52 protein-coding genes, 1 tRNA gene and 1 other RNA gene (2 of these 54 running past the window's edge) are annotated in these 57,157 nt (G+C 68.4%); 31 read left to right on the top strand and 23 right to left on the bottom strand.

What is annotated here, in order from left to right; all coding sequences use genetic code 11:
- The 5 genes from VMT40_RS15100 to gndA form a co-directional block, all read left to right on the top strand.
- Positions 1–1,035 carry the 3' portion of an MAC/perforin domain-containing protein gene (locus VMT40_RS15100; RefSeq protein ID WP_326358746.1) on the top strand. 570 nt of this gene lie to the left of the window's left edge, so 1,035 of the gene's 1,605 nt are visible here — the last part of the coding sequence; its start codon lies off the left edge, out of view; the stop codon is at positions 1,033–1,035.
- A gap of 345 nt (positions 1,036–1,380) precedes the next feature.
- Positions 1,381–2,727, top strand: coding sequence for an alpha/beta fold hydrolase (locus tag VMT40_RS15095; protein WP_326358744.1), 1,347 nt, complete (start codon positions 1,381–1,383; stop codon positions 2,725–2,727).
- A gap of 46 nt (positions 2,728–2,773) precedes the next feature.
- Positions 2,774–3,454 (top strand): response regulator transcription factor, encoded by a 681-nt coding sequence (locus VMT40_RS15090; protein WP_326358743.1) that lies wholly within the window; start codon positions 2,774–2,776, stop codon positions 3,452–3,454.
- Positions 3,454–4,830 (top strand): HAMP domain-containing sensor histidine kinase, encoded by a 1,377-nt coding sequence (locus VMT40_RS15085; protein ID WP_326358742.1) that lies wholly within the window; start codon positions 3,454–3,456, stop codon positions 4,828–4,830. Before VMT40_RS15090 ends, VMT40_RS15085 begins: the two co-directional genes overlap by 1 nt.
- Positions 4,831–5,086: 256 nt before the next feature.
- Positions 5,087–6,529 carry an NADP-dependent phosphogluconate dehydrogenase gene (gene gndA, locus VMT40_RS15080; protein ID WP_326358741.1) on the top strand — a complete coding sequence of 481 codons (1,443 nt, stop codon included), beginning with the start codon at positions 5,087–5,089 and terminating at the stop codon, positions 6,527–6,529.
- A 318-nt stretch (positions 6,530–6,847) separates the two neighbouring features.
- Here gndA and VMT40_RS15075 read toward each other — a convergent pair.
- The 7 genes from VMT40_RS15075 to VMT40_RS15045 all read right to left on the bottom strand — a co-directional run bounded on the left by VMT40_RS15075 (position 6,848) and on the right by VMT40_RS15045 (position 12,704).
- Positions 6,848–6,978: transfer RNA gene (locus tag VMT40_RS15075), tRNA-OTHER, on the bottom strand.
- A gap of 12 nt (positions 6,979–6,990) precedes the next feature.
- Entirely contained in the window at positions 6,991–7,722 is a 732-nt protein-coding gene (locus VMT40_RS15070) for a DUF7873 family protein (RefSeq protein WP_326358740.1), read from the bottom strand.
- A gap of 43 nt (positions 7,723–7,765) precedes the next feature.
- Positions 7,766–9,415 carry a CocE/NonD family hydrolase gene (locus tag VMT40_RS15065; protein ID WP_326358739.1) on the bottom strand — a complete coding sequence of 550 codons (1,650 nt, stop codon included), beginning with the start codon at positions 9,413–9,415 and terminating at the stop codon, positions 7,766–7,768.
- A 494-nt stretch (positions 9,416–9,909) separates the two neighbouring features.
- Positions 9,910–10,536 carry a TetR/AcrR family transcriptional regulator gene (locus VMT40_RS15060; RefSeq protein WP_326358738.1) on the bottom strand — a complete coding sequence of 209 codons (627 nt, stop codon included), beginning with the start codon at positions 10,534–10,536 and terminating at the stop codon, positions 9,910–9,912.
- Between the two features lie 211 nt (positions 10,537–10,747).
- The gene (locus VMT40_RS15055) at positions 10,748–10,921 is read right to left on the bottom strand and encodes a hypothetical protein (RefSeq protein ID WP_326358737.1); all 174 of its coding nucleotides are present in this window, start codon (positions 10,919–10,921) and stop codon (positions 10,748–10,750) included.
- Between the two features lie 140 nt (positions 10,922–11,061).
- A complete protein-coding gene (locus VMT40_RS15050; RefSeq protein WP_326358736.1) occupies positions 11,062–11,577 on the bottom strand; it encodes a gamma carbonic anhydrase family protein in 516 nt (171 codons plus the stop codon).
- Positions 11,578–11,690: 113 nt separating this feature from the next.
- A complete protein-coding gene (locus VMT40_RS15045) occupies positions 11,691–12,704 on the bottom strand; it encodes a GlxA family transcriptional regulator (RefSeq protein WP_326358734.1) in 1,014 nt (337 codons plus the stop codon).
- A 71-nt stretch (positions 12,705–12,775) separates the two neighbouring features.
- Here VMT40_RS15045 and VMT40_RS15040 point away from each other — a divergent pair, with 71 nt between their 5' ends.
- Together VMT40_RS15040 and ald are read left to right on the top strand one after the other, a co-directional pair.
- The gene (locus tag VMT40_RS15040; protein WP_326358733.1) at positions 12,776–13,564 is read left to right on the top strand and encodes an MBL fold metallo-hydrolase; all 789 of its coding nucleotides are present in this window, start codon (positions 12,776–12,778) and stop codon (positions 13,562–13,564) included.
- 120 nt (positions 13,565–13,684) lie between these two features.
- Positions 13,685–14,794, top strand: coding sequence for an alanine dehydrogenase (ald, locus tag VMT40_RS15035; RefSeq protein ID WP_326358732.1), 1,110 nt, complete (start codon positions 13,685–13,687; stop codon positions 14,792–14,794).
- 63 nt (positions 14,795–14,857) lie between these two features.
- Here ald and sigJ read toward each other — a convergent pair whose 3' ends face one another.
- The 4 genes from sigJ to VMT40_RS15015 all read right to left on the bottom strand — a co-directional run bounded on the left by sigJ (position 14,858) and on the right by VMT40_RS15015 (position 18,655).
- Positions 14,858–15,811 (bottom strand): RNA polymerase sigma factor SigJ, encoded by a 954-nt coding sequence (gene sigJ / locus VMT40_RS15030; RefSeq protein WP_326358730.1) that lies wholly within the window; start codon positions 15,809–15,811, stop codon positions 14,858–14,860.
- Positions 15,812–16,034: 223 nt separating this feature from the next.
- Entirely contained in the window at positions 16,035–17,078 is a 1,044-nt protein-coding gene (locus VMT40_RS15025; protein WP_326358728.1) for a cobalamin biosynthesis protein, read from the bottom strand.
- 111 nt (positions 17,079–17,189) lie between these two features.
- Positions 17,190–18,137, bottom strand: coding sequence for an SURF1 family cytochrome oxidase biogenesis protein (locus VMT40_RS15020; RefSeq protein WP_326360195.1), 948 nt, complete (start codon positions 18,135–18,137; stop codon positions 17,190–17,192).
- Positions 18,138–18,157: 20 nt separating this feature from the next.
- Complete coding sequence (locus tag VMT40_RS15015) at positions 18,158–18,655, bottom strand: low molecular weight protein-tyrosine-phosphatase (protein WP_326358727.1); 498 nt, start codon at positions 18,653–18,655, stop codon at positions 18,158–18,160.
- A gap of 44 nt (positions 18,656–18,699) precedes the next feature.
- Between VMT40_RS15015 and cobC the strand changes: the two genes are divergently transcribed.
- From cobC to VMT40_RS14995, 4 genes are all read left to right on the top strand, one after another.
- Positions 18,700–19,749 (top strand): Rv2231c family pyridoxal phosphate-dependent protein CobC, encoded by a 1,050-nt coding sequence (cobC, locus tag VMT40_RS15010; protein WP_326358725.1) that lies wholly within the window; start codon positions 18,700–18,702, stop codon positions 19,747–19,749.
- A 67-nt stretch (positions 19,750–19,816) separates the two neighbouring features.
- Complete coding sequence (locus VMT40_RS15005; protein WP_326358723.1) at positions 19,817–20,953, top strand: Nif3-like dinuclear metal center hexameric protein; 1,137 nt, start codon at positions 19,817–19,819, stop codon at positions 20,951–20,953.
- A 219-nt stretch (positions 20,954–21,172) separates the two neighbouring features.
- Entirely contained in the window at positions 21,173–21,910 is a 738-nt protein-coding gene (locus VMT40_RS15000; protein ID WP_326358722.1) for a zinc ribbon domain-containing protein, read from the top strand.
- Positions 21,911–22,319: 409 nt separating this feature from the next.
- The gene (locus tag VMT40_RS14995; protein ID WP_326360194.1) at positions 22,320–23,678 is read left to right on the top strand and encodes a bifunctional RNase H/acid phosphatase; all 1,359 of its coding nucleotides are present in this window, start codon (positions 22,320–22,322) and stop codon (positions 23,676–23,678) included.
- Between the two features lie 36 nt (positions 23,679–23,714).
- Here the strand turns inward: VMT40_RS14995 and VMT40_RS14990 are convergent, their stop codons facing one another.
- Positions 23,715–24,602 (bottom strand): alpha/beta hydrolase, encoded by an 888-nt coding sequence (locus tag VMT40_RS14990; RefSeq protein WP_326358721.1) that lies wholly within the window; start codon positions 24,600–24,602, stop codon positions 23,715–23,717.
- A 30-nt stretch (positions 24,603–24,632) separates the two neighbouring features.
- Between VMT40_RS14990 and rnpB the strand changes: the two genes are divergently transcribed.
- The 5 genes from rnpB (at position 24,633) to VMT40_RS14965 (ending at position 29,177) form a co-directional block, all read left to right on the top strand.
- Positions 24,633–25,062, top strand: an RNA gene (gene rnpB, locus VMT40_RS14985) — RNase P RNA component class A.
- A gap of 422 nt (positions 25,063–25,484) precedes the next feature.
- Complete coding sequence (locus VMT40_RS14980) at positions 25,485–26,525, top strand: SPFH domain-containing protein (RefSeq protein WP_442789985.1); 1,041 nt, start codon at positions 25,485–25,487, stop codon at positions 26,523–26,525.
- Positions 26,526–27,022: 497 nt separating this feature from the next.
- Positions 27,023–27,292, top strand: a complete 270-nt coding sequence (locus VMT40_RS14975; RefSeq protein WP_326358720.1) for a hypothetical protein — start codon at positions 27,023–27,025, stop codon at positions 27,290–27,292.
- A 15-nt stretch (positions 27,293–27,307) separates the two neighbouring features.
- Positions 27,308–28,777: an RNB domain-containing ribonuclease gene (locus VMT40_RS14970; protein WP_326358719.1), complete on the top strand. Its 1,470-nt coding sequence runs from the start codon at positions 27,308–27,310 to the stop codon at positions 28,775–28,777.
- Positions 28,778–28,823: 46 nt separating this feature from the next.
- The gene (locus VMT40_RS14965; RefSeq protein ID WP_326358718.1) at positions 28,824–29,177 is read left to right on the top strand and encodes a VOC family protein; all 354 of its coding nucleotides are present in this window, start codon (positions 28,824–28,826) and stop codon (positions 29,175–29,177) included.
- Between the two features lie 13 nt (positions 29,178–29,190).
- Here VMT40_RS14965 and VMT40_RS14960 read toward each other — a convergent pair whose 3' ends face one another.
- On the bottom strand, positions 29,191–29,844 hold the full coding sequence (locus VMT40_RS14960) for a TetR/AcrR family transcriptional regulator (RefSeq protein WP_326358716.1): 654 nt from the start codon (positions 29,842–29,844) through the stop codon (positions 29,191–29,193).
- Between the two features lie 89 nt (positions 29,845–29,933).
- Here VMT40_RS14960 and VMT40_RS14955 point away from each other — a divergent pair, with 89 nt between their 5' ends.
- Positions 29,934–31,436 carry an MFS transporter gene (locus VMT40_RS14955; protein WP_326358714.1) on the top strand — a complete coding sequence of 501 codons (1,503 nt, stop codon included), beginning with the start codon at positions 29,934–29,936 and terminating at the stop codon, positions 31,434–31,436.
- 61 nt (positions 31,437–31,497) lie between these two features.
- On the opposite strand, the gene VMT40_RS14950 is transcribed toward VMT40_RS14955, so the two are convergent.
- Positions 31,498–32,745 carry an ROK family protein gene (locus tag VMT40_RS14950; RefSeq protein WP_326358713.1) on the bottom strand — a complete coding sequence of 416 codons (1,248 nt, stop codon included), beginning with the start codon at positions 32,743–32,745 and terminating at the stop codon, positions 31,498–31,500.
- A gap of 154 nt (positions 32,746–32,899) precedes the next feature.
- Between VMT40_RS14950 and VMT40_RS14945 the strand changes: the two genes are divergently transcribed.
- The 8 genes from VMT40_RS14945 to dgoD are packed head-to-tail and all read left to right on the top strand — an operon-like array spanning position 32,900 to position 41,104.
- Positions 32,900–33,949 carry a substrate-binding domain-containing protein gene (locus VMT40_RS14945; RefSeq protein WP_326358712.1) on the top strand — a complete coding sequence of 350 codons (1,050 nt, stop codon included), beginning with the start codon at positions 32,900–32,902 and terminating at the stop codon, positions 33,947–33,949.
- Complete coding sequence (locus VMT40_RS14940; protein ID WP_326358711.1) at positions 33,940–35,451, top strand: sugar ABC transporter ATP-binding protein; 1,512 nt, start codon at positions 33,940–33,942, stop codon at positions 35,449–35,451. Before VMT40_RS14945 ends, VMT40_RS14940 begins: the two co-directional genes overlap by 10 nt.
- A 36-nt stretch (positions 35,452–35,487) precedes the next feature.
- Positions 35,488–36,555 (top strand): ABC transporter permease, encoded by a 1,068-nt coding sequence (locus tag VMT40_RS14935; protein WP_326358710.1) that lies wholly within the window; start codon positions 35,488–35,490, stop codon positions 36,553–36,555.
- 18 nt (positions 36,556–36,573) lie between these two features.
- Positions 36,574–37,482 carry an SMP-30/gluconolactonase/LRE family protein gene (locus VMT40_RS14930; protein ID WP_326358709.1) on the top strand — a complete coding sequence of 303 codons (909 nt, stop codon included), beginning with the start codon at positions 36,574–36,576 and terminating at the stop codon, positions 37,480–37,482.
- Entirely contained in the window at positions 37,472–38,227 is a 756-nt protein-coding gene (locus VMT40_RS14925; protein ID WP_326358708.1) for a bifunctional 4-hydroxy-2-oxoglutarate aldolase/2-dehydro-3-deoxy-phosphogluconate aldolase, read from the top strand. Before VMT40_RS14930 ends, VMT40_RS14925 begins: the two co-directional genes overlap by 11 nt.
- An 11-nt stretch (positions 38,228–38,238) precedes the next feature.
- On the top strand, positions 38,239–39,189 hold the full coding sequence (locus VMT40_RS14920; protein ID WP_326358707.1) for a sugar kinase: 951 nt from the start codon (positions 38,239–38,241) through the stop codon (positions 39,187–39,189).
- On the top strand, positions 39,186–39,962 hold the full coding sequence (locus VMT40_RS14915) for an SDR family NAD(P)-dependent oxidoreductase (protein WP_326358706.1): 777 nt from the start codon (positions 39,186–39,188) through the stop codon (positions 39,960–39,962). The genes VMT40_RS14920 and VMT40_RS14915 overlap by 4 nt, the downstream gene beginning before the upstream one ends.
- Positions 39,959–41,104 (top strand): galactonate dehydratase, encoded by a 1,146-nt coding sequence (dgoD, locus tag VMT40_RS14910; protein ID WP_326358705.1) that lies wholly within the window; start codon positions 39,959–39,961, stop codon positions 41,102–41,104. Before VMT40_RS14915 ends, dgoD begins: the two co-directional genes overlap by 4 nt.
- A 1-nt stretch (position 41,105) precedes the next feature.
- Here dgoD and VMT40_RS14905 read toward each other — a convergent pair whose 3' ends face one another.
- Positions 41,106–42,023, bottom strand: coding sequence for a DUF4436 family protein (locus VMT40_RS14905; protein WP_326358704.1), 918 nt, complete (start codon positions 42,021–42,023; stop codon positions 41,106–41,108).
- Positions 42,024–42,146: 123 nt separating this feature from the next.
- On the opposite strand from VMT40_RS14905, the gene VMT40_RS14900 reads away from it, so the two are divergent.
- Entirely contained in the window at positions 42,147–42,854 is a 708-nt protein-coding gene (locus VMT40_RS14900; protein WP_326358703.1) for a TIGR00645 family protein, read from the top strand.
- A gap of 6 nt (positions 42,855–42,860) precedes the next feature.
- Here VMT40_RS14900 and VMT40_RS14895 read toward each other — a convergent pair whose 3' ends face one another.
- From VMT40_RS14895 to VMT40_RS14870, 6 genes are all read right to left on the bottom strand, one after another.
- Positions 42,861–43,757: a CHAD domain-containing protein gene (locus VMT40_RS14895; protein ID WP_326358702.1), complete on the bottom strand. Its 897-nt coding sequence runs from the start codon at positions 43,755–43,757 to the stop codon at positions 42,861–42,863.
- The gene (pip, locus tag VMT40_RS14890) at positions 43,758–44,714 is read right to left on the bottom strand and encodes a prolyl aminopeptidase (RefSeq protein ID WP_326358701.1); all 957 of its coding nucleotides are present in this window, start codon (positions 44,712–44,714) and stop codon (positions 43,758–43,760) included.
- A complete protein-coding gene (locus tag VMT40_RS14885; RefSeq protein WP_326358700.1) occupies positions 44,714–45,163 on the bottom strand; it encodes a hypothetical protein in 450 nt (149 codons plus the stop codon). The genes pip and VMT40_RS14885 overlap by 1 nt, the downstream gene beginning before the upstream one ends.
- Positions 45,164–45,520: 357 nt before the next feature.
- Positions 45,521–46,372 (bottom strand): 3-methyl-2-oxobutanoate hydroxymethyltransferase, encoded by an 852-nt coding sequence (panB, locus tag VMT40_RS14880; protein WP_326358699.1) that lies wholly within the window; start codon positions 46,370–46,372, stop codon positions 45,521–45,523.
- Positions 46,373–46,526: 154 nt separating this feature from the next.
- Positions 46,527–47,393, bottom strand: coding sequence for an LLM class flavin-dependent oxidoreductase (locus VMT40_RS14875; protein ID WP_326358698.1), 867 nt, complete (start codon positions 47,391–47,393; stop codon positions 46,527–46,529).
- Between the two features lie 66 nt (positions 47,394–47,459).
- A complete protein-coding gene (locus tag VMT40_RS14870; RefSeq protein WP_326358697.1) occupies positions 47,460–48,584 on the bottom strand; it encodes a S1C family serine protease in 1,125 nt (374 codons plus the stop codon).
- Positions 48,585–48,849: 265 nt separating this feature from the next.
- Between VMT40_RS14870 and VMT40_RS14865 the strand changes: the two genes are divergently transcribed.
- Positions 48,850–50,382, top strand: a complete 1,533-nt coding sequence (locus tag VMT40_RS14865) for an alpha/beta hydrolase (RefSeq protein WP_442789984.1) — start codon at positions 48,850–48,852, stop codon at positions 50,380–50,382.
- A gap of 209 nt (positions 50,383–50,591) precedes the next feature.
- Positions 50,592–51,932: a glutamine synthetase family protein gene (locus VMT40_RS14860; protein ID WP_326307321.1), complete on the top strand. Its 1,341-nt coding sequence runs from the start codon at positions 50,592–50,594 to the stop codon at positions 51,930–51,932.
- A gap of 73 nt (positions 51,933–52,005) precedes the next feature.
- Here the strand turns inward: VMT40_RS14860 and VMT40_RS14855 are convergent, their stop codons facing one another.
- Together VMT40_RS14855 and VMT40_RS14850 are read right to left on the bottom strand one after the other, a co-directional pair.
- A complete protein-coding gene (locus tag VMT40_RS14855; protein ID WP_326358695.1) occupies positions 52,006–53,238 on the bottom strand; it encodes an alpha-hydroxy acid oxidase in 1,233 nt (410 codons plus the stop codon).
- 33 nt (positions 53,239–53,271) lie between these two features.
- On the bottom strand, positions 53,272–54,051 hold the full coding sequence (locus tag VMT40_RS14850) for an SDR family NAD(P)-dependent oxidoreductase (protein ID WP_326358694.1): 780 nt from the start codon (positions 54,049–54,051) through the stop codon (positions 53,272–53,274).
- Positions 54,052–54,224: 173 nt separating this feature from the next.
- On the opposite strand from VMT40_RS14850, the gene VMT40_RS14845 reads away from it, so the two are divergent.
- The 3 genes from VMT40_RS14845 to VMT40_RS14835 form a co-directional block, all read left to right on the top strand.
- Positions 54,225–55,577 (top strand): enolase C-terminal domain-like protein, encoded by a 1,353-nt coding sequence (locus VMT40_RS14845; protein WP_326358693.1) that lies wholly within the window; start codon positions 54,225–54,227, stop codon positions 55,575–55,577.
- Positions 55,574–56,671, top strand: a complete 1,098-nt coding sequence (locus VMT40_RS14840; RefSeq protein ID WP_326358691.1) for a sugar ABC transporter substrate-binding protein — start codon at positions 55,574–55,576, stop codon at positions 56,669–56,671. Before VMT40_RS14845 ends, VMT40_RS14840 begins: the two co-directional genes overlap by 4 nt.
- A 69-nt stretch (positions 56,672–56,740) precedes the next feature.
- A protein-coding gene (locus VMT40_RS14835; protein WP_326358689.1) for a sugar ABC transporter ATP-binding protein crosses the window boundary here: on the top strand, positions 56,741–57,157 show its start. Its footprint extends 1,101 nt past the window's final position; the window shows 417 of its 1,518 coding nt (coding positions 1–417); its start codon is at positions 56,741–56,743; the stop codon falls past the right edge of the window.

Below are 57,157 nucleotides of genomic sequence, written 5' to 3'. Positions count from 1 at the left end.
TCGATGAACCAGTCGCAGATCAGCGCCAATATCGAGCTCGAGTACAAGGCCGTGTTCACCTCGACCAAGGCCGAATCCCACACGCAGTGGGAGACCCTCGGCAAGAACTGGTCCAACAGCCGCGTCGTGCGGGTGGTCACCGCGGGCGGCGATCCGAAATTCGCGATGGATCACCTGAATCCGTCCTACGGCGACAACCACAGCGTGATGTTCAACCAGTGGTGCGATTCGATCATGTCGTACCCAGGTGTCATGCGGTTCATCCTGCGGCCGCTGAGCGTGGTGTTCTCGGGCAACCAGGCCAAGGCGGTGTCGAATGCGCTGGAGGCCTACGTCAATGGCGCGATCCTGGTCATGGCCGACACCGCCTATACGCCCGGCACCGCGCCCGGGCCCGGGAACGTGTCGACCAATTTCGGGATCATCGCTAATGGCAGTGTGGCGATCTCGAATCCGGCCGTGGAACCGCCGCCACCGCACGTGGTCAAGCCGGGAGTTGCCGCGCCGGTGGGCGGATACCAGCTGGCGCTCTACGACTCCGACAGCTACGTGCCGTTCATGGTGCACACGTACTACCAGACCTATGAGGGCAAGACGCTGAAGCCGAATCCCGACATCTACAAGGCCATGATGGCCGATATCGACAAGGTGCAGCAGCGCGGATACATCGCGGCGCTCAGCGGTTTCGCGATCGATCTGCAGAACTATCCGTCACCGGAATTCCAGCGCTGGCTATTGAGCATCGGCGGGAGCATGGAGCAGTGGAAGAAGTTCCGCGGCTATACCCAGCAGGCGGGATCGGCCTGCTACGTGGTCGTCGGAAAGCAGGGCATGGCGCCGGGGCACGCCATCGAAATGCTGCAGGCGGTCTACTCGCCCAGCGACTGGATGCGGGAACCGTATCTGTTCAATATGAACCCCACGGCGCTGGGTCTGACCTACGGTCGCACCGCGCAGAAGCGGGCCGGGACACACGGTTACGGATCGCTGCTGCCGCCGGAAAAGGAGGAGCACGACCCCAAACCGCACCGGTAGCGCTCGGCGTGCGGTAGTTCCAGACGAACGCACCGGTCGCTTTCGCGGCGACCGGTGCTTTCGCATGCCTTTTCGGTATTCGCGGGATTCTTACACGTTTTTGTCATTCGCTTGCCTGCGGTTTGAATTCCGGTGCGCAGGATGCCTGTGAGCCGCTCGGAAGTGCCGGGCGAGTACGGGTGAGGGAGCGGGATGCGCGCCGAAATACGGTCAGGGCTGAGTTTCATTGCGGTGGCGGCCATTACGGCCGGACTTGTCACGGGATGCGATGCGGGAGTGCGGAATTCACCTGCGGCAACCCCGTGGTGTCCGACGGTGGAAGGGCACGCCGTGGAGTGCGGCACCGTGTCGCGACCACTGGTGGACGGGCGGCCCGACCTGGGCGTCGTCGAGGTGGGGTACGCGCGAATCCTGCACTCGGGCGGGCAATCCGCGGCGGGCACGATCGTGCCGAATCCGGGCGGGCCAGGGGTGCCGCTCATCTCGCACGCCGCCGAGGCGGCTCAGGTTACCGCGGGGCTGCTCGACGATCACGACGTGTTGCTCATCGATCCCCGGGGTACGGGTGTGTCGGGCGCGCTGGACTGCGGTGTGGGAGCGGACGAATTCCAAATGGGCACTCGCGAACAGCAGCGTGCGGCCGTCGGCCGGTGCGCGGATCGACTGGGGGATCGGGCGGCCGGATACACCACGGCGGCCACCGCCGACGACTTCGACGCGGTCCGAGCGCAACTCGGCATCGACAAGATCATTCCGTACGGCATCTCCTATGGGACCTATCTGATGCCGGTGTACGCTCAGCGTCACGCCGAGCATGTCGCCGCGATGGTGTTGACGGGTGCGTACTCCCACGACCACGACCCCTTGCAGCGTCCCAATGCGGCGGCGGTATCGCTTGCACTGCAACGGATCTGCGAGCGTAGCGGAGTGTGCGACGGCGCGATGGCCGTCGACGACCTGCGTACGGTCGCGGCTCGGCTGCGGGAGCGGCCGCTGGCGGTACGGGCGAAACAGCCCGTGGCGCTGGACGAGGCGAAGCTGGCGACGCTGGTCTTCGAGGCCGCGACCAGCAATGTCGGGGCCGCCCCACAGACCATGACGCCGCTGGGTATGTTGCCCGCCGCCCTGCACGCGGCCGTGCGCGGCGACGACGCGGGATTGAGCGAATTCGTCCGGCTCACCACCGAGGAACCCGCCTACGAGAACATCGGCATCTATATGACGGTGACCTGCAATGACTATCAGCCGCTGTGGTCGCCGGGGGCCACGCTGGCCGAGCGGGAAGCGCAGTATCGGCAGCGACTGGCCGCGGCCGCGGGCGAGTTCGGGGCGTTCAGCGCCGAGGGTTTCGCGGCGGGTCAGCGCGACGGCGGTGACGTGTGCCTGCGCTGGCCGGGCATCCCGGGCCACCAGCGGCCCGACCAGGTGACCACGCCCATGCCGGATGTCCCGGTCTTGGTGCTCTCGGGCGATCTGGACGCCGTCACCCCCGACGCCAATGGCAAGCAGTTGGCGGCGAAGTTCGCGCACTCGACCTTCCTCTCGGTGCCCAATACCGGGCACGTGCCGGACCTGGAGCCGAGCGGTTGCGTGACCGGCATCGTGGCCCGCTTCGTGCGCACCGGCACCGTGTCGGGTGCGGAGTGTGCGGCGTCCATTCCGCCGATCGTCGTGGCACCGGTCACGAACTGACGGGTGGCCCGCCGTGACCGTGCCCGCCACCGACCAGACTGATTCGGTGACATCAGCGAAAGTGCTCGTGGTCGAGGACGATCCGAATGTGCGCAGCACCCTCGAACAGCTGCTGCGGTTCGAGGGGTACCGGGTGAGTGTGGCCGGGGACGGGCGGGAGGCGCTCGAGCTGCTCGAGACCGACCGTCCGGATCTGGCCGTGGTGGACGTGGTCATGCCGCGCTTGGACGGGCTCTCGCTGTGCCGCACCCTGCGGCGGCGCGGGGACCGGCTGCCGATCCTGGTGCTCACCGCGCGCGGTCAGGTCGGCGACCGCGTGGCCGGATTGGATGCCGGGGCCGATGACTACCTCGCCAAACCCTTCGATACCGAGGAGCTGCTGGCCCGCCTGCGCGCCCTGCTGCGCCGCAGCGCGCCCGACGAGCCGACGGTGCTGACGGTCGCCGACCTGAGCCTGAACCCGGCCACCCGCGAGGTGTGGCGCGGCGAGCGGGCGCTCGAGCTCACCCGCACCGAATTCGACGTGCTCGAACTGCTGCTGCGCAACGCACCCGTGGTGCTCACCAAAAGCCAGATCTACGAACACATCTGGGGCTTCGACTTCGACACCGAATCCCGCTCCCTGGACGTGTACATCGGTTACCTGCGCCGCAAGACCGAGGAGGGCGGTGCGCCCCGCCTCATTCAGACCGTCCGCAATGTCGGCTACACCGTGAAGGCGGTGTGATGCGGACCCGGCTCACGCTGGTGGTGTTCACCGCGACGGTGGTGGCGATCGTGGTCGCGCTGGTGACGGCGTATCGAAGCGTGTCGCCGCTGGTCGCGGACCAGGTCGACCGCAGCCTGACCGATCGGGCGGAGACGGTGGCCGTGATACTCGGGGCCGCTGGAACCGCGCCGGGTGATTCGGCATCGGCGGTGTCGAAGCTACCGGTACGGACGGACATGGTCGAGCAGCTACTGCTCCCGGACGGCACCGTGCTTTCGCTGACGCCCGGGCGAGATCCCTTGCCGGTCAGCGAATCCGACCGCGCCATCGCCCGTGCGGGAACGGGTACCGCCGAAACCGATATCACCGTCGGCGGGGTCTCCTACGGCGTGCTGACCACGGCGCACCCCGGCGGCGGCGCGATCATGGTCGGCCAAAATTATGCCGAGGTCGAGCGCGTCGACCGCGAATTCCTCTGGCGCACAGCCTCGATCACCGCCGTCGCGGTCCTGCTCGTGGCCGTGGTCGGCTGGCTCGCGATCGGCCGCATCCTGCGCCCCATGCGACGCCTCGCCCAGGCGACACAACGGATCACGACCACCCGCGACCTCTCCACGGTCCTCCCCGAGGCGGGCCGCGACGAGGTCGGCGACCTGACCCGCGACTTCAACGCCATGCTCGCGGCGCTGAGATTGTCACGGGCACAACAACATCGCCTCGTCCAGGACGCCGGACACGAGCTGCGCACACCCCTCACCTCGGTGCGCGGCAGCGCCGAACTGCTGCAACGCGCCAAGGGTCGCCTCGACCCCGCCGACGAATCGCAGGTACTCGCGACCCTGGTGCAGGAGGCCAAGGCCCTCGACGCCCTGGTCGGCGAACTCGTGGAACTGGCGACCGACCAGTACACCGACGAGTCGCCCGCGCCGGTGGTCCTGCCCGATCTCGCCGAGGCGTGCGCCCAGCGGGTCCGCCGCCGTACCGGCCGCGTCATCACCCTGCGGGTCGCGGATGCCGGTGCCCGCGAGGGCGATACGACCGCGCCCGCATCGCCCGAGGTCACCGTCACCGCGCGGCCTCGCGCCCTGGCCCGCTGCGTGGACAACCTGCTCGACAATGCCGTCAAGTTCAGTCCGCCCGAAACCGAGATAGAGATCCGCGTGCGCGGCACCGAACTCACGGTCCTCGACCGCGGCCCCGGCATCGACGCGGCCGACCAGCGCGCGGTCTTCGACCGCTTCTACCGCGCCGACCGCACCCGCTCCACCCCCGGCTCCGGCCTCGGCCTGGCCATCGTCCACGACATCATCACCGCCCACGCGGGCACCGTCTTCGCGGCCGCCCGCTCCGGCGGCGGTGCCGAAGTCGGGTTCCGCCTACCCGGCGCACGCTGACCGATCGGCCACCGACCGCCGCCGCGCGCGGCTGTGAGCGGTTGGTGTTCGACGCCGGTTCGGAAGGACGGGCGGCGCGATCGTGCTCGTCACCGGCCTGCGGGCGGGAGGAGTCGGGGCGGGTGTTCGGGGTCCGTGGGCGCGGCGGGGGAGCGACCGGGTAGAAAAGGTATGGCGTCGTGGACGCGTTCCGGGATGCCGCCGCCGAGGAGACTTCGTGCGGTTTCATACCTGTCGAACGGAGAGAGGCTGTTTCATGGCGACCTCGGAAGCGCGCGCCCAGATCGGCGTGACCGGCCTGGCGGTCATGGGTAGCAATATCGCCCGGAATTTCGCACGGCACGGATACACCGTCGCCCTGCACAACCGCAGCATCGGCAAGACCGACGCGCTGCTCGAGGCCCACGGCGACGAGGGCGATTTCGTGCGCACCGAGACCATCGAGGAGTTCGTGGCCGCGCTGGAGAAGCCGCGGCGCGTGCTCATCATGGTCAAGGCCGGTGACGCCACCGACGCCGTGATCGAGGAACTCGCCGACGCCATGGAGCCCGGCGACATCATCATCGACGGCGGCAACGCCCTCTACACCGACACCATTCGCCGCGAGGCCGCCATGGCCGCGCGCGGGCTGAACTTCGTGGGCGCGGGCATCTCCGGTGGCGAGGAGGGTGCTTTGAACGGCCCCGCCATCATGCCGGGCGGCCCGAAGGAGTCCTACGAGTCGCTGGGGCCCATGCTGGAATCCATTGCGGCACAGGTCGATGGCACCCCCTGCTGCACCCACATCGGCCCGGACGGCTCCGGCCACTTCGTCAAGATGGTGCACAACGGCATCGAGTACGCCGACATGCAGCTCATCGGCGAGGCCTACAACCTGTTCCGCGACGCGCTGGGCTTCGACGCCAAGCAGATCGCGGACGTGTTCACCCAGTGGAACTCCGGCGAGCTGGAGAGCTACCTGGTGGAGATCACGGCCGAGGTGCTCAACCAGGTCGACGCCAAGACCGGCAAGCCGCTGGTGGACGTGATCGTGGACGCCGCCGAGCAGAAGGGCACCGGCCGCTGGACGGTCAAGTCCGCGCTGGATCTCGGTATCCCGGTGACCGGTATCGCCGAGGCCGTGTTCGCTCGCGCGCTGTCCGGCTCGCGCACCCAGCGTGCCGCCGCCAAGGGTCTGGCCTCGGGCGTGCTCGGCGAAAAGCCCACGGACGTCGCGGAATTCACCGAGGCCATCCGCCAGGCGCTCTACGCCTCCAAGATCGTCGCCTACGCCCAGGGCTTCGACCAGATCGCCGCCGGTTCCGCCGAATACAACTGGAACCTGCACCCCGGCGACCTGGCCACCATCTGGCGCGGCGGCTGCATCATCCGCGCCCGCTTCCTCAACCGCATCAAGGAAGCCTACGAAGCCGACCCGGCGCTGCCGTCGCTGATCCTGGCCCCCTACTTCCGCGAGGCCATCGAGAAGGCCATCGACAGCTGGCGTCGCGTGGTCGTGGTCGCCACCCAGCTCGGCATCCCCGTCCCCGCCTTCGCCTCCTCGCTGTCCTACTACGACGGCCTGCGCGCCGAGCGCCTCCCGGCCGCCCTCACCCAGGGCCAGCGCGACTTCTTCGGCGCCCACACCTACGAGCGCATCGACGCCGAAGGCAAGTACCACACCCTGTGGAGCGGCGACCGCAGCGAGGTCCCCGCGTAATCCGCAGTAACGCAACGAGTCTCACCGCGTGGGAACGAGGAAGCCCCGGGGCGTAGCCTGCCCCGGGGCCTCGGGGGCCGCCCAATTGCGGCACGCCGACACGTTTAAGAACGGGTTCAAGTTGAAGTTAACGTGGCGCTCTACGTTTGAGCTACGGCCCAATGGGTGGCTGAGCCGGTGGGAGTTGAACCCACAACCTCCACGCTGACAATCCGTTCTCTCGATTCGGCGTTCGGCGGCGAATACTGAAGCTGGAGCGAAAATGTGAGCGTCAGTGGGCCGCGCGGTGCCTCTGCCGTTGGGCTATCCCGCCGCGTGTGGCGGGAGGAGGATTCGAACCTCCACTGGGCCGCTGAGCCCGTCACATTCAGGTTCAGTTTCAGCTTGCGCTCCTGGCGCGCCACCGACAGTAGTCGGAGGTGTGGCCGCCGCCAACCGAATATCCAGCCGTCCGAACATCCTCAGCCGAACAGGTATCCGAAGATCTCCGCGCCCAGCTTGCGCTGGGTGACCTCGGCGTTGTTGGCCTCCTCGCGCGCGAATTTCACGGCCTGCTGCAGCTTTTCGACGCGCTCGGTGAGCTCGTTGACGCGCTTGGCGGGCAGCGCGCCGGAGAATTTGATGGTGCGCCAGTACCCGACCACCACATCCTCGTGATACACCTCGACCTGCGCCGGATGCTTCTCGGTGGCCTCGGCCTTGACGTGGTTGCGGGGAATCTTCTTGGTACGCACCGTTTGCACGGGCTCGGTGGCGTAGCAGTCGGCGGAGGCGTCGTACTCCCACGTCTCCGAGGCGTCCAGCACCGGCAGCTTGCGCACGAAGGTGTGCAGGTCGACGAGCTGCTTCTCGAGGAACAGCAGGTAGGTGACGGGCGCGTCCTTGATCAGGGTGCGCCCGTCGACCACCACGTCGGCCGTGGCCGTGGTGTTGGCCCAATCCTTGGTCGCCACCACATCGAACAGTTTGGTCAGGATGTCCGCCGTGGTCGCGAGCACCTCCTCCGAGCGCACCTGCACCCGCGTGGATTCGGGCGGCAGCTGCTCACCCTCCTCGTCCTTGGGCCGGTAGGTGCGCGAAATACCGCTCAGCAGCGGGTTTTTGGCCAGCTTGTGATGGGCCTCGGTGAGCTCGGAGAAGGTCCGGGACTTGATCCCTTTCTCGACGGCGACAATCTGATTCAAACGTGTCATGGCGGCACTGTAGCGGTGCTCACCACCGGTGTACCAACGGTTTTCAGGGTGCGATGGGCAGATCCAGATAGCCCGAGCCCTTGTCGTTGGACAGGGTGATGACGGTGGCGGAGCGGTCGCTGGCAGCGCCGTAGAGATGGTCGACGGTGCCCATGACCACGACGAGCCGGTGGCCGACCGGAATGTGATAGTCGGTGGCCTGCAGGTCAACCTCCAGCGTCATGGGCGTGCCCGATTCGGCGCTCTCCAACGTGGCCGCGGCGTGGGTGATGATCCGCATGGCGCCGGTGAAGGGGTTGTGGTCGAAGAGATAGGTGATGAGGGTCGCGGTGCGGCTGGAGGAGGTGACGGTCAGCTTCACCTTCGGGATACCGGCGATGTGCTGGGCTTTCAGAAATGCGCGCGGTATGCGCCAGACCGCCGCCCAGGCGCGGTTCACATCCTCGAGGCGCTGGCGGTTGGGCATGAGCAGGCGTTCGAGGATGCCGTCGAAGACGAGCGTGCGTGCGGCCTGCACCTGCCCGGCACCGGCCTGGAAGCTCTGGCTCAGCTGTTCGGGCGGATCCAGGGTCAGCGTGCCGTCCTCGGATCCGGTGGCGGGGGCGCGGAAGTAGTAGCGGCGCATGGGATTCCACCAGGAGCGCAGGTCCGGTGCGGTCGCCGTGGTGAAGGTGTGCATGGATTCTGTGTGGACGACGCCGTCGCGGTCGATGCCATTGTCGACATCGAGCAGGTAGTGGTCGAACCAGTCGTAGGCCGCCTCCGTGGTGCGCGTGTACACCCCCAGCATCAGGCCCGCGACCTCCAACGCGCTATGGTCGCCGACCGCGATGTCCAGGCGTTTCGGGCCGGGGTAGCGGTCGAAGTAATCGAGCAGCTGATTCTGCGGGAAGATGGTCTCGTGCCAGAACGTGGTGAAGAACGTTGGCACCGGCCGCCTTTGCTCGTCGTCGAGTTTGGCGGGGGAGCGCGGGCGCGCGTAGGCGAGCACCACCTCGTCGATATCGGTGTTCGCCCGGAATGATTCGAGTACCTTCGTCAGCTCCGCGCTGGGCCGATCGCTGATCGAGCCCAGGGCCTCCGCGGCCGCGAGGTGCCGGGTCCCGTTGTCGTAGAGGGCCTCGCCCAGGTCGGCCCACGTGCTCAGTGCGACAACGGCTTTGACCGCAGGGTGCTCATTGGCGACCAGCTGGCTGATACCGGAGCCGTAGGAGATGCCCGCCATCCCGACCTTCTCGGGGTCGGCCTTGATGTCGTTGTGCGCCAACGCCCAATCGATCACGGTGCGCCCGTCCGTCACATCCTCGGGACCCGCGACCGTCAGTTCGCCGCCGGATTCGGCCAGTCCGCGCTCGGTGTAGGCGACCACCGCGTATCCGCGCATGAGTAGTCGAATGATCGCGCCGCCGTACATCTTCCAGCCACTCTGATCCAGCCCGGCGGGCATGACGATGAGCGGATGCGGGCCTTCGCCGCGCGGCCAGGCAATGCAGGCGTCGAGCTCGATGCCCGGCTCGACCGGGATTTTCTCGGTGCGAATCCCGCATTGTCCGCGCACCGCTTCGATGTCTTCGGTGAGGTAGTCGGGCACCCCGGCCGCATTGCCGGTGAGCAGGTCGTTCGTGATGGCGAGGACCTGGGCTTCCTGATCCGGAGTCAGGAGGCGCAATTGACTCGAATGAGACTGCGACATGTCAGATTCCCTTCATCGAGTAAAGGGAATTCGCGAATTCACCAGGGGTGGAGAACGTTTGCCGAACCTATTGCGCATTCGATCGTACATCGACCGCGGAGTCGCCGTCATGGAATTCGGAATGCGTGAGTTCCCTTGTCTACCTGCACATTCGGATAACGACTTGTCGGTACTTACCACACGGCCCCCGAATCGGGAACTGGGAGAGTGCTGGGTATCGGCATACAGGTCGCCCAGAGTTCGCTCTCGGGTCTCGCCGCGGCCCGGTGGGCGGCAGTAATTTTCGAGTCGTTCGAAATACACAGTCGGGAAGGTCTGGAAAATGTTGGCTCTGATTCTCGCCGCGGTCGGTCTCATGTCGGGTAGCGCGCTCGCCGCGGGCGGACTCGGGAGCGCGGGCATGGCCGCCGGAAACGTCTAGGTGCCGCAAGCGGGCGGCCGACCGGATACGGCCGCCGGAACCCCCGAGCTCGGGCGGGCACGGGGGTTCGTTCCTATTGGACGCCGATCATCGGGAGGATGGTGCGGCGGGCGAACTCCCGCGCTGCCGCCTCGTCGGTGAGCGGGATCAGGCCCTCCGGGGTGAGGATGAGCGACTGGCCCAGGCGGGCAAGCACTTCCGCCACCAGATCGGCGTCGAAGGCGGGCACGTCGGCCGAGTCCTGGAGGGCGCGCAGCTTTTCGGCCAGATAGGCACGGCCGACCGCGAGCACCGGCCCGGCCTGGGTGGTCAGGCGCGGCAGGATCGTGTCGGGCTCGGTGCGCAACAGTCGTTGCAGCAGTTTGTTGTTGGCCAGCTGGGTGATGAACGCGACGAAGATCTCGACCAGCTGATCATTGACCGCATGGCCATTGCTGGTGGCCTCCTGCACCCGCTTGTCGATCTCGGCGACGAACAGCTGCGCCTCGCGCACGCCCACCGCGGCGACCAGATCGTTCTTGGATTCGAAGCGCCGGTACAGCGTGGCCGGACTGATTCCGGCGCGACGCGCTATCTCCCCCATACTGGTTCGCTTGATCCCGAAGTCGAGGAAGGCCGACAGCGCGCTCTCGAGCAGCTGTTCGCCCTCGGCCCGCGGCTTCTCCAGGATGCGTTGCAGAATGGTGGGTACGGACGGCATCGAGTCTCCAGTCGATCGGGTTGGGGACCGCGACATTGCGGTGAACGGCCGACAGCACGTGAACGGCCCACTGTGCGTCAACGACCAAGGCGCGCGCCACTTGTGGAGGCGCGCACAGGTCGAGCCGCATTATTGCATCGCGCGATGGTGGTGGGTCGCGCCGCATCCGATCAGGGGAATGCGTCGGTGCCGGAATGGATCCCGTGACGGCTCAGCGCAGGTTCAGCGCGGCCATTTCCCATTCGATGGCATTGGCCGCGAAATCCCGGCCATTGGAACGTAATTCGTGGACCCGGCGTTGCAACGCCTCGATCCCCCCGGGCTGTGCCGCGATATCGGCCACGCTGATGCGCTGTCGGTGCAGACTGTCGTGCTCGTACAACACCGTAAAACCTCCTGCTAGCCCCGAGCGCGCACCCGGCAAACGGCGGCAGAGCCCGGGCCGCCGGGAACGCTTCGCACGATGCTAGCAGCGGCCGTTATGGACACTTGTTCAGTGTGGGGCTTATCACAAACCCCCTTCGGTCAAGCCTCTTGACCCTGCCGGTGCAGCGACGTGTTGTGCAGGTACGCAGCGGCATTCAGGCGAATGTGATCACGCTCGGCCTCGCTCAACTCCCGCCGCACCTTGCCCGGCACACCCGCCACCAGCGACCCCGGCGGAATCTGCGCGCCCTCGGGCACCAGCGCATTCGCGGCGATCAAACTCCCCGCGCCGATCACCGCGCCATTGAGCACCGTCGCGCCCATCCCGATCAGCACATCGTCCTCCACGGTGCACCCGTGCAGAATCGCATTGTGTCCCACCGACACTCCCGCGCCCACCGTGCACGGGAAGCCCGGATCGGCGTGCAGCACGCACCCGTCCTGGATATTGCTGCGCGCCCCCACACTGATCTCGTCCATGTCCCCGCGCAGGACCGCCGAATACCAGACGCTCACTTCGGCTTCCAGCCGCACCCGCCCGACCACGGTGGCATTCGGCGCGATCCACGCGCCCTCATCGACCTGCGGCGCATGCTCGCCCAGCTGAATCCTCATACCTCCGAACCTAGCGCGCCCACCCTCGCACGATGCGCGTGGGCACCAAGATCAGGGAGCCCTGGCCGTGGGGATTCGCCCGATTCACCGCGCTGTGCGCTCTCTGATCTTGGTCAGGCGCTGCGGAAGAGGGCGCGGTGGGCGGCGGGGGTGGTGCCGAGGAGGCGGTGGAAGTGGTGGCGGAGGTTGATGGCGGTGCCCAGGCCGGAGTCGGCGGCGATGCGGTCCATGGTGTCGTCGGTGGACTCTAGTAGCAGGCGGGCGTGGTCGACGCGCTGCTGGAGCAGCCACTGCTGGGGGCTGGTGCCGGTGCGGTCACGGAAGCGGCGGGTGAAGGTGCGACGCGACATGAGGGCGGTGCGGGCCCAGCCGTCCAGATCGACCGGTTCGTCGAGATGTGTTCGAGCCCAGACCATGGCGTGCTCGATCGGATCCTGCTCGGCCGATTCGGGGACGGCGACCGGGATGTACTGCGCCTGAGAACCGCTGCGATGCGGGGCCAGCACCAGGCGGCGGGCCAGCTCGGCGGCGATCCGGCTGCCGTGATCGGCGCGCACCAGATGTAGACAGCAGTCGAGGGCGGCGGCGGTACCCGCCGAGGTGATGATGTCGCCGTCGTCGGACCAGAGGCGGTCGGCGCGCACGCGGACGGCCGGATAGGCGCGGGCGATATCGGCCGCGGCCGACCAGTGCGTGGTGATCTCGCGGCCGTCGGCCAGACCGCTGGCGGCCACCGCCCACGCGCCCAGGCACAGGCCGACAATGCGCGCGCCGCGGGCGTGAGCGCGGTGCAGGGCGTCGCGAATGGGTTCGGGCAGTGGGAGATCGCGCTCCCAGCTGGGGATGACGACGGTGTCGGCGGTCTCGGTGGCCTCCAGGCCGTGCGGGACGACCAGGTCGAAACCGGCTGGGGTGGAAATGCTTCCGGGCTGTTCGGCGCAGACGATCACGCGGTAGGGGCTGCCGTCCGGACCGCCCGCGCCGATGCGGCCGAACACCAGGGTCGGGACGGAGAGATGGAACGGGCTGATGCCGTCGTAGGCGAGGACGGCGACGGTGTGTTGGGCATCGGCCGGAGTGGGCGTGGCATCGGGCGCAGGGAGCGTGGCTGCCGCCGGAGTGGGCATGGCCCGATATTATCGGAGAGCGGCCCTCGGGCCACTGTCGAGCCCCGAGCCGGATCACGAAACTCATTGGCATGACGAACACGATCGATACCGCGACGACCACCCTCGAAGTCCTCCACATCGGCGGGCCCACCGTGCGATTCGAGTACGGCGGGCTGAGCTGGCTCACCGATCCCACGTTCGATGAGCCGGGCAATTACCCGGGGCCGGTGACCCTCTACAAGCTCAGCGGTCCCGCGGTGCCGGTCGGGGAGATCGGCGCGATCGATGTCGTGCTGCTCTCGCACGATCAGCACGCGGACAATCTGGATGCGGCCGGGCGGGCGCTCCTGCCGAGCGTCGAGCATGTGCTCTCGACGCCGGATGCCGCCGGACGGCTGGAAGGCGTTCGGGGACTGGCGAACTGGGAGTCGGTGCGGATCGGGGCGGTGACCGTCACCGGTGTGCCCGCGCTGCACGGGCCACAGGGGTGCGAGCCGTTCACCGGTGTGGTGACCGGGTTCGTGTTGCAGGCGGACGGTCTGCCCACGGTCTACGTTTCCGGGGACAACGCCTCGGTCGAATACGTCGAGCGCATCGCGGAGCGGTTCGGGCGCATCGATATCGCGATTCTCAATGTCGGTGCCGCCAATACCGATCGCTTCGGCGACAGCGACCTGACCCTCAACGGCCGCACCGCCGCCAAGGCCTCGGCCGCGCTCGGCGACGCGCTGATCGTTCCCGTGCACGCCGAGGGCTGGGCCCACTTCTCCGAGCACCTCGACTACCTGACCCACCGGTTCACCGTCGCGGGCCGGGATCACCTGTTGCGCATCCCGACCCCCGGCGAGGTGCTCGCGCTCGAAGTCGTGTCGGCCTGACCCCTGTCTTCTCGGTCGCGTCGGAATAGCAGGGCGCAGGTGTTGCTCCGGGGTTGCCCCGCGTGAAATCGGGTCGTGGCGCTCATGGCGGGTCGAGCCGCGCGGGTCCACGATGGCGGTATGAGAATCGGGGTTCCACGGGAGGTCAAGGAGCAGGAGTATCGGGTCGCGCTCACCCCGGCCGGTGCCGGGGAGCTGGTGCGGCACGGACACGAGGTGCTCATCGAGGTCGGCGCGGGGGTCGGGTCCGGATTCGGGGACGCCGACTACATCGCGGCCGGGGCGCGGATCGCGCCGACGCCCGAGGAGGTGTGGGGCGCGGCGGAACTGGTGCTCAAGGTGAAAGAGCCCATTGCCGAGGAGTATTCGCGCATGCGGGACGGGCAGGTGCTGTTCACCTTCCTGCACCTGGCGGCCTCGCGGGAATGCACCGACGCCATTCTGCGGTCCGGGATCACCGCCATCGCCTACGAGACCGTGCGCGCCGCCGACGGGACGCTGCCGCTGCTCGCGCCCATGAGCGAGGTGGCGGGAAAACTCGGGAGTCAGGTGGGTGCGTATCACCTGATGTCGCCGCAGGGTGGTGCGGGAGTGTTGCTCGGCGGGGTGCCCGGGGTGCGGCCCGCGGACGTGGTGGTGCTCGGCGGCGGGGTGGCGGGCAGCAATGCGGCGGCGGTCGCGGTCGGCATGGGGGCGCGAGTCACCGTGCTGGACACCAATATCGCGCGACTGCGCGAACTCGACGGGCGGTTCGGCGGGCGGATCACGACCCTCGGCTCCAATGCGGTCGAGGTCGAAAAGGCGGTGCTGGCAGCGGATCTCGTCATCGGTTCGGTGCTGGTGCCGGGTGCGCGCGCACCGAAGCTGGTGCCCGACAGCCTGGTCGCGCACATGCGGCCCGGCTCGGTGCTGGTCGATATCGCCATCGATCAGGGTGGATGCTTCCAGAGCTCGCATCCCACCACGCATGCCGAACCGACGTTCCGGGTGGCGGATTCGCTGTTCTACTGCGTGGCGAACATGCCGGGTGCGGTGCCGCACACCTCGACGGTGGCGCTCACCAATGTCACGCTGCCCTACGCCCGGGCCATCGCCGATCTCGGTTGGCGGGCCGCGTGTCAGGCCGATCCCGGTCTGGGGCAAGGGCTTACGGCGCATGCCGGGCAGTTGTACTCGCCGGAGGTGGCGGCCGCGCACGGCATGCGGCCGGTGACGTCGGTCGCCTCCTGACATCGAGAGGCGAACGGCCCCTGCCCTTTCGGATGGGCAGGGGCCGTTCGGCAGGCGGGGTGGTTACGCGTTGTCGCCGGAATCGCCCAGCGGCCAGTCGGGTTCGCCGTCGTCGGGCAGGTGGATCTTGTCCGGGTTGCGCACCACGTCGATCTTGGTGATGCGGCCGTCGTCGATGGTGAACGAGAAGACGCCGGTGAACTTGCCGTCGAACACCACCAGGCCCGGCCGACCATTGACCAGCACCGAACGGCCCCACGCGCCACCGACCTTGGTGGAATGCGCCAGGAAGCCGAGCAGGGTCTCGGCCACCGTGGTCGCGCCGTGCAGGGGATGCAGGAAGGCCTGCACCTTGCCGCCGCCGTCGGAAGTGAAGGTGACATTGGAGTCCAGCAGGCCGAGCAGGGCGCTCAGATCCCCGGAACGCCACGCCACGGCGAAGGCGGAGACCACCTTCTCGTGCTCGTCGGGGCTGGCGGGAAAGCGAGGCGTGCCGTTCTCCACGTGTTTGCGGGCGCGCGAGGCCAATTGGCGCACGGCCGCGGGGGTACGGCCCACCACCTCGGCGACCTCGGGGCCGGACATGCCGAACACATCCTGCAGCACGAAGGCGGTGCGCTCGGCGGGAGACAGCGATTCCAGCACCACCAGCAGGGCGGTAGTCACTCGCTCGTCCTGGGAGAGCCGATCGGCCGGATCGTCCCAGGTGGTGATCTCCGGCTCCGGAAGCCATTCCCCCACATACTGTTCGCGGCGGGCGCGGGCAGACCCGAGATAATCCAGGGCCAACCGACCCGTGACCGTGGTCAGCCAGGCGCGCAGATTCTCGATCTCCGCCCCCTCCGGACTGGTCTCGTAGTACCGCACCAGCCGCAGCCAAGCCTCCTGCACCACATCGTCCGCATCGCTGAGACTGCCGAGCGTGCTATAGGCGACCCGCCGCAAATACCCGCGATGCTCCTCGAACTCCCGCGCCAACTCCGCCTGATCCGGCCCGCTCCGCCGCTCGTCACTCATCGCACCCTCACTCGTTCACACTCCCACCCACTCGGGCGGCCTCCACAGACCCGACGAAACAGCTCGGCCAACTGTGACATTCCCCCGAGAATCTAAGCGAAGCCGGACGATGCCCCCGCCACCCCGGCGTGGTTTTGGCCGGGATCTCGAGTGAGATTCCGGCCAGAAGGTCTGTGGCGCGAGGACCCGAGCCGTCGAGCGTGGGCCGTGTCGCCGTGCGAGGTCAGCGCCGTCGCAGATATGCCACGGCCGCGGCTGCGAGTGCTGTGGCGATCTGGACTGCCTCGGAAAGCCGCACCGCGCGGCGCAGGTCGTGCACGCGCGGGGCCGGGCCGTCGCCGAGCGTCGGCCGTAATTCCACGCCGTGTCGGTACTGGGTTTTGCCGCCGAGCCGCACGCCGAGTGCGCCCGCCATCGAGGCTTCGGCCACACCGGCATTGGGGCTCGGGTGCTTGGCCGCGTCGCGGTGCCAGGCTTGCCACGCGTCGGCGGGCCGCCCGCCGACTATCGGGGCCAGGGCCACGGTGATCAGTCCGCTGACCCGGGCGGGGATTAGATTCGCCATGTCGTCGGTTCGTGCAGCTGCCCAGCCGAAGTGGTTGTAGCGCTCGTTCCGATAACCGACCATCGCATCGAGGGTGTTCACGGCCCGATAGGCCAGCAGCCCCGGCACACCGGCCATCGCACCCCAAACCAGCGGGGCGACAGTCGCATCCGAGGTGTTCTCCGCGATCGACTCCAGGGCAGCCCGGGCAAGCCCGTCGGCATCCAACACCTCGGGATCGCGCCCACACAGCGACGGCAAAAGCTCTCGCGCCCCGTCGATATCCCCTGCCTCGAGCCGATCCGCCATGGCCCGCCCGGTCTTCGCGAGTGTCGTCCCACCCAGCACGGTCCAGGTCGCGGCCGCTGTCAGCGCAATCTCGCCCAGCGCCGAGGCCATCGTGCGCCGCGTTGATCCGGCGCGCGTGAAGGTCGTCGCTCCTCCCGCCCCGGTCCGAATAGCACTGCGCCGCCCAGAACTTCGTCGCGCAGTCGACCCCGCCACGATCCGCTGCAGCCCGACCCCAAGCCCCGCAACCGCCCCCACCAGCACGACCTCGTGAATCACCCCTGCTGCCCGACTGTTTCGGTAGGTGACCCCCTCCACCTTCATCGCCAAGGCCCCGAACCCGGCCACAGGATGCCCCCGCCGAGGATCGCCGAATACTCGATCCATCCCAAACCCAAGCAGCAGCCCCACCGCCGCAACTCTCCGACTCTTCACCCGCCCGAGGCTATCCGAGGCCTTCCACCCCACCCGAATGGCTCACGAACATGCATTCACGCAGCAGTCTTCTCGGCGTTTGCCTGCTGGATTGCATGCTCGTGGGGGAGATCAGCGGCGGGTGCCGCCGTAGCGGTCGGCTAGGCGGGCTTCGTTGGAGGTTGGCTTCGGTTTGGGGGGTGGGTCGTTGGGCTTCGCGGACTTCGTGGGGGTGGGGGAGACGGGTTCGGGGCTGTCCGTCGACTCGGTCGGTGCGATTGGCTCGGGGCTTGTCGGTGCGGCCGGTTCGGCCGTCGCTTCGGCCTTTTCGCGGCGGCGGGCGCGGAGTTCGGCCCAGATGAAGTAGCCGAGGCCGAGGGGGGCCATGACGCCGAAGGCCAGCCACTGCAGGCCGTAGGAGAGGTAGGGGCCCGCGTCGAGTTGGGGGAGGGGGTCGGGGGTGAAGGCTCCGGGCTGGTTGGCCTCGAGTTGGAGGTAGCCGCCCAATCCGTCGGTGGGGATGGGGGTGAGGGGGTAGCCCAGTAGGGTCGACTCCTGGCCGGTGTCGGTCGTATAAACCTGGCGGTAGCCGTCTTCCGTGGTCGGGGGCTTCTTCTCGATGACGCCCTCGGAGGCGCGGATGCGGGCCTCGAGGTGTTGCTCGCCGGTCGGCGGGGCGGCAATCGCGGGCGGATGTGTGCCGCCCTCGGCGGCGGCGATCTGGCCGCGATCGACCAGCAGCGTCCGTCCGTCGTCGAGGCGGAAGGCGGCGAGCACCGTGTAGGCGGGCTGTCCGTCGAGGTGTCGCAGGCGCACCAGGATCGTCGAGTCCGGCACGTAGGAACCGGTGGCAGTCACCCGCCGCCACTCGGTGTTCTTGCCGCTGCCGGTCAGCATGGTCGTGATGTCGACCGGGTCGGCCTTCACCGAATTCGAGATCCGGTCATTGCGTTCGGAGGTGCGGGTGTTCTTGCCCAGCTGCCACGGCGCGAGCACCGAGAAGCACAGGTACGCGAACCCGGCCACCACCACGGCGAGAATCAGCCAGCTGGGCCGGAACAGAAACGTCAACCGCCGCAGCACCGACCAGATCTTCGCGCTCATGCCAGCCCCTCGCCCGGTTCGCCGAGCTGCTCGCGCACCCACGCCAACAGTCCCGGCATGGCGGCCTCGATCTGCTCGCGCACCAAGGCGAAATCGGCCTGATCCCCGTAATACGGATCCGGCACCGATCGTCCGTCGGCCCGCGGATCGAAACTGCGCAGCAGCCGTCGCCGATCCGACGGCACCCCGAGCCGAGCCAACTCCCGCTCATGCCCGGTATCGAGGGCGATCAACAGATCGGCGTCGCGATGATCCGGCCCGATCACCGCCGCCCGATGCCCGGTCGGATACCCGTGCGCCCGCAGTTCCCTATTGGTTCGATGGTCGGCCTCGTCCCCCACATGCCAACTCCCGGTCCCCGCACTGCTCACCCGCACCCGATCCGCCAGCCCCGCGCGCTCCAGGTGCGCGGCGAAGATCTTCTCGGCCATCGGGGACCGGCAGATATTGCCGGTGCAGATGAAGGTGATATGCAGCTCGCCCACGACAGCCATTCTGTCCGGTGGCCGTTCGACCCGGCCACGTAGGGTGGACGGCTGTGCTGGATGACACCGGGTTCGACGGATTCGACCATGCCAGGCTGCGGCATCACGGGGACGTGGAGGCGCGGCCGGGGATGGTGGATTTCGCGGTGAACGTTCAGGGGAGCGCGCCGCCGGAGTGGTTGCGGGAGCGATTGGCCGCGCGGTTGGGGGAGCTCGGGCGGTATCCGGGGGAGGGGGACGAGCGGCGGGCTCGGGAGGCGGTGGCCGCGCGGCACGGGCGGTCCGCGGACGAGGTGCTGCTGCTCGCGGGGGTGGCGGAGGGGTTCGCGATGTTGCCGCGGCTCAGGTCCTCGCTGGCCGCGGTGATTCATCCGTCCTTCACCGAGCCGGAGTTGGCGTTGCGGGAGGGCGGGGTGCCGGTCATCCGGGTGATCCTGGAGCCGCCGTACTCGTTGGACGGGGTGCGGGTGCCCGAGGCGGCCGATCTCGTGGTGGTCGGCAATCCGACCAATCCGACCTCGGTTCTCCATGGGGCGCAGAGCATTCGGGCCCTGCGGCGGCCGGGGCGGATTCTGGTGGTGGACGAGGCGTTCGCCGACGCGGTGCCCGGTGAAGCGGAATCGATTGCGGGGGAGAGTCATCCGGATGTGTTGGTGTTCCGCAGCCTGACCAAGACGTGGGCATTGGCGGGACTGCGGTGCGGGTACGTGCTCGGCGCGCCGGAGGTGTTGGCGCGGTTGAATCGTGGGCGCGCGCATTGGCCGTTGGGGACCTTGCAGCTGGAAGCCATTGCGGCGGTGAGTGAACCGGCGGCGGTCGCCGAGGCGCACCGTCGGGCGGAGTCGATCGCCCGCGATCGGGCGGCCATGATTCCGCGGCTGCGGGAGGTGGGGTTGCGGGTGCACGAGCCCGCCGACGGCCCGTTCCTGCTGATCCAGGTGCCGGATGCCGAATTGTTGCGAAAGAAGCTCGCGGACAAGGGGATCGCGGTGCGGCGCGGTGATACGTTCCCGGGACTGGAGAGCGGTTTCCTGCGCGTGGCGGTGCGACCCGCGGGCGAGGTGGATCGATTGGTCTCCGCGCTTCGCGAGGTGGGCCTGTGAAGACAACGGTGACCGAGGGTTTCAGTGGCAGCGCCGCTGTGCGCCCCCGAGAGTTGGGAGGTCTGTAGTGGAGACGACCGTGCGGCTGGCGGATCTCATCGGCGCGCTGGACGCCGCGTATCCGCCGAAGTTGGCCGAGTCCTGGGACTCGGTGGGGCTGGTGTGCGGTGACCCGGACGAGAAGGTGTCGCGGGTGCTGTTCGCGGTCGACGCCACCGCCGACGTGGTGGCCGAGGCCATCGACTGGGGTGCGCAGGCGCTGGTCGTGCATCATCCGCTGCTGCTGCGCGGGGTGGACACGGTGGCGGCGAGCACGCCCAAAGGCGCTCTGCTGCACCGGCTCATCCGCTCCGGCTGCGCGCTGTTCACCGCGCACACCAATGCCGATTCCGCCGATCCGGGCGTCTCGGACGCGCTGGCGCGGGCCATCGGGCTGACCGTCACCGGGCCGCTGGATCCGAAACCGCTTACCGCACTGGACAAGTGGGTGGTGACCGTGCCCCGCATGCACAGTGCGGCGGTGCTGGCCGCCCTGTTCGCGGCGGGTGCGGGGACCGCGGGGAACTATTCCGACGCCGCCTGGACCGTGGCGGGCACCGCACGGTTCCGGCCGCTCGACGGTGCCGATCCGGTCCTCGGCGCGATCGGTGAACTGCACGAGGTCGCGGAGGATCGGCTCGAAGTTGTCGCACCGCCGAGTCGCCGCGCCGATGTCCTGGCCGCCCTGCGCGCCGCGCATCCGTACGAGGAGCCCGCCTACCACGTCACCGAGCGGGCGGTGCTGCCGTCGGGCCTCGGCATCGGCCGCATCGGCGAGCTCGCGGCCCCGGAAACCTTGCGGGAGTTCACCGCTCGCGTCCGAGCCGGGTTGCCGACCACCGCGTGGGGTGTGCGCGCCGCCGGTGACCCGGATCGCCTCATCCGCACCGTCGCGGTCTGCGGCGGCGCGGGAGATTCCTTCCTGGGCAAGGTCTCTCGCCTCGGCGTGGACGCCTACGTCACCGCCGACCTGCGCCACCACCCCGCCGACGAGCACCTGCGCGCGGGCGGCCCCGCCCTCGTCGACGCCGCCCACTGGGCCACCGAGTTCCCCTGGTGCGCCCAGGCTGAGGGCGTCGTGCGCGCCGCCCTCCCCGGCCTCGAGACTCGTGTCTCGACCCTCCGCACCGACCCTTGGACGATCGGCGCGGCGGACGGCTGCTGAGCCGGGCCCGGTGGGGACCGTCACACCGCCCGGGTAGCGGCCACCGTCGTCGCGGGCGAATGTCCAGCTCGACGCCGGGTTGGCGAATCGGACCCGCCGATGCGGGTACGGTGGGAGTCTTGAGAACTCGCCCGACCCCTGAGGATCTGGGGTTTCAGGGGCTTGCCCCTGAGAGTTTCGAGAGTTGAATTCATCAATCGTGTTCAGGAGACCTTCGCGTTGAATGCCGAACCATCGATCCAGGCCAAGCTGCTCGACCTCGCCGCCGTCGACGCCGAGCTGACGCGGATCGAGCATCGCCGCAAGGTGCTGCCCGAGCAGCAGGAGGTGGCGCGGCTGGAGGGTGAGCGCACCGCGCGCAAGGACGAGGCGGTCAAGGTCGAGATCCAGATCGACGACCTGGATCGCGATATCCGCAAGCTGGAGGGCGAGGTCGAGGCCGTCCGCAAGCGCGAGGAGCGCGACCGCGGCATGCTCACCGCCGGATCGGTCGGGGCCAAGCAGCTCTCCGAACTCCAGCACGAACTCGGCAGCCTGGAGCGCCGCCGCAAGGTGCTCGAGGACGACCTGCTCGCGGTGATGGAGCAGCGCGAGGCCACCGCCGACGCGCACGCCCACGCCGGTGCCAACCTGGACAAGGCCGAGGCCGACCTGGTCGACGCCGAACGCCGCCGCGACGAGGCGCTCGCCGACCTGGCCGTGGCCCAGCAGCGCTGCGAATCCGATCGCGCCGCCCTGGCCAACGCCTTCCCCGCCGACCTGCTCGCCGCCTACGACAAGCAGCGCGCCCAGTACGGCGTCGGCGCGGCCCTGCTCCAGGCCCGCCGCTGCGGCGCCTGCCGCATCGAACTCGACCGCGGCGAAATCTCCCGCATCTCCCAAACCGCCCCGGACGTGGTCGTCCGCTGCCCCGAATGCAGCGCGATCCTGGTGCGCACCAAGCACTCCGGCCTCTGACGCGACGGCCGCGGCGACACGGGCGCGGCAGCTCGGACTCGCCGCCACCGATGCGATGCCCCGCAGCGATCCCTGCGGGTCTGGACCGAGCCCGGTGGCGAGCCTCGACGGGCTGAACTGAGTCTGGCAGCGACCGCTTGCGGTCTGGATCCAGCTGGGTGGCGACCGTCGGTGGTTCGGTGCGCGCTCGGCGGTGGCCGTTCGCGATCTGGAGCCAGTTGGTTGCGACTGTGAGCAGTCTGGACCGAACTGGGCGGTGACCGTTGGCGGTCGGGGCCGAGGCCAACCGCCCTCACCAGTCTGGAACGAGCGCGGCACGGCGGGCCGGTCCGGCGGTCGGAGCGGGGTGGGGCACGATAGGGCTGGGCGGCGTTCCGGATGAGTACGGAAGGTGAATGCGTTGGTGGACATGGTGATCGTCGAGGCTGACGGTGGGTCCCGGGGGAATCCCGGACCGGCCGGGTACGGCGCGGTGGTGTGGGATGCCGACCATGTGCGGGTGTTGGCCGAGCGCCGCGAATACCTCGGGGTCACCACCAACAATGTGGCCGAATACCGCGGGCTGATCGCGGGTTTGGAGGCCGCGGCCCAGCTGGGGGCGCGCGAGGTCGCGGTGCGCATGGACTCCAAGCTGGTCGTGGAGCAGATGTCCGGCCGCTGGAAGGTCAAGCACGAGGCCATGATTCCGCTGGCCGATCGGGCCCGGCGGCTGGTGGCCGGATTTGACCGGGTGAGCTTCACCTGGATTCCGCGCAAGGAGAACAAGCACGCGGACAAGCTCGCCAACGAGGCCATGGACGACGCGGGCACGGTGGCCGAGGTGCGCGACGCGCTGGCGTCGGAGATCTCGGCGGCGGAGCAGGACTTGGCCGGGCCCACCGAGGAGTCGGCCGGAGCGAGCACCACACCCGACGTAGGTGACGCGCTGGCGCCGGAGCTCGCGGACGCGGAGGCGGAGCTGGCCGACTCGATCACGCCCGCCGTGCTGGCGCCGGAGATCGCGGCGATGGAGGCGGAGCTCGAGGAGTTGATCGAGTCCGCCGAAGAGCCGAACGAGTCCACCGAGGAGTCGGCCGGATTCACCGAGGCGATCGAGCCCACCGAAGAAGCCGCGGCCGAAACCGTTGCGCCCGCGCCCGGGTGGACCGGGGCGGTGGGACGCCCGACGCGGCTACTGCTGCTACGCCACGGACAGACGGAACTTTCTGTGCAGCGGCGGTATTCGGGGCGGGGGAATCCGCCGTTGACCGAGCTGGGGCGGCGTCAGGCGGCCGGTGCGGCGCGCATGCTCGCGGCCAAGGGCGGTATCGAGGCGATCGTGTGCTCGCCGTTGGGACGGGCCAAGGAGACCGCGGAGGCGGCGGGGCGGGCGCTCGGGCTGCCAGTGCGGGAGTTGCCGGGATTGATCGAGACGAATTTCGGTGTGTGGGAAGGGATGACCTTCCAGGAGGCGCGGGAGCACGACCCCGAGCTGCACGCGCGATGGCTCGGAGATCCGTCGGTGCCCGCGCCGGGCGGGGAGAGCTTCGACCAGGTGCGGGAGCGGGTCGAGGGGGTACGCCGAGACCTGATGGCGCTGTACCCCGGCGCGAATGTGCTTGTGGTGAGCCATGTCACGCCGATCAAGACAATGCTGCAGCTCGCCCTCGGCGTCGGCCCGTCGCTGCTGTACCGCCTACACCTCGACCTGGCGTCCCTGTCCATCGCCGAGTTCTACCCCGACGGCGGATCCTCTGTCCGCCTGGTCAACGACACGTCCTACCTCTGAAATCCCCTGCCCGCGAGCTGATTCCCGCGTCCGTGCCTACGGGCGCAGGGTCGCCATCAGGAACTCGGTTTGGTCGTAGACGGCCTTTTCGAACCAGTCGTCGAAGTAGATGTCGAAGTGGCCGATGGGGTAGCGCTTGACGGTGGCGTGCTTGGTGCGCTCGGCGGCCTTGAGGGTGGGACCGGCCGGGGCTACCGAGTCGTTGTCGCAGATCGCGTACAGGACAGGGGCTTTGATGTCCTTGACGTGTTTGGTGGGGTTCTCGAACAGTGTCGAGAGGCCGATGCGGGCGGGGACCTTGGGCCGGTACTGGCTGCTCTCCTCGGCGAGGCGGCCGAATCCGGCGGGGACGTCGGCGGCGCTCATGAGCGCGGCGGAATGCTTCTTTCCGGCCAGGCGGGCATTGATCGGCCGCCGGATGATCGGACCCACCAGCTGATCGGTGACGGCGATGGTGCCGGTCTTGAGCAGGCTCAGCGGACCCTTCGCCTTGGCCGAGGCCCAGCCGCTGGTGAACGGGCACTGCGCCACCACGGCCGCGATGTAATGATCGTCCGGTGCCACGGCCAGGACGTGCCCGCCGCCGAAGGAGCTGCCCCACAGCGCGATTCGCGTCGCATCGATGCCGCGAATGGTGCGGGCGAAGGCGATCGCCGCATGCCAGTCCTCGCGCTGCTTCGCGATATTGATCACCTGCCGCGGCTCACCGCCGCTGGCCCCGAAATGTCGGTAATCGAATGCCAGTCCGGCGATTCCGACCGATGCGAAACGCCGGGCATACCGGTCCAATCCCATTTCCCGGTCCGCCCCCAGCCCGTGACCCATGACCACCAGCGGGCGCGGCTTGGGCGGTCCATCCGGGAGATACAGCCACGCGGCACACTGCTCGCCACCCGAAGGGAACCCCACCTCGACACGCTCCATGGCGCTCTACCGTACCCTGGTGGCCGCGGACGAGTCGGTCGGGCGGCCGCGGCGCAGGGAACGGGCACGGACAGTGCCGCCGCCCTACGCCGAGGAAAGTCCGGACTCCAGAGAGCAGGGCGGTTGCTAACGGCAACCCGGGGTGACCCGCGGGACAGTGCCACAGAAAACAGACCGCCGGTGGGCCGCACTTCGCGAGAAGTGCACCGCCGGTAAGGGTGAAACGGTGCGGTAAGAGCGCACCAGCGCGCCGAGTGATCGGCACGGCTAGGTAAACCCCGCCCGGAGCAAGGTCGAAGGTCGCACTCGCGAGAGTGCGACTGCGCAGGTGCCTGAGGGCTGCTCGCCCGAGCCTGCGGGTGGACCGCTCGAGGCACCCGGCAACGGTGTGTCCAGATGGATGGTCGCCACCGGCGTCTCGACGCCGGGACAGGATCCGGCTTACAGACCGACTCGTCCGCCCAGCACAGCTGGGCAAGAAGATTCAGGGGCGAGCCCCTGAACCCCAAAGAGGGGAGAAACTCAGGGGCAAGCCCCTGAAACCCCGAAAGAGAGAGGGGCTCAGGGGTGAACCCCTGAAACCCCGAAGGCCGGGGAGGCGGGCACGTGCTCGAAGTTCGAAGGTGGGGACGTTCGGGCAAGTCCCTGAAAGCCCCACAAGCGAGGGGGCGCAGGCAACTCTCTGAATTCGGAGAACTCCTAGGCAACCTCCGGAAGCCGGATCGGGCGCGTTGAGCTGGAGCGCCGTGGTCGGGGCTTGGTTTTGCGCGGTTGGGGATGTTGCGGGGTTGTTATCTCTTCGCGGGGGCGATCTTTGGGTGGGATGATGGGGGGACACCATCGGAGTTCCGGTGGCGCGGAAATAGTTTCGCGGAGTGAACAATGGATGTTCTGTATCTGTTGATTGCGTGGTTGGCGGCGATCGTCGTTATTGGCGGGGTGGCGCTGGCTTCGGGGGTGCGGGTGGTCGCGCAGTATGAGAGGGGGGTGCTGTTTCGGCTGGGGCGGGTGCGGGAGGTCAAGGAGCCGGGGATGCGGCTGCTGATTCCGGGGGTGGACAAGATGCAGAAGATCTCCATGCGGGTGGTCACCATGCCGGTGCCCGCGCAGGAGGGGATCACTCGCGACAATGTCACCGTTCGGGTGGACGCGGTCGTGTATTTCCGGGTCGTGGATCCGGCGCGGGCGGTGATCGAGGTGCAGGATTATCTGTTCGCGGTGGCCCAGGTCGCGCAGACCTCGCTGCGCTCCATCATCGGCAAGAGCGAGCTCGACGATCTGCTGTCCAATCGCGAACAGCTCAACAAGGGCCTGGAATTGATGATCGACAGCCCGGCCCTGAACTGGGGCGTGCACATCGATCGGGTCGAGATCAAGGATGTGGCGCTGCCGGATGCGTTGAAGCGCTCCATGTCTCGCCAGGCCGAGGCCGAACGGGAACGGCGGGCCCGAATCATTTCCGCCGAGGGTGAGCTGCAGGCCTCGCAGAAACTCGCGCAGGCCGCGGCCAATATGGCCGAAGCCCCGGCCGCACTGCAACTGCGGTTCCTGGAAACCGTGGTTCAGGTTGCGGCGGAGAAGAATTCGACGCTGGTATTGCCGTTTCCCGTGGAGCTACTCCGATTTCTGGAGCGCGGCGGAAACCAGCCCGGACAACCCGCGGTAGCGGGGCAGCCCGCGGACGCCGGGCAGGCGGCAGTGGCCGGGCAGCCCGCGACCCTGGACCCCGCCGCAGTAAAGGAACTCATGTCCACCCTGGCCCAGCCCGCGATCCAAGAGGCGCTCGCCGCCCTCGAGCCACGCGGCAAGGACAAGGACGCGACACCGGGCGCGGCGCTCACCACCCCGGACCCCGCCGAACCGTCGGATATCGCCGGGGCGCAACGAAAGACGAACGCGGCGGGACCACTCGGCGCGGGCTAGATGTCGGCGCGGCGCGGGCACCGGGCCCGGGCGCGTCCGGCGGATTGAAGATGAGGAAGTAAGTCATGGCGGGTGTGATTCAGCCGTTGGCCATCGTGGTGCTGTTCGGCATCGCCTACGGGTTCAAGTTCTTCAGCGCGAAGTTCCCCGAGGGGCTGCGTAGCAAGTAGGAGCAGCAAGTAGGAAACGACCCGACGGGAGAGCGACGTGACCGACGCCGCTCTCCCGTTCCTGCGCGCAGACCGCTCGGTTGGATGAGAATTGCGGCGCGCCACTGTGCGCGTATCGGCGCGGCTCGGCGTGTCGAGCGGGTTATCTGCCCTGAACTGGCACCGAACGTGATCGACGTCATAAAGTGTTGCGCGTTGGAAAGTTCCGTTGCGGTCGCAACGGGCGAAGGGCTCGACAAACGTCGGAAAGCAGGTCTCGTCTAAATGCGAATTGCTCGCAAACTGGCAGTGGGTGCGCTTCTTGCCGCTGCCGCTTCCGTTTCGGTTGTGCTGGGTTCCGGGTCCGCCTCCGCGGTCGCGGTCACCCCGCTGCCGGGTGGGTTGCAGGTGGATCTCACCCCCGCGGATACCCAGTGGGTCGCGCAGAACCACTTCGGGCAGGTTATCGCGGGCCTGCCGCACCCCTCGGCCGCCTCGTTCGGTGAGGCCCTGGATTCCGCGGCGGCCCTGTCGTCGCAGTACCCGGACGGCCGCGTCGTGTTCACCGTCTACGGTCCGTTCAACGAGCTGAACGGCACCATGCTGGCCCTCGAGTAGGGACACCCCTCCGCAGTGGAACTGCATCAACGGATCGTTTCGGCGCCGGTGGACTTCGGCGCCGTCCGAACCGAATTCGGATTGGCCTCGGACTACCCCTCCGAGGCGGTCTCGGAGGCCCGCGACGCGGCCGACGCGTTCGCGGGTGCCCGAGCCGATCGGCGGGAGATTCCGCTGGTCACCATCGATCCCCCCGGTGCCATGGATCTGGACCAGGCGCTGTACCTGGAACGCACCGCGAGCGGATTTCTCCTCTACTACGCCATCGCCGATGTGGCCGCGCTCGTCGCGCCCGGCGGTGCCCTGGCCCGCGAATCCCTGACCCGCGGCCAGACCTTCTACTTCCCCGACGGCACCGTGCCGCTGCACCCGCCCGTGCTGTCCGAGGACCGCGCCTCCCTGCTGCCGGACGTGGATCGCCCCGCCGCGCTGTGGACCATCGAATGCGACGAACACGCCGCGCCGCTGCGCTATTCGGTGACCCGCGCGTTGGTCCGCTCCCGCGCCCGCCTCGACTACGCGGGCGTCCAGTCCGACGCCGACGCCGGTCGCCTTCACCCCTCCATCGCCGCCCTCCCCGAATTCGGCCGCCTCCGCATCGAGGCCGGAATTCGCCGCGGCGCGATCACCCTGCGCCTGCCCACCCAAACGGTTATCCGCGACGGCGAGCAAACCGGAATCGACCATTGGCAATTGGCCGTCGAACCGCGCACCGCGGCCGACGATTGGAACGAACAGGTCTCCCTGCTGACCGGCATGTGCGCGGCCCGAATCATGCTCGATGGCAATAACTCCAACGGCTCCGGCAACCCCGCCCACGTGGGTTTGCTGCGCACCATGCCACCGCCCGCGCCCAGCGCCATCGACTCCATGCGCCGCACGGCCGCCGCGGTCGGCGTGGCCTGGCCCGCTGGCGAATCCGCGGCCCGCGTGCTCGCCGATCTCGATTCCAATTCCCCCGCCGCCCTGGTGCTCATGTCCGAGGCCACGGGCCTGCTGCGCGGCGCGTCGTACACGATCCTGAACGGCCAGGCCCCGGACACCTTGCAGCACAGCGCGATCGGCGCACCTTACGCTCACGTCACCGCACCCCTGCGCCGCCTCGCCGATCGCTACGCCACCGAGATCTGCCTCGCCCACTGCGCGAAAGCCCCGGTACCGCAATGGGTTCGGGACGGTCTGACACCGGTGGCCGACACCATGCGCCGCACCGACGCCCTGGCGGGCAAGGTGGAACGCGCCTGCGTGGACCTCACCGAGGCGACGATCCTGTCGCCCCGCGTCGGAACCGATTTCGACGCCGTGGTCCTGCGCGAGGCGACCGGCAGCCGTCCCGCTGAAATCTTCATCGCCGACCCGCCGGTCTTGGCGAAATGCACCGGTGCCCCGCCGGAGGGACAGCATGTCCAGGTCCGCCTGGAAACCGCCGATCCGGCCACGCGCACAGTCACTTTCGGCTACCCGGCCGAGCCCGCCCAGGCGTAGCCCTAGCGCTTGACTTCAAGCCGCCTCGAGGTCGCAGACTGACCACATGGTGAACCGTTGGGCCGGAGTGACAATCGACTGCATCGACGTGAAACGCGTGGCGAGCTTCTGGAGCACGCTGCTCGATCGCCCCGAGGGCCCCTCCGAACCGGGCTGGATCTACCTCGGCCACCGCGATGATCCGCTACCCCGCCTGGTTTTCCAGCCGGTTCGAGAACCCAAGCGCGGCAAGGTCCGTCTGCATCTGGATATCGAGGTGGACGATATCGACGAGGCCATCGCCCAGGTCGAATCCCTGGGCGGCCACGCCACCGGGGAACGCCACGACTACGACGAGGGGGTCGTCGTGGTCATGACCGATCCCGAAGACCACGAATTCTGCCTGGTTCAGATCTACTGACCCGGTAGGGAAATCAGCTCACGCGACCGTAGATCAGCCGCAGGATCGCCTCCGCGAGATCGTCGATGCCAATGGCCACTTCCGCCGGGGGCGCGGCGGACAGCTGCGACAGTCGACCGTCACGCATGAGCGTCACCAGACCCGCCAGAGTCGCCGAGTCGATGCCCTCGGGGGCGAGCCCCGCGGCGCGGTCGCGTTCGATCTTGGCGGCCAGGGCACTGGTGAAGCGGGTCTGAATGGTGGCGATGAATTCCGTCAGCGGCGGATAGCTGGTGTCGTAGCCCTCGAGCGAGCAGACCAGAATCGTGCTGTTGTCCTGCCAGATCTCCGCCGCACCGGCGAGCTGGGTGCGCAGCAGTTCGCGCTGCGGGCCGGTGGACGGCAGCCAGACGTGGGTCTGGGCGTAGCGGTCGCTCACGTCTTCCATCAGGCGCGCGAGCACGGCCTGCTTGGACGGGAAATAGAAGTAGAAGCTGGTGCGCGAGATGCCGGTCGCATGGGTGATGTCGTCGACGGTCAGGCTGGCCATCGGCTTTTTCGTGAGCAATCGCCGGGTCGCGTCGAGGATCTGGGCCTCGCGCTGATCGCCCTTCGACATTGCGCCGCGGCGGCGCAGACCGTCGGTCGTGGCTCGCGTCTTCACTTCACGTCCGCCCTTCTGCGCCATGAACTCACCCTATGCGAGTTCCATTCCGGCAATTGACGTGGCGTCAATCATAATCGACACTGTGTCGATTTAGTCGTAGAGTCCCACGAATGACCTCCCCGCTCGAGTCTCGGCGCACCCCGTCGCCGACCGCGATCGTGCTGACCATGGCAGGCACGGTGTTTCTCTTGGCCATGGCACAGACCCTGCCCGTCCCGGCGCTGCCGCAGATCGGACTGCAGCTCGGCGTCTCGGCGACCACCGTCGGCTGGGTCACGACCGCGACCATGCTCGCGGCCTCCGCGTTCACCCCGCTGCTCGGTCGCCTCGGCGACGTCTACGGACACAAGCCGGTCATCCTGGCGACCCTGGTGGTGACGCTGGCGGGCAGTCTGCTCGCCGCCACCGCGCACAGCATCGATCTGCTGATCGTCGGCCGCGCCCTGCAGGGCGCGAGCTTCGGCCTGTTCCCGCTGGCGATCAGCGTGCTGCGCCATGAACTTCCGGTCGAGCGACTGACCGGTGCGCTGGCCGTCACCGCCTCGACACTGGGCGTGGGCAGCGGTGTCGCCCTGGTGGCGACCGGTCTGCTGACCCAGGGCGGCGCGGATTACCGTCGCATCTTCTGGCTGTGCGTGGTGCTGACCGTGCTGGTGCTGGTGCTGGCCTTCGCCATCCTGCCGCGCCGCGCGGGCCAGGGCGGTCGCGTCGACTACCTCGGTGCCGCGGTCCTCGGCCTCGGCCTGGTGTGCCTGCTGCTGCCGATCTCCCAGGGCCACGAATGGGGTTGGGGCAGTGCGCGAGTGATCGGCCTGTTCATCGCCTCGGCCGTCGTGCTCGCCGGATTCCTGGTGTTGCAGTCGAAGCTGCGGTCGCCGCTGGTGGCGACCTCGCTGCTGGCGCACCGCCCGGTCGCGGTGACCAATATGGCCAGCTTCTGCGTCGGTTTCGCCATGTTCAGCGTGTTCCTGGGCTCGACCTACTTCGTGGCGACGCCGCGGGCGTTGGCGGGCTTCGGTTTCGACGCCTCGGTGCTGCGCACCAGCGTGGCGTTCATGCTGCCGGGCGCGGTGGTGTCGGTGCTCATGGGCCCGATTGCCGGAAAGCTGGTCGGCCGCATCGGCGCGCGCTTCGTCCTGCTGCTGGCCAGTGTCATCGGTCTGCTGGCCCTGGTCTCCCTGGCGCTGCTGCACACCTCCAGCGCGGAAGTCATTGCGGCACTGATCGTCGCGAACGCCGCGATCGCGATCGCCTACGCCGCCATGCCCGCCCTGCTCGTCGCGAATGTCGCGCCGCACGAGACCGGCATCGCCAACTCGATCAACTCGATCATGCGCACGGTGGGTGGCGCGATCGGCTCCGCTTTGGTCGTCACCATCTTGACCAGCGACATCCTGGGCCACAAACTGCCCAACGGCATGGTCATCTCGCTGCCCGCCGAGGGCGCGTACCGCATCGCATTCCTCACGGGCGCGGCGTTCTTCGCGGTGGCCGCCCTGCTCGCCGGATTCGGCCTGGGCAAGCCCGGCCGTCGCTTGACCGAGCACGAGGTCGAGGAAGACGTCGCGCTGGCGAGCGCGGGTGAGTTCGCCACGGCGTCCACCAGCCTCTAGCGGACGAAGCCTCTAGCGGAATGGCCCGTACCCCGACCGGATTGCCGGTCGGGGTACGCGGCTAGGCGGGGGTCAGCGGCGGGGTGTCGGTGCGGCGGGCGCGGCGGGTGGCCACGGAGGCGAAAGTCTCTCTGTCGGCGAGGAATCCCTCCAGGGCGAAGGTCGCCGCGCCGAGGCTGGACGGATTGTGGGGCAGGGCGTCCAGTTCGAGGGTGACCGCCGCGAAAGGGTCGGACATGGCGTGGTGGGCCGCAGCGCGGCGGGTGGCCTCGAGCAGCGGGGTGCCGAGGTGGCGAGCCACCAGGTCGCCGAAGACCATGCGGCGGGGATTGAACAGGTTCACCAGATTGGCGATGGCCACGCCGAGGTAGTGGCCGGTCTTGTCGATGACGGCCAGGGCGGTGGCGTCACCGTGGGCGGCGGCCGTGGCGATGGCGGCGACGGTGGCGGCGTCGTCGGCCGCGAGAAGACCACTCGCGGCATCGATTTCGCGCAGCGTGGCGGCGATTCCGGGTGCGCTGACGTACGCCTCGACGCAGCCGTTGCGGCCGCAGCTGCAGGGGCGACCGTCCAACACCAGATTGGTGTGGCCCCATTCGCCCGCGCTATTGGTGACACCGCGGTAGAGCATGCCGTCGATGACGACACCGATACCCACACCCGCGCGCAGGGTGACGACGATCAGATCGTCCACATCGCGGCCCGCGCCGAACCAGAGTTGCGCCGCCGTACTGGCTTTCAACGGATTGTCCAAGTACAGGGGGTAGGACAAACGCTGTTCGAGCAGTGATTTGAGCGGGACGTCGTGCCAGTGCCAGTACGGGGAGAACACCGAGGTGCCGCTCTCGGGTTCGACCAGACCGGGAACGCTCAAACCGATGCCGAGCACCTTCCCGGCATCGTCGGCGATCACCTCGTCGATGCCGCGCACAATGAGATCGACGATATCGCCGGGTGTTGTCGCGGCGGGGTCGACGGGCAGCTCGGTGGAGCGCAGCACCGCCATGGCGAGATCGAAAACATCCACGTGGATACTGGTTTCGGCGATATCCACGCCGATCAGCACCCCGCGCCCGGGATTGATGGCGAGCTGTGCGCGCGGCCGCCCGATGCCCGCGGCCTCGTACCCGAGTTCGGCGAGGACGCCCACTTCCAGCAGTTCCGCGATCATATTGCCGACCGTCGCGAACGACAGTCCGGTGGTCCGCGCTATCTCCTGGCGACTGGTGTGCCCGGCGGCCGCGTACACCGCCTGTAACACGCAGAACCTGTTGCGCCGCCTGATATCCCGCGCGGTCAGCTGGTACACGGCTCCGCCCACTCCTTTCGCCCGCTGCCGCGAAGGTACCGGAGCCTCCGCGAGATGACTTCTGCCAACAGTATTTACAACAGTTATCCGAAGTCCTACTGTAACCGGCATCACCACCAATGCCTACTGTGTGGCAGATCACCTAGGAGTACCCATGTCCTGGACCCACCGACGCCGATGGACCAGCGCGATAGTCTGCGGAACAGCGCTGATCCTGGCCGCGACCGCTTGCTCGTCGGGCAAGGATTCGGGCTCGAACACGACCGGCCCGCAGCACGCGACGGGCTCGATCAATCTCGTTTACGCCCAGAAACAAGGCGACCAGGAGTATTTCATCGGCGAGGCCGACGGCGCGAAGGCCAAGGCCAAGGAGCTCGGTGTCGACCTGAAGGTGGTCAATCTCGGCAATGACGCCAACAAGGCCGTCACCGAGGTGCAGAACGCGGTGAACCAGAAGGCGAACGGCGTGATCGTGGTCGTCCCGGATCCCTCGGTGGGACCGCAGGTCGCGCAGCTGGCCAAGTCCGGCGGCGTCGCCCTGCTCACCTCCGACGACCAGGTCTGCACCAATGGCCCGGATCCGGCCTCCTGCAACAAGGACAATCTGGTGCCGCGCGTCGGCTTCAGCGGCACCCAGATGGGCACCGAGGTCGGCACCCGCGCGGGTGAGGACTTCAAGAAGCTGGGCTGGAAGCCGGAGGAGACCGCCATCGTCGACGCCTGGAAGCAGGACGTGACGGTCTGCACCGACCGGGTGAAGGCGAATCAGAAGGCGTTCAAGGATGTTTCGGGCGCCGATGTGCGGGTGATCGAGGTCGGCACCGACAACACCCCGTCGGACGCGCAGAACAAGATCTCCGCGACGGTGGCGGGCAATCGCTCGGTGAAGAACTGGATCGTCATGGGCTGCAATGACGAGAACGTCAGCGGCGGCGTCGCGGCCATCCAGAACGCGGGCTACGCCGCGGACAATGTGCTCGGCGTCGGCCTCGGCGCGTATCTGGCATGCAAGGAATGGCGCGGCGGCAAGCCCACCGGGTTCAAGGCGGCGCTGTTCATCAATGGCAAGGACGTGGGCGCGCTGGCTGTGCAGACCATGGTCGACTACCTGAAGAACGGTAAGGCCATGCCCGCCGAGGCCTTCGCCCCGACCAAGATGGTGGACGCCAGCAACTGGCAGCAGGCGGGGGTCACGTGCAGTTGACGGGACTGCGGATCTCCGGGCTCACCAAGGGTTTCGCGGGCGTGCCCGCGCTGCGCGAGGTGAGCCTGGACTTCCCCGCCGGAATGGTGACCGCGCTGATGGGGGAGAACGGCGCGGGCAAATCCACGCTCATCAAGATCCTCGGCGGTGACCATCGTCCCGATGGCGGCACCCTCGAACTCGACGGTGCCGCACTGGAATTCGCGAGCCCCGCGGACGCGCGGGCGGCGGGCATCCGGGTGATCGGGCAGGAGCCGGAGATCGTGCCGCACGTCTCGGTCGCCGAGAACGTCTACCTGGGTGCGCTGCCACGCAAGGCGGGTCGCATGGTGGACCGGGCGGCCCTGCGGGCCCGGGTGCGGGAGGATCTCGCGCGGCTCGGCTTCGACCGGGACCTGGACCCCGATACGCTCGGCTCGAAACTGACTGCCGCGCAACGGCAGTTGGTGGAGATCATGCGCGCGCTGACCACCGACGCGAAGGTCATCGCCTTCGACGAGCCGACCTCCTCGCTTTCGGACCACGAGACCGAGTCGCTGTTCGCGCTGATCGGTCGGCTGCGGGAGCGCGGGCTCGCGGTGATCTACGTGTCGCACCGGATGCGGGAGATCTTCCAGCTCGCCGATCGGGTGGCCGTGCTGCGCGACGGCGCGCTGGTCGGGGTGCGCGACACCGCCGAGACCGACGATCAGGAGATCGTGCGGATGATGGTCGGGCGCGATCTGTCGACGGTGTTCGCGCGCAAGCACTCCGAGCTCGGGCGGGTCATGCTCGAGGTGGATCACGTCACCACCGACGATGTCCGCGACGTGAGCCTGACCGTGCGCGCGGGCGAGGTGGTGGCCCTGGCCGGACTGGTCGGCGCGGGCCGCTCGGAACTGGCGGGCGCGCTCGCGGGCGACCTGCCGATCCGCTCCGGTGAGGTGCGCATCGACGGCGAACGGCTGCGCCTGCGCCAACCGCGCGATGCCGTCCGCGCCGGAATGGGTTACGCCCCCGAGGAACGCAAGGCGCAGGCGCTGCTGCTGCATCGCGGTGTGCGCGACAATATCTCGCTCGCCATGCTGGATCGGCTGCGGCGCTGGCGCTTCGTGCGCCGCGGCGCGGAACGTCGACTCGCGCAGCAGTATGTCGAATCCCTGCGCGTGCGAACGCCTTCCATCGAGCAGGAGGTGCGCAAGCTCTCCGGCGGCAATCAGCAGAAGGTGGTGTTGGCGCGCTGGCTGGCCCGCAAGCCGGCGGTGCTCATCCTCGACGAGCCGACGCGCGGCGTGGATGTCGGCGCGAAGATCGAGATCTACCACGTCATCGAGGAATTGGCCGAGTCCGGGGTGGCGGTGCTGGTCATCTCCTCGGAACTGCCCGAAGTCCTCGGCCTGGCCGATCGCATTGTCGTCATGCAGCAGGGCCGCGTCACCGGTGAATTGGACCGCGCCGAGGCCAGCGAGGAGGCGATTCTCGCCCTCGCCATGGCCGACGACCTGACCGTGCAGCGCTCTTAGACAGCCTTGCAGCGCTTTTAGACAGCTAGGAACCTCATGACCGACCAACGAGTCGAAATCACTACGGAGGCGGCGATTTCCGCGCCACCTCCGGTCTTCGCCCGCTACCTGGGCGGCCTGACCGCCTTGACCCCGCGCCGCGTGATCCGGTTCATCGGCACCGGAAACCTCAGCCTGATCGGCGCGCTGGTGGTGGTCGTGGCCATCTTCGCCTGGCTCAACGACGGGTATCTGGATCCGCGCAATATCGCCGGAATCGGTGACGCGGTCACGGTTTTCGGGCTGCTGGCGGTCGTACAGACCGTGGTGATCATCTGCGGCGCACTCGACATCTCGGTGGGCTCGCAGGCCGGTGTCGCCTCGGTGATCAGCGCCATGGCCTTCACCTCGGCCTCGGGCAATGCCTTCGTCGGCATTCTCGCGGCCGTCGGTCTCGGCCTGGTGCTGGGACTGGTGAACGGCGTGATCATCGTCTACGGCCGGGTCAATCCGGTGATCGCGACCCTGGCCACGCTGGCCGCGTACAAGGGTCTGGCGCAGCTGATCTCGGGCGGCAAGGCGCAGGGCTTCGTGCTCGACAATGACGTGTTCATCTTCCTCGCCCGCGGCAAGGTGATCGGGCTGCCGGTGCCGGTGATCGTGCTCGCACTCGTCGCGCTGGGCGTGCACGTGCTGCTGAAGTACACCGATATCGGGCGCAATATCTACGCGATCGGCGGAAACGACACGGCCGCACGGCTTTCCGGCATCAACATCAACAAGTACCTGATCGCGGTGTACATGCTGGCCGGGGTGGTCGCGGCCATCGCGGGCATCATCCTGACCGCGCGCACCGGATCCGGGCAGCCCGTCTCCGGCAGCGAGGGCCTGGAACTCAAGGCGATCACCGCGGCGGCGCTGGGCGGCTGCGCGCTCAAGGGTGGCAAGGGCACGGTGGGCGGCACGCTGCTCGCGGTCGTGCTGCTCGGTGCGCTGGACAATGGCCTGAATGTCGTTGGCGTCAACACTTTCTGGCAGAACGTCGCCCAGGGTGCCCTGTTGGTCGCGGCCGTGGTGATCCAACAGCGCCGCAGCGGCGAACGCGCCGTCGGTCTGCCGACGTAACTCTTCTCGGAGACCACGATGAACACTGTGACGGCACAGCTCTGCGCACCACCGCCCGGCCGACTGTGTGAAGGACCCGTATGGGATTCCCGCACACAGGAATTGCTGTGGGTCGACATTCGCGGCGGCCAAATCCACCGCGCCACCCTCGCCGATCCCACACCCGACCTGAACCCGCGCGCGACCCTCACCCTCACCCCACCCGTGAGCGCGGTACTACCCTGCGCCTCCGGTCGCCTGTTGGCGACGGTGGGCGACACCATCTTTCGTATCGATGGCTCGAATGAGGACATCAGCCCCGTCGCAACGGTTCCGATGCCCGGCGACGGCGAAGGTCGTCGATTGAACGATGCCAAGGTCGATCCACGCGGTCGACTGCTCGCGGGCACCATGGTCGAAGCGGGCGGGGTCGGCAGTGCGGCGCTCTATCGGGTCGACCCGGACGGCAGCCTCGCCAGGCTCCGCACCGGCATCACCATCTCGAATGGTCTCGGCTGGAGTCCGGACGGGCGCACCCTCTATTACGCCGACAGTCCCACCCACCGCGTCGACGTTTTCGACTACGACCTCGATACCGGAACGCTCGGTGAGGGAAAACCCTTCGCGCACTTCCCCGATGGCGATCCGGACGGGCTGACCGTCGATGCCGAGGGCAATGTCTGGGTGGCGGTATGGGGTGCGGGCCAGGTTCGCGCGTTCGACCCCGCCGGAAACCCGCACACCACCGTCGAAGTCGGCCCCTCCCAGGTGTCGAGCTGCACCTTCGCCGGTCCGGATCTCGACGTGCTGGTGATCACCACGGCGGCCGAGCGCGAGGCTGCCGGAGAACCGCACGCGGGCCGCCTGTTCGCCTGCCGTCCCGGTGTCACCGGGCTGCCGTCGACACCATTCGCCGACGAGAGAAGGGATGCCGCCGATGGCCGATGAGACCCGATGGGGCGATACACATCCCGCCCCCGAGCGCCGGGCGGCTCTGCGGCTCGTCGCCGGGGATGCGGCCCACCAGGATTCGGAGGAGCGCACCGCGACGACCGCGCCTCAGAGCGCGCCATCGGACTCGCCGGTCGCCGATCCACTGCGGCCGAAGGTTCCGGTCATCGCGATCCTGCGCGCACCCTCGGCCGAGCGGTTCGCCGAGGTCGCCGCGGTGCTGCAGGAATCCGGCATCACCGCCGTGGAATTCACGCTCAACTCGGCCGGGGCGCTCGACGCGCTGCGCGAATGCGCGGGTTTCGCGCACCCCGTCGGTGCGGGCACGGTGTTGACGGCCGCGGATGCGGCTCGGGCGGTGGCCGCGGGCGCGGCCTATCTGATCACCCCGGCGGTCATCGAGGAAGTGATCGCCGAGGGCCGCCGTCTCGGTGTGCCGGTGCTCTCGGGTGCCTTGACGCCCACCGAGATTCACCGCGCGTGGACCCTGGGCAGCAGCATGGTGAAGGTCTTCCCGGCCGCCGTCGGCGGACCGGACTACATCAAGGCCGTGCGCGCGCCACTGCCCGATATCCCGCTGGTGCCCACCGGTGGGGTCGGGCTGCGCGAGGCCCGCGCGTATCTGGATGCGGGGGCCGCGGCCCTGGGGATCGGATCGCCACTCCTCGGGGACGCCTGTGCCGGTGGCGATCTCGACGCGCTGCGCGAGCGCGCGCTCGTCCTGCGGGACCAGCTGTCATGAGGGGCGGACTGGTGACGCTCGGGGAGGCGCTCGGCGTGGTGGCGGCGGTCGACCCCGGGCCGCTGGCCCCCGGCGCGGAGCTGCGACTGGATTTCGCGGGCGCGGAGGCGACGGTCGCCATCGGCGTGAGTCGCCTCGGCCACCACAGCACCTGGATCGGCAGTGTGGGCGCGGACGGTGTCGGCCGCATGATCCTGGATCGGCTGCGCGCCGAGCGCGTGGATATCGCGCAGTGCCGCGTCGATCCCGACCTGCCGACCGGACTCATGCTGCGCGAGCGCCGCACCGCCGACCGCATTCGCGGCACGTACTACCGGCGCGGCCTGGCGGGCGCACGCCTGTCGGTGGACGAGATCGACGCCACCCGCATTGCCACGGCCGGAGTCCTGCACCTCACCGGCATCACACCGGCGCTCAGCGATTCTGCCCGCGCCACGGTCGATCTGGCGGTCGGCATCGCCCACGACGCCGATGTCCCGGTATCCCTGGACATCAACTACCGCCGCGCCCTGTGGACACCCGCCGATGCCGCCGTGCACCTGGCGACGCTGGCTTCGAAGGTCGACATCCTGTTCGCGGGCGTCGACGAGGCGGCCCTGCTCCTCGGCAACCTGGATGGGGTGGACCCGGCCTCCGATCTCGCGCTCGTGACCGAATCGCTTGCGGCGCTGGGGCCTTCGGAAGTCGTTCTCAAGCTCGGTGCGGACGGCGCGGTGGCCTGGGCCGGTGGCGAATTGCTCCGCGAGGGCGCGGTGCCGGTGACCGCCGTCGATCCGATCGGGGCCGGGGATGCGTTCGTCGCCGGGTACCTCGCCGGATTGCTCGATGGCGGAACGGTGTCGGAGCGACTGCGATTGGCGGCCCTGTGCGGCGCGTTCGCCGTTTCGGTGCCGGGTGATTGGACGGGTCTGCCGTATCGGGACGAGCTCGGGCTGCTCGATGGGGTCGATGTTCAGCGATGAGTACGAAGGGGAAGAGCATGGGTCGGTTGGCGGACAGGGTCGCGGTGGTCACGGGCGCGGCGTCCGGCATCGGTGCGGCGACGGCGCGCAGACTCGCGGCCGAGGGCGCCGCGGTGGTGATCGCGGATATCGACGAGGCCGGTGGGCGTGAGGTGGCGGAGAAGATTCGCGCGGCGGGCGGGCGGGCCGAATTCCATCGGTGCGACGTCTCGCTCGAGGAGTCGTGGGAATCCTTGCGGGAACAGGTGGAACGGCGATTCGGGGCATTGGACTTCTTGTGCAGCAATGCTTCCCGACAGGCCATCATCCCGGCACATCAATTGAGCAGGCAGCAGTGGGACGACGGGCTGGCCGTCAATCTGACTCCGCTGTTCCTGGGTGTCCGGGCCTTCATCGACGACTTGCGTGCCCGGCGAGGGAATGTCGTGGCCGTCTCCAGCGTGCACGCGCAGTTCGGCCTGCCCGGATACCCGGTGTACGCCGCCGCCAAGGGCGGGCTGACCGCGCTGGTGCGGCAACTGGCCGTGGAATACGGGCAGGATCGCGTGCGCGTGAACGCCGTCCTGCCCGGCCCGATCCTCACCCCGGTCTGGGATGACGTGGATGCCGAAGGGCGTCAATTGTCCGCCCGGGCAACGGTTCTGGATCGGCTCGGCGCACCCGAGGAAGTCGCGGCCGCCGTCGCCTTCCTCGCCTCCGACGACGCCTCCTTCATCACGGGCGCGAACCTGGTCGTCGACGGCGGCTGGAGCGTGCGAAAGGAATCCCGGTGAAGATCACCGCACTCACCACCCATCTCGTCGCGCCGCGCTGGTGCTTCCTGCGCATCGACACCGACGAAGGCATTACCGGCTGGGGCGAACCCGTGATCGAGGGGCGGGCGCACACCGTGGCCGCCGCCGTCGACGAACTCGCCGACTACCTGGTCGGCAAGGATCCGATGAGCATCGAGGCGCACTGGCAGACCCTCACCAAGGGCGGCTTCTACCGTGGCGGGCCGATCCTTTCGAGCGCGGTCGCCGGAATCGACCAGGCGCTGTGGGACATCACCGGCAAGGCGCTGGGCGTGCCGGTGTGGCAGTTGCTCGGCGGTGCGGTCCGCGACCGGATCCGCGTGTACAGCTGGATCGGGGGCGACCGGCCCGACGATGTCGCGGCCGCCGCCCTGGAGCGAAAAGCCCAGGGCTTCACCGCGATCAAGATGAACGCCTCGGCGGAGCTCGAGCTCATCGATACCCCGCGCGCGACCCTCGGCATTGTCGAGCGGGTGGCGGCGGTGCGCGAGGCGGTCGGGGACGAATTCGACATCGCCGTCGACTTCCACGGCCGTCTCACCGTCGCCATGGCCCGGCGCGTGCTGCCGCTGCTCGAGCCGTACCTGCCGTTCTTCGTCGAAGAACCACTGGTACCGGAGGTCTCCGATCGAATCGGTGAGATCACCAGTGCCACCGGCATTCCCATCGCCACCGGTGAGCGGCTGTTCTCGCGCTGGGACTTCCTGCCGGTCCTCGAACGCGGTGTGGCCGTGGTGCAGCCGGACCTGTCCCACGCGGGCGGCATCTCCGAGGTCCGTCGCATTGCCGCCCTCGCCGAGGCCCGCGATATCGCCCTCGCCCCGCACTGCCCGCTCGGGCCCATCGCCCTCGCGGCCAGCCTGCAGGTCGGCTTCGCCACCCCGAATCTGCTCATCCAGGAACAGAGTCTCGGTATTCACTACAACACGGGCTCTGATCTGCTCGACTACCTCGTCGACCCAACGGTTTTCGAGTACCGCGACGGGTACGTCGGCCTGCTGCACGAGCCCGGTCTGGGCATTCGCGTCGACGAGCGGGCCGTCGCCCGCGCCGCCGAGATCGGCCATCGCTGGCGCAATCCGGTCTGGCAGCGGCGGGACGGCTCGCTCGCCGAATGGTGAATCACCGCTGCGGGGCCAGCATTCGGAATTGATCGGTCGGATGCTGGGTGGCCGCCTGCTCCGCGCGTTCCTTCGCCATTTCGACGCGATAGCCCACGACCACCGTGCCGACCAGCGCCGCCGAGATAATGCCCTCGGCAATGAAGAACGAGGTGAAATCGATGATCGAGCCGATCGGCGCGCCACCCGGCACCGCATTGCGCAGCGGCACCAGCGCGAAAAGCAGTGCGCCCATCATGGATACGGCCGGGAACATCAAACCGCGCCGACCACTGAGCACGTAGTAGCAGGCGATCGCGGCGGCCAGGGCCAGGCCCAGCATGAGCACCATGATGAACACCGCGAACACCAGCGACGGAATCGACCGACCCGCGTGCAGGGTCAGGTCGATGCCGTTGTCGTCACTGGATTCCGGCCGCTCGTTCACCGAGAACAGGGTGTCGCCGCTGGCCACGGTCGCCGCGGTGGGCAGCCGCTTGTCGCCGTTGTAGATGTCGAACGCCAGCACCGCGTCATAGCTGTCGAAGGGATAGTCGGTGAGCGTGCCCTCCACGACCACCTTCACCTCGGACGCCGAAATCGGCTCGCCCGCTTTGATTTTGATCGGGTCGGCCTTGAGCGCCGAGGTGTAGAGCAAGGCGTCGGCGGCGAAGCGGCCGTTCTTGTCGGCCAGCGCGCCGTGCGGGGTGGGCAGCACCTCGATCGTCGCGGTCTGGGTCACCGGATCGATCTTGCCGACCCAGATGCCCAGATCCACCCGATCCTTGGCCCCGGTATTGCCGAAGGCGTGCGACGTCTCCGACCGGGTGCGGCCCACCTCGTAGGTGGACAGCGCGAGCGCCAGGCCCACGATGAGCGCCGCCGCGATCGCGACCACCCACAGCGGGCCGCGACGTTTCTGCTTGATTCCGTGTTGCACGCGGCGAACCTATCGACGCCGCCATCACGGAACGATCAGGAAAACATCAATTCCGGCGCGGGCTGCGATGGCGTGATCGAGAACTGATGGGCGCGTGATTTCTCGCGTGCTTCATTGGCTCCCATGGCTTTCCCACACCCGAATCCCTATTCGACCGCGCCTTTCCCCGAAGCCGCCCAGCAGCGCAGCCTCGGCTATTTCATCTTCCTGAGCCGCTGGCTGCAGCTGCCGCTGTACCTCGGCCTGATCGTGGCGCAGGCCGCGTACGTGTGGCAGTTCCTGCGCGAGCTGTGGGATCTGGTGCACGGGCTGTTCGACGAGGGCAATGTCGAAACCAACATCATGCTCTCGGTGCTGGGCCTGATCGACGTGGTCATGATCTCGAACCTGCTGATCATGGTGATCGTCGGCGGCTACGAGACCTTCGTGTCCCGCCTGCGCATCGACGGGCACCCGGACCAACCCGAATGGCTGGCGCAGGTCAATGCCAATGTCCTGAAGGTCAAGCTGGCCATGTCGATCGTCGGCATCTCCTCGATCCACCTGCTCAAGACCTTCATCAGCATCACCACCGACACCAACCCCGGCGCCCACAGCGCCCGCTACATGTGGCCGGTCATCATTCACCTGGCCTTCGTGCTGTCCGCGGTCCTGCTGGCCTGGATCGACCGCATCATGCCGCACGCCGCGCACAAGGACCACCACGCCGCGCACGCGGAACACCAGGGCGGCAACGGTGTCCACGGGCACGGCGCACCGGTTCCCGCCGCGGAGGGCACACACCCCGGCGGCTGGGGACACGGCGATCAGGCGACCATCCGCATCAACTAGGCGCGCTCAGCCCAAGGCGCGGTGGCGAAGGAATTCGATGGCGTCCGGGTACTCCTCGAGCGCCTTGGCCGCCGCGGCCTCCTCGGCGTCGCACAGGCGCTGGTAGCCGGACTCGTCCGCGTCGGCGGCGTGGGTGCGCAGGGTCTGCAGGGCCTCCACGGCATCGCGGTGATCGCCGAGGACGCCCTGCAGGCGCTTGGCTCGTTTGCCGAGTTCCGCGGCGGGCTCGCCCAACACGGCGACGGCGGCCTCGGCCGAATACCGCAGGCGCTTGGCGGCTTTGCGAATATCGTGCAGGTGCTCGACGCGCTCTTCCGCGCTGAGGCTGGGTTCCATGCGGACCAGGCGGCGCAGCTCGCGGAAGTCGTGACGCAGGACCTCGGCGAAGACCTTCTGGGCCGGTTGATCGGCCTGCGCCGCGCGCAAGGGGGCGTTGCTGATCAGTCCGTGTAGTCGATCCACCAGGGTGCGGTAGCGGCGGCTGTCGAAGGCGTCCACCACCGCCCGGTGCGCACCGGCGTAGAACCGGCGCTCGTCGGCCACCAGTCGCTCACCGAAATCCCTTCGGGGAGCGGACTTCTCGCCGAGCGGCACGGTCTCCTCGTCGAACGGCACCCCGGTGTCGCCCAGCAGCGAGGCGAAGCGCTCGGCCCGCACCTCGGCATCGCGCGCCACCCCGAGCAATCCTGCCAGCCACCGCAATTCGTCGGTGATCTCACCGACCGGCTTGCGGCGCAGCACCCGGCGATAGGACTTGAGCACGCTGCGCAAGCGTCGGGTGGCCACCCGCATCTTGTGCACCGAATCCGGAAGGTCCTCGCGCACATCGGGTTCGGCCGTACACAGCCGGTCCACATCGGCGGCTACTGCGTCGACCAATGCGGGACCGGCTGTCGTCTTCATCTACATCCTGTACTTATCCGTGGCCTCCACCAGATGGTGGGTGATGCCGGGTTCGAGGGCGGCGTGACCGGCGTCGGGCACCAGGTGCAATTCCGAACCGGGCCAAGCCTTGTGCAGATCCCAGGCGCTGGTGGCCGGGCACACCACGTCGTAGCGGCCCTGCACGATCACCCCGGGGATGTGGGCGATGCGATCGATATCGCGCAACAGCTGCCCCTCGTCGAGGAAGCCGTGGTTCACGAAATAGTGGTTCTCGATGCGGGCGAAGGCCAGCGCGAAGCGCGGGTCGGCGGTTTCGGCGACCCGATCCGGTTGGGGCAGCAGGGAACTCGTGGCGCCCTCCCAGGTAGACCACGCGACGGCCGCGTCGGTGGCGAGTGCGGCATCGGGGGAGTGCAGCAGGCGGTGGTAGACCTCGACCAGATCTTGTCCGCGTTCGGCTTCCGGCACCGGCGCCAGGAACTTCTCCCACTCATGGGGGTACACGTACCCCGCGGAGCCATTGTAGTACCAATCGATTTCCTTGCGCCGCAACAGGAATATCCCGCGCAAGACCAGTTCGGTGACCCGGTCCGGGTGGGTTTGCGCATAGCTCAGGGCCAGCGTCGAACCCCAGGAACCGCCGAACACGAGCCAGCGCTCGACGCCCAAATGCGTTCGCAGCCTTTCGATATCGGCGACCAGATGCCAGGTGGTGTTGTGCTCGAGGCTGGCCCCGTCGGCGATGTGCGGGGTGGATTTGCCGCAGCCGCGCTGATCGAACAGCACGATGCGGTACGCCTCGGGGTCGAAGAACTGCCGGTGATACGGGGAGGTGCCGCCGCCCGGGCCGCCGTGCAGGAAGACCGCGGGCTTGCCGTCCGGGTTCCCGCTCACCTCGTAGTAGAGCCGCTGGCCGTCACCGACATCCAGCATGCCCTGCTCGTAGGGCTCGATCGGCGCGTAGAGGGTGCGCATCAGCCCGCCACCAGCCCCGCGGACAGGTTCGGGATCTCGATCGCCTTGAGCGCCTCGTCGCGCACGTCCGAACAGCTCTGGGTGGTGACCCGATCCACCACGCCGCGCTCGTTCGGCAGGAACAGCCCGTTCTGCGCGGCCCACTGCACGACGGTCGCGTTCAGCGAGATCTTGTCCATGGTCGGGGTCTGCACCCGCCAGTCCGACAGCTGCGGCCGCAGCATGTCGCACAGCTGCTTGGCCTGATCGGCGGTCACGTTCAGCTGCGAGCCAGTGGCCGAGGTGCTCGGCGCACCCGTGGTGGTCGGTGCGCCCGTCGAGGTGAGCGGCGAGCCGGACCCCTGCGGCTGGGACGATCCGGTCGAGGAGTTGTCCCCGCACGCCGCCACCAACGCCACGGCACCCACCGCCGCGACCAGCACCGGCATCCGCCGAATCCAGCGACTCATTCCACGATCCATGAACTTCCCTTTGGTCGATCCAGCTCGTTGGACTCCGAGTCTGCCACCAAAACATGCGGGCGGACTGAGAAGACCGTCGGCGACAGTGAGCCAATAGCCGACGGCTATTGCACGATCCGCTCGTCATTCCGGCGCGATTTGGCCGGAACCACCGCCGCAGTGGACCCTGGCCGAACGCCCGCCGGGACGACGAGTTGCTGATGAGAAAGGTCGTGCCGCGCGCGGGGTTGTATGGGGCGTGGACGCGGCGGAGCGAGGGCGCGGGACGCCCGGTGCGCCGCGGCCAGAGACGCGAACGCCCCCACGGTGTTCCGTGGGGGCGTCGTCATAGGGCGTCGGGTCGGATCAGTAGCTGTGTTCCGGGCCCGGGAACACGCCGCGTCGCACCTCGTCGGCGTAAGTGGCTGCGGCGGTGCGCAATTGGCCGCCCACATCGGCGAACTGCTTGACGAACTTGGCGGTCTTGCCGCCGGTGTAGCCGACCATGTCCTGCCAGACCAGCACCTGGGCATCGCATTCCGCTCCGGCGCCGATGCCGACGGTCGGAATGGTCAGCTTGCGGGTGACCTGACCGGCCAGCTCGGCGGGGACCATCTCCATGACCACGGAGAAGGCACCGGCCTCCTGGACCGCGATGGCGTCGGCGATGAGCTGCTCGGCCCCGTCGCCGCGACCCTGGACACGGAAGCCGCCCAGGGTATTGACGCTCTGCGGGGTGAAGCCGATGTGCGCCATCACCGGGATGCCCGCGGCGGTCAGCTTGTGAATGGTGTCGGCCACCCGCTCACCACCCTCGAGCTTGACCGCGTGCGCGCCGCCCTCCTTCATGAAGCGCACGGCCGTAGCGAGCGCCTGCTCCGGCGAGGACTCGTAGGTGCCGAACGGCAGATCGGCCACCACCAGCGCGTGCGGCGCACCGCGCACCACGCCGCGCACCAACGGAATCAGCTCGTCCACGGTGATCGACACCGTGGTGTCGTAGCCGTACACCACATTGGCGGCCGAATCGCCCACCAGGAGAACCGGAATCCCGGCCTCCTCGAAGATCCGGGCGGTCGAATAGTCGTACGCGGTGAGCATCGACCACCGCTCCCCGGCCTGCTTCATCTGTGCCAGATGCTGCACTCGCGTCTTCCGCTTGGAAGTTTTCGGTGCCGCGGACCCGTACACAGGGGTTTCCGCATCGGATACGGACATCATCGTCCCTTTCGTCTGTTCCTCGAGGCCGCAATGGGTCCCCGGGTTGTTATGACGCCCCTCAGTCTGCCATTCGCCCCGCTCACCCACGGGATGCAATTCCTCACACCCCGGCTTCACGGACCGCGCCTACCGCCGCACAGGGAGCCGAAGATCAGGCCGGTTCGTGGCTCGCTTGTTCCAGGACCGAGTGGGCCTTGTCGGCGCCGTCACCGCGAGGCCACAACACGGCGATGATCGAGATACCGAGTGCGCCATAGCGGCCCACGCAGTCTCGGTACGCCTCGATCGAGGCGAGCGGGTTCTCGCTGCCGTACCCGAGGACGGCAAGACGCGGAAGACTGGACGCTGCCCGGCCGATGTCGGCGCACGCGCGATCGAGCAGCCCGACCTGGCGTTCGATTTCCTTTTCGGCCGTTCCGGCGTAGACGGCGTCGTTCTGGCTGATGTCCTGAGTGATCCACAGATCGGCGAAGCGCGCCGCCAATGCCATCCCGCGCGGCCCGGTGCCCGCGATCGCGAGGCGAGGCCGACGAGGCTTGCCGCCGCCGATGTCGAGATCGGCGGCGGCGGTGAAGTAAGCGCCGGAGTCGGTGACACGTTCGCCGATCAGCAGTCGGTCGGTCACCGTCACGAATTCTTCGAACCTGGCCGCGCGCTCTTTCCCGGACAACGGCGGACCGCCCAACGCGTTCGCATCACCGGCCGCGCCTCCGGCGCCGAGACCGAGGGTGAACCGATGCTCGGATATCTCGTCCAGGGTGAGCGCGGCCTTCGCGGTCGTCACCGGATGACGGAAATTCGGGCCGGTCACCATGGTGCCCATCCCGATCCGACGGGTGCTCGCGGCGACCGCCGCGAGGGTGGCGTACGCCTCGTGCCAGGGCCGGGTCCGCTGCCAGAACAGGTGGTCGTAGATCCAGCCGCACCCCAGGCCGAGCCGCTCGGCGGCCTGCCACTCCGCGCGCATGTCCGGCCACCGCGAATCCGGCCACATGACGACATCCAGCTGCACGCTCACGGTCCCTTCGCAGTCGGGCCTGGTGACTACCTAGATGATCATGAACTCTGGGATTTCACAGCCAACTTAGCCCACCGGGCCCTTGGCCAGTTGGACCTGGGCGGACTCGGCTTGGCCGTAGCCGTCGGTCCATTTCAGGGTGACGGTGTCGCCCGGGTGGTGCTGGTCCATGGTGTTGGTGAGGTCGGTGGCGGAGGTGATGGTGTGGTTGTCGAGGCCGGTGATGACGTCGCGGGCCTGGAGGCCGAGGGAGTCGGCGGGGCCGCCCTGGACCACGCCGCGGATCTGCGCGCCGCCGCCGGTGGAGGTCACCGAGACGCCGATGAAGGCGGTGTCGCCGATGTGGACGCGGTCGGAGGACTGGCCGGACTGGATCTGCTTGGCCACGGCCAGGGCCTTGTTGATCGGGATGGCGAAGCCCTCCCCGCCGCTGATGCTGAAGCGGAAGCCCTTGGAGGCGGCGGTGTCCATGCCGATCACCTGTCCGGCCGAATTGACCAGCGGCCCACCGGAATCGCCGGGCTCGATATTCGCGGCCACCTGGATCAGGCCGGTCAGCTGCTCCGAGCTGCCCGTGGAGTCGTCGCTGGCGGTGATCGCCCGGTTCAGGGCGGTCACCTTGCCGCCCGCCGCGGTGGGCGTGCCGCGTCCACCCGCATTGCCGACGCCGACCACGGCATCGCCGACCGCCACCCTGTCCGAATCACCGAGCGGCGCGGTCGTCAGACCGGAGGCTCCGGACAGCTTGATGACGGCCATGTCCTCGCTGCGATCGAAGCCCAGCACGGTCGCGTCGTAGGTCCGGCCATTGCCCAGATCGGTGACCGAGATCTTGGTCGCGCCCTCCACCACATGGTTGTTGGTGAGGACGACGCCGTCGGAGGTGAGCACGATGCCGGTGCCCGCGCCCTCGCCGTTCTGCAGCCCGAGCTCGGTGTTCACATCCACGATGCCGGGCACCACGGCCTGCGCGGCGCTGTCGAGATCGGCTGGGGGAGTGCTGAAGTCGATGGGCTGGCTCTGCGTCACCTGTCCCGGCGTCTGCGCCACCGGATTGCCCGGCACCAGCGTGTTCGGCCCGCAGGCCACCAGACCCAGGGTGGCGGTCAATGCCACCACGGCGGCGGCCGCGGCGCGAATGGTGCGTGAGCGCACGCTGCCGTTGGCGCGGGTGTGAGATTGCACGTTCATGACGTCCCTCTGAGTCGATCCCCCACGGTCTCTCCCATTAAGCATGCGGTTTCTGAGAGCCGCCTGGGTACTTACTTTGTGTACACCCACGTACCGGGTGGAGTCCGCTCCGAACCTCTAGCGTCGCTGTTCCGTGCCCACTTCGACTCCGGAGCGGGCGTGCGTGACGATGCGCACACGCGTCGCCGCCGCGATGTAAACGGAGAGATATATGGGCGCCGGAAGGGGTGCGAGGGTGTTTTCGGTGGGATGGCACGATCGTGTCATGCGTATGCGAACCGGCCGGGTCGTGCTTCTTGCCACGACATTGGCGATGACCGCGGCTGCGTGCACCAGTGTGGTGGACGGCAACCCGACCTCGAGTGCTCCGGTGGGAATGGAGTCCTTCTACAACCAGACCCTGCAGTGGGGCAGCTGCGCGGACTACATCCAGAGCGATGACGACCAGCTGCCCAAGGGCGTCGAGTGCACCCGCGTCACCGTGCCGGTGGACTACGCGAATCCCAATGGCGCGACGGCGAAGATCGCCATCTCGCGAATCAAGGCCTCCGGTAACAAGATCGGATCGCTGCTGTTCAACCCGGGTGGCCCGGGCGTGACCGGCCTGAGCATGGTCGGCCAGGGCGACGGCACCCAACTGGCCGAGCGCTTCGACCGGATCGGCTTCGACCCGCGCGGCGTCGGCGCGTCCCAGCCCGCCATCCAATGCATGACCGCCGCCGAGGACGACGCCCAGCGCGCCGAGCCGAACAAAGACAACTCGCCCGCGGGCATCGCCGCGGCCGAGGCCGAGAACAAGGACTTCGCCAACAAGTGCGTCGAGCGCACCGGCAAGGAGTTCCTCGCCCACGTCGGCACCCGCGAGGTCGTGCAGGACATGGATGTCATCCGGGCGGCGCTGGGTGACTCGAAACTGACCTACCTCGGCTACTCCTACGGCACCCGCCTCGGCTACGCCTACGCCGAGAAGTTCCCCGACCACGTGCGCGCGCTCGTGCTTGACGGCGCGCTCAAGCCGGACCAGGATCCGCTCAAGGAATCCCTCGCGCAGGCGGCCAGCTTCCAGAAGGCGTTCGACAACTACGCCGCGAACTGCGCCGAGAAGGAGAAGACCAACTGCCCGCTCGGCGACGATCCGACGCAGGCGGTCAAGAAGTTCCGCGCCCTGGTCGATCCGCTGTGGGACAAGCCGGTGCCCACCCAGGACCCGCGCGGACTGCACTACGGCGACGCCATCACCGGCGTCCAACAGACCCTCTACTCGGTGCGGCTGTGGCCCGCCCTCACCAAGGGCCTGCGCGAACTGGCCCAGGGCAGCGGTGACACCCTGCTCGCGCTGGCCGACATGTACGACGGCCGCCACGACGACGGCTCCTACGACAACAGCTCCGACGCCTTCAACGCCATTCGCTGCGTGGACGATCCGCCGATCACCGACCGCGCCGTCGCGGCCAAGCAGGACGCCGACTACCGCCGCGTCGCCCCCTTCCTCGACGACGGCCACTCCAGCAACGCCGCGCCCCTGGAACTGTGCGCCTTCTGGCCGGTCCCGAACACCAGCTCCCCCCACGTCCTTTCGATCAAGGGCCTCCCCAAAACCGTGGTCATCTCCACCACCGACGACCCGGCCACCCCCTACCAGGCCGGTGTCGACCTGGCCCAACAACTGGGCGCCAGCCTGATCACCTTCAAGGGCACCCAGCACACGGTGTCCCTGCAGGGCAAGGCCTGCGTAGACGACCCGGTCATCGCCTACCTCATCGACCTGAAGGAGCCCGCCCAGGGCCTCACCTGCTGACGAATCGCCCGGGCCGATTGGGATTTCGGGGCCCGGGGTCCCGGGTCTCCTGGGAGGTTCGGGGACCCGAGCCCCCGAGCCCTCGAGGGGGTTTGAGGGGCGCAGCCCCTGAGATCTCGAGGGGGTTCGGGGGCGAAGCCCCTGAGAGCTCCGAGAGTTGGATTCCTCATGTAACACGGATTTAACTCCCGGCCCCTACAGTCGCGGTCATGGACCGTCAGAAGGAATTCGTCCTCCGCACGCTCGAAGAGCGGGATATTCGATTCGTGCGGCTCTGGTTCACCGATGTCCTGGGCTATCTCAAGTCCGTCGCGATCGCGCCCGCCGAGCTGGAGGGCGCGTTCGAGGAGGGCATCGGATTCGACGGTTCGGCCATCGAGGGGTTTGCCCGGGTCTCCGAGGCGGACATGGTGGCCAAGCCGGATCCGTCCACCTTCCAGGTGCTGCCGTGGTCCACGTCGAAGGGTCATCAGCACTCCGCACGCATGTTCTGCGACATCGCCATGCCGGACGGTTCGCCGTCCTGGGCCGATCCGCGCCACGTGCTGCGGCGGCAGCTGAACAAGGCCGGTGACCTCGGCTTCAGCTGCTACGTGCACCCGGAGATCGAGTTCTTCCTGTTGAAGCCGGGCCCGCACGACGGCTCGACCCCGGTCCCGGCCGACAATGGCGGCTTCTTCGATCAGGCCGTGCACGACGAGGCCCCGAACTTCCGCCGCCACGCCATCGACTCGCTGGAATCCATGGGCATCTCCGTGGAATTCAGCCACCACGAGGGCGCGCCGGGCCAGCAGGAGATCGACCTGCGCTACGCGGACGCGCTGTCCATGGCCGACAACGTCATGACCTTCCGCTACCTGATCAAGGAAGTGGCCATCGACGAGGGCGTGCGGGCGTCGTTCATGCCCAAGCCGTTCGCCGACCACCCGGGTTCGGCCATGCACACCCACATGTCGCTGTTCGAGGGCGAGCAGAACGCCTTCGCCGACCCGGACGACCCGATCAACCTGTCGGAGACCGCGCGGGCGTTCATCGCGGGCATTCTCGAGCACGCGCACGAGATCTCCGCGGTCACCAACCAGTGGGTGAACTCCTACAAGCGTCTGGTGCACGGCGGCGAGGCCCCCACGGCCGCCTCCTGGGGTCGCTCGAATCGCTCTGCGCTGGTGCGCGTTCCGATGTACACGCCGAACAAGTCGGCCTCGCGCCGCGTGGAGATCCGTAGCCCCGACAGTGCCTGCAACCCGTACCTGGCCTTCGCGGTGCTCCTCGCCGCGGGCCTGCAGGGCATCGAGAAGGGCTACACGCTGCCCCCGGAGGCCGAGGACGACGTGTGGTCGCTGACCGCCGCCGAGCGTCGCGCCATGGGCTTCCGCGAGCTGCCCGCTTCGCTCGACGAGGCGCTCAAGGCCATGGAGAAGTCCGAACTGGTCGCCGAAACCCTCGGCGAGCACGTCTTCGACTTCTTCCTGCGCAACAAGCGCCGCGAATGGGCGGGCTACCGCAACCAGGTGACGCCCTACGAGCTCAAGGAATACCTGGGGCTGTAATCGCTTGCACCCGAACGGGCCACGCTCGCTGCGGCGCGCGTGGCCCGTTCGCGTTGCGGCGGATTCGGGCTGCTCACTCCACCGTGCGGTAGCGCTCCAGCAGGCGGACGTGCCGGGGTTCGAGCTCCTCGACCGAGCCGACCCCGAGCAGTTTCATGGTGCGCACGAGCTGGGTCCGCAGAATCTCGATGGCCCGGTCCACCCCGGCCTCGCCACCCGCCATCAGCCCGTAGAGGTAGGCGCGGCCGATGAGGGTGAAACGCGCGCCCAGGGCCAGCGCGGCGGCGATGTCGGCACCGTGCGTGATGCCGGTGTCGAGGTGGATCTCCAGGTCGTCGCCGACCTCCCGGACCACCCGGGGCAGCAGGTGCAGGGGCACCGGGGCCCGATCCAGTTGGCGGCCACCGTGATTGGACAGCACGATGCCGTCCACGCCCAGCCCGGCCAGCCGTTTGGCGTCGTCCACCGTCTGCACGCCCTTGACCAGCACGCGGCCGGGCCACTGCGCCCGTACCCAGGCCAGATCGTCGAAATCGAGGGTGGGGTCGAACATGGCGTCCAGCAGTTCGGCGACGGTGCCGGACCAGCGGTCCAGGGAGGCGAAGGCGAGCGGTTCGGTGGTCAGGAAATCCCACCACCACCAAGGCTTTCGGAGCGCGTCGAGGGCGCCGGTGACCGTGATCGAGGGCGGGACGGTCATGCCGTTGCGCAGATCGCGCAGCCGATTGCCCGACACCGGCACGTCGACGGTGACGACCAGGGTGTCGAATCCGGCCTTGGCGGCCCGCTCGACCAGGGCGATGGACCGGTCCCGGTCCTTCCACATGTAGAGCTGGAACCAGTTGCGCGCACCGGAACTCGTTGCGGCCGCGACGTCCTCGATGGCGGTGGTGCCCATGGTGGACAGGGTGAACGGGATTCCGGCCCGCTGCGCGGCGCGCGCGCCCGCGATCTCGCCTTCGGTGTGCATCATGCGGGTGAAGCCGGTGGGCGCGATGCCGAAGGGTAGCGCCGCCCGCTCGCCGAGGACGGTGACGCCCGTATCGGTGTCGGCCACATTGCGCAGGATCTCCGGTCGAAACTCGATGTCGCGGAAGGCTTGCCGGGCCCGGGCGAGGGAGAGTTCGGCGTCGGCGGCACCGTCGGTGTAGTCGAAGGCGACCCTGGGTGTGCGCTTGCGGGCGAGTTCGCGCAGGTCCCAGATGGTCTGCGCGCGTTCGAGTTTGCGGGCCCGGCCGCCGAACGGACGCTCGAACTTCAGCAAGGGCGCCAGGTCCCGGACCTTCGGTATGCGGCGTTCGGTCATCTGTCGATACCTTCTGTCACTCGATAGCTGCTGTCACCGTTCGATGCTTTCCGCGACCGGGGCCGGGCGCAAGCGCAGCGAGTGCATGCCGCCATCGACCTCCAACATCGTTCCGGCGGTGGAGGATGCGCGCGGACTCGCCAGATAGAGCACCGCGGCCGCCACCTCCTCGGCGGTCACCAGGCGGCCGTGGGGTTGGCGGGCGCGCAGGGCGGCCAATTCGGCGGCCGGATCGTCGGCGGCGGCCAGCAGCCGCTGGACCCAGGGTGTGTCGACGGTACCGGGGTTGACGCAGTTGACGCGGATGCCCTCGACGAGATGGTCGGCGGCCATGGCGCGGGTGAGGGCCAGGATCGCACCCTTGCTGGCGCTGTAGGCGACACGATCGGGCAGGCCGGTGGTGGCGGCGATGGAACAGGTGTGCACGATGGCGGCGGCGGGGGAGCGGCGCAGGTGCGGCAGGGCGGCGCGCGAAACCCGCACCGCGCCCAGCACATTCACCTCGAGGACGTGCCGCCACTCGGCGTCGGTGGTGTCCTCGACGGTGCCCTGCGCCCCGATGCCCGCATTGTTGACCACGATATCGAGGCGACCGAAGGCGGCCACGGCGGCGGCGATCGCCGCGCGCACCGAATCATCGTCGGCCACATCGCAATTCAGGGCGAGGCCGTCGGGTACGGCGGGACCCGGGTTCAGGTCGAGCACCGCGACGCGCGCGCCCGCCGCGCGAAAGGCGGCGGTCACCGCCGCCCCGATGCCCGAGCCGCCTCCGGTCACGACCGCGGCCAGTCCGTCGAGCTCCGGGTGATCCATGGCAACCTCACGCTATTGCTCCGATGTTTGACTCCTCGACGCTAGCAGCGCGGGCCTCAGGGTCGCTCGAATATTGCTTATATTGGCCGTGATTCGAGTTCTTCCGAACCCATTGCGCATCTAGACATCGGATGTATAGTCGTGATCCAGATCACTGGCAGATGGGAAACCGCATGGTACGAATCACGGCGTTGGACACCCACGATGTCCGGTTCCCCACCTCGACGCAACTGGATGGCTCGGACGCGATGAATCCGGACCCGGACTATTCGGCCGCCTACGCGATCCTGCGCACCGACGATCCGAACGGCCCGGACGGGCACGGATTCGTGTTCACCATCGGCCGCGGCAACGACGTGCAGCGGGTCGCGATCGAGGCGCTCGCGCACCTGGTGGTGGGCCGCCGGGTCGACGAGATCATCGGCGACCTGGGCGGATTCGCGCGCGCTCTCACCGGTGATTCCCAATTGCGCTGGCTGGGACCGGAAAAGGGCGTGATGCACATGGCGATCGGCGCGGTCGTCAACGCCGCCTGGGACCTGGCCGCCAAGTACGCCCGGAAACCGGTGTGGCAGTTGATCTCCGAGATGTCCCCGGAGAAGATCGTCGATCTGATCGACTTCCGCTACCTCACCGACGCGCTCGCACCGGCCGAGGCGCTGGACCTCCTGCGCCGCGCCGAGCCCGGCCGGGCCGAGCGCATGGCCCATCTGCTGGCCGCCGGATACCCGGCCTACACCACCTCGGCGGGCTGGCTCGGCTACTCCGACGACAAGCTGGCCCGGCTGGCCCGCGCGGCCGTGGCGGACGGGTTTCGCACCATCAAGATCAAGGTGGGTCGCGATGTGGACGAGGACCTGCGCCGGGTGAAGATCGCCCGCGACGCGGTAGGTCCGGGCATCGGTCTGGCCGTGGACGCCAACCAGCGCTGGGGCGTCGACGAAGCGGCGGAATGGATTTCGCGGCTCGCGCCCGCCGACCTGGCCTGGGTGGAGGAGCCCACCAGCCCCGACGACATTCTGGGCCACGCGGAGATCCGCCGCCGCGTCGCCGGGACGCCCATCTCCACCGGCGAACACGGGCAGAACCGCATCCTGTTCAAGCAGCTGCTCCAGGCGGGCGCCGTGGACATCCTGCAGATCGACGCCACCCGGGTCGGCGGGGTCAACGAGAATCTGGCGATCCTGTTGCTGGCGGCCAAGTTCGGTGTCCCGGTGGTTCCGCACGCGGGCGGGGTGGGGCTGTGCGAACTCGTGCAGCACCTCGCGATGCTCGACTACGTGGCCATCTCCGGCACCATGTCCGGGCGCGCGATCGAATTCGTGGACCACCTGCACGAGCACTTCCTCGACCCGGTGCGGGTGGCCGACGGTCGCTATCTCGCCCCGCGCGCACCGGGTTTCAGCGCCGAGATGCGGCCCGAGACGCTGCGCGACTACCTCTATCCCACCGGCGCGGCCTGGCGGGCCGCGGTCGAATTCGCACCCACAGCACAGGTTTCGGCGAAGGAGCTCGAAAACTCATGAACACCAAGATCCTCGGCGTGGCCTTGGCCGCCGCCCTCGTGCTGGCCGTCGCGGCGGCCTGTTCCCGCGAATCGACCGGCGGCGGCTCCGGCGCGCCCGCCGCGGTGAATGTCGGCAACGGCGCGGCCGACGGGGTGCTGGTCGGAGCCGACCAGCCCCGCTCCGACACCGACTTCTGGAGCGCCTATGCCGGATACCTCGGGCCCAAGGCCGCGAGCGCCGGGGTGAAGCTGGAGAACACCAGCTCCGACAATGACGCCAATCGGCTCAAATCGAATGTGGACACACTGCTGGCCAAGAACGTGAAGGCGCTCATCATGGCGCCGCAGGACACCGCCGCGGTGAAACCGGCGCTGAGCGCGGCGGCCGCCAAGAACGTGCCGGTGGTCAGCGTGGACACCCGGCCCGACGCGGGTGGTGCCTACATGGTGGTGCGCGCGGACAATCGCGCCTACGGCACCAACGCCTGTATCTATCTCGGCGAAACCCTGCACGGCGCGGGCAAAGTGGCGGAGTTCCAAGGCGATCTGAGCTCGATCAATGGCCGCGACCGCTCTCAGGCCTTCGCCGACTGCATGCGCACGCGCTACCCCGGCATCAAGGTGATCGAGATCCCCACCGACTGGAAGGGCGATCGGGCGGTCTCGGGTCTGCAGGACAAGCTGCTCACCGATCCGGATATCAACGGCATCTACATGCAGGCGGGCGGCGCGTTCCTGCAACCCACCCTGGCCCTGCTCAAGCGCACGAACAAACTGGTGAAAGCCGGTCAGCCGGGCCACATCACGATCGTGTCCAACGATGGCATCAAGGCCGAACTGGACGCCATCGACAACGGTGATATCGACGCCACCGTCTCCCAGCCCGCGGATCTCTACGCGCAGTACGCGGTCTATTACGCCAAGGCGGCGACCGACGGGAAGAAGTTCGCGCCGGGGCCCACCGACCACGGCTCGGTCATCGTCGACACCGGCGTCAACGGCCAACTCGAGGACCAGCTGCCCGCGCCGGTGGTGACCAAGACCGGCGGCAAGGTCGGGGACATGGTCACCGTCGCGAGCACCGATCCCGGGCTGTGGGGCCGGGGGCACTGAGGCCTCGACGGCGGAGCAGTGACACCTGATGGCGGAGCAGTGACACCGATGGCGGAAGCAATGGGAACGATGACGGAAACGACGGTGTCCGAAGCGGATTCGGCGGCGGTGGCCGAGGCGATCGGGGTCTCCAAACGGTTCGGTCGCACCGTCGCCCTGGACCGGGTCGGCTTGCGGGTGACGGCGGGCCGGACCCACGCACTGGTCGGCCGCAATGGCGCGGGCAAGTCGACGCTGGTGTCGATCCTGACCGGAATCGCACCCGCCGATGAGGGGCAGGTGCGCTTCGGCGGCAGGCCCGCGCCACCACCCGGCGACCGCGATGCCTGGCGGGCCCGGGTGGCGTGCGTCTACCAGCACTCGACCATCATTCCGGACCTGACGGTGGCGGAGAACCTGTTCATCAACCGGCAGGGCTTCGGCGGCCGAATCGTGCACTGGCGCACCGTGCGTGCCCGCGCGCGGGAGCTGCTGGACACCTGGTCG

The sequence above is a fragment of the Nocardia sp. CDC160 genome (assembly GCF_035818795.1).
Classification (GTDB): domain Bacteria; phylum Actinomycetota; class Actinomycetes; order Mycobacteriales; family Mycobacteriaceae; genus Nocardia.
This window is presented reverse-complemented; position numbering and strand designations above follow the sequence as displayed.

What these genes read in the sequence shown, in the direction of transcription:
- gndA (WP_326358741.1), top strand. Translation starts at nt 5,087, where the DNA reads ATGGCGACCTCGGAAGCGCGCGCCCAGATCGGCGTGACCGGCCTGGCG.
- VMT40_RS14935 (WP_326358710.1), top strand. Translation starts at nt 35,488, where the DNA reads ATGACCGACCAACGAGTCGAAATCACTACGGAGGCGGCGATTTCCGCG.
- VMT40_RS14855 (WP_326358695.1), bottom strand. Translation starts at nt 53,238, where the DNA reads ATGACCGAACGCCGCATACCGAAGGTCCGGGACCTGGCGCCCTTGCTG.
- VMT40_RS14915 (WP_326358706.1), top strand. Translation starts at nt 39,186, where the DNA reads ATGAGTACGAAGGGGAAGAGCATGGGTCGGTTGGCGGACAGGGTCGCG.
- panB (WP_326358699.1), bottom strand. Translation starts at nt 46,372, where the DNA reads ATGTCCGTATCCGATGCGGAAACCCCTGTGTACGGGTCCGCGGCACCG.
- VMT40_RS15045 (WP_326358734.1), bottom strand. Translation starts at nt 12,704, where the DNA reads ATGCCCACTCCGGCGGCAGCCACGCTCCCTGCGCCCGATGCCACGCCC.
- VMT40_RS14865 (WP_442789984.1), top strand. Translation starts at nt 48,850, where the DNA reads ATGCGTATGCGAACCGGCCGGGTCGTGCTTCTTGCCACGACATTGGCG.
- VMT40_RS14960 (WP_326358716.1), bottom strand. Translation starts at nt 29,844, where the DNA reads ATGGCGCAGAAGGGCGGACGTGAAGTGAAGACGCGAGCCACGACCGAC.
- VMT40_RS15085 (WP_326358742.1), top strand. Translation starts at nt 3,454, where the DNA reads ATGCGGACCCGGCTCACGCTGGTGGTGTTCACCGCGACGGTGGTGGCG.
- VMT40_RS14895 (WP_326358702.1), bottom strand. Translation starts at nt 43,757, where the DNA reads ATGAAGACGACAGCCGGTCCCGCATTGGTCGACGCAGTAGCCGCCGAT.
- VMT40_RS14925 (WP_326358708.1), top strand. Translation starts at nt 37,472, where the DNA reads ATGGCCGATGAGACCCGATGGGGCGATACACATCCCGCCCCCGAGCGC.
- VMT40_RS15015 (WP_326358727.1), bottom strand. Translation starts at nt 18,655, where the DNA reads ATGGCTGTCGTGGGCGAGCTGCATATCACCTTCATCTGCACCGGCAAT.
- VMT40_RS14990 (WP_326358721.1), bottom strand. Translation starts at nt 24,602, where the DNA reads ATGGAGCGTGTCGAGGTGGGGTTCCCTTCGGGTGGCGAGCAGTGTGCC.
- VMT40_RS14885 (WP_326358700.1), bottom strand. Translation starts at nt 45,163, where the DNA reads ATGAGTCGCTGGATTCGGCGGATGCCGGTGCTGGTCGCGGCGGTGGGT.
- VMT40_RS14945 (WP_326358712.1), top strand. Translation starts at nt 32,900, where the DNA reads ATGTCCTGGACCCACCGACGCCGATGGACCAGCGCGATAGTCTGCGGA.
- VMT40_RS14850 (WP_326358694.1), bottom strand. Translation starts at nt 54,051, where the DNA reads ATGGATCACCCGGAGCTCGACGGACTGGCCGCGGTCGTGACCGGAGGC.
- VMT40_RS14965 (WP_326358718.1), top strand. Translation starts at nt 28,824, where the DNA reads ATGGTGAACCGTTGGGCCGGAGTGACAATCGACTGCATCGACGTGAAA.
- VMT40_RS14955 (WP_326358714.1), top strand. Translation starts at nt 29,934, where the DNA reads ATGACCTCCCCGCTCGAGTCTCGGCGCACCCCGTCGCCGACCGCGATC.
- VMT40_RS15050 (WP_326358736.1), bottom strand. Translation starts at nt 11,577, where the DNA reads ATGAGGATTCAGCTGGGCGAGCATGCGCCGCAGGTCGATGAGGGCGCG.
- ald (WP_326358732.1), top strand. Translation starts at nt 13,685, where the DNA reads ATGAGAATCGGGGTTCCACGGGAGGTCAAGGAGCAGGAGTATCGGGTC.
- VMT40_RS14980 (WP_442789985.1), top strand. Translation starts at nt 25,485, where the DNA reads ATGGATGTTCTGTATCTGTTGATTGCGTGGTTGGCGGCGATCGTCGTT.
- sigJ (WP_326358730.1), bottom strand. Translation starts at nt 15,811, where the DNA reads ATGAGTGACGAGCGGCGGAGCGGGCCGGATCAGGCGGAGTTGGCGCGG.
- VMT40_RS15060 (WP_326358738.1), bottom strand. Translation starts at nt 10,536, where the DNA reads ATGCCGTCCGTACCCACCATTCTGCAACGCATCCTGGAGAAGCCGCGG.
- VMT40_RS14870 (WP_326358697.1), bottom strand. Translation starts at nt 48,584, where the DNA reads ATGAACGTGCAATCTCACACCCGCGCCAACGGCAGCGTGCGCTCACGC.
- VMT40_RS14840 (WP_326358691.1), top strand. Translation starts at nt 55,574, where the DNA reads ATGAACACCAAGATCCTCGGCGTGGCCTTGGCCGCCGCCCTCGTGCTG.
- VMT40_RS14930 (WP_326358709.1), top strand. Translation starts at nt 36,574, where the DNA reads ATGAACACTGTGACGGCACAGCTCTGCGCACCACCGCCCGGCCGACTG.
- VMT40_RS14995 (WP_326360194.1), top strand. Translation starts at nt 22,320, where the DNA reads ATGGTGATCGTCGAGGCTGACGGTGGGTCCCGGGGGAATCCCGGACCG.
- VMT40_RS14845 (WP_326358693.1), top strand. Translation starts at nt 54,225, where the DNA reads ATGGTACGAATCACGGCGTTGGACACCCACGATGTCCGGTTCCCCACC.
- pip (WP_326358701.1), bottom strand. Translation starts at nt 44,714, where the DNA reads ATGCGCACCCTCTACGCGCCGATCGAGCCCTACGAGCAGGGCATGCTG.
- VMT40_RS15065 (WP_326358739.1), bottom strand. Translation starts at nt 9,415, where the DNA reads ATGTCGCAGTCTCATTCGAGTCAATTGCGCCTCCTGACTCCGGATCAG.
- VMT40_RS15040 (WP_326358733.1), top strand. Translation starts at nt 12,776, where the DNA reads ATGACGAACACGATCGATACCGCGACGACCACCCTCGAAGTCCTCCAC.
- VMT40_RS14860 (WP_326307321.1), top strand. Translation starts at nt 50,592, where the DNA reads ATGGACCGTCAGAAGGAATTCGTCCTCCGCACGCTCGAAGAGCGGGAT.
- VMT40_RS14900 (WP_326358703.1), top strand. Translation starts at nt 42,147, where the DNA reads ATGGCTTTCCCACACCCGAATCCCTATTCGACCGCGCCTTTCCCCGAA.
- VMT40_RS15070 (WP_326358740.1), bottom strand. Translation starts at nt 7,722, where the DNA reads ATGACACGTTTGAATCAGATTGTCGCCGTCGAGAAAGGGATCAAGTCC.